At 60.6% G+C, this 57,671-nt stretch carries 50 protein-coding genes and 2 pseudogenes (2 of these 52 only partly in view); 29 read left to right on the top strand and 23 right to left on the bottom strand.

Translation table 11 applies throughout. The annotated features are described in order from the left end of the window. Both argJ and secA read right to left on the bottom strand, forming a co-directional pair. Window positions 1-365, bottom strand: partial view of a bifunctional glutamate N-acetyltransferase/amino-acid acetyltransferase ArgJ gene (gene argJ / locus ACP7B3_RS20480; protein ID WP_426180514.1) — the start only. It extends 853 nt beyond the left edge of the window; 365 of the gene's 1,218 nt are visible here — the first part of the coding sequence; it begins with the start codon at window positions 363-365; its stop codon lies beyond the left edge, outside the window. A gap of 124 nt (window positions 366-489) precedes the next feature. Beyond that, window positions 490-3,225, bottom strand: a complete 2,736-nt coding sequence (gene secA, locus ACP7B3_RS20485; RefSeq protein ID WP_106578375.1) for a preprotein translocase subunit SecA — start codon at window positions 3,223-3,225, stop codon at window positions 490-492. A gap of 307 nt (window positions 3,226-3,532) precedes the next feature. Between secA and ACP7B3_RS20490 the strand changes: the two genes are divergently transcribed. Next, window positions 3,533-3,991: a DUF721 domain-containing protein gene (locus ACP7B3_RS20490; protein ID WP_106578374.1), complete on the top strand. Its 459-nt coding sequence runs from the start codon at window positions 3,533-3,535 to the stop codon at window positions 3,989-3,991. Here ACP7B3_RS20490 and ACP7B3_RS20495 read toward each other — a convergent pair whose 3' ends face one another. Further along, a complete protein-coding gene (locus ACP7B3_RS20495; RefSeq protein WP_145165375.1) occupies window positions 3,992-5,470 on the bottom strand; it encodes a helicase HerA-like domain-containing protein in 1,479 nt (492 codons plus the stop codon). Between the two features lie 204 nt (window positions 5,471-5,674). Between ACP7B3_RS20495 and ACP7B3_RS20500 the strand changes: the two are divergent. After that, a pseudogene (locus tag ACP7B3_RS20500) lies at window positions 5,675-6,709 on the top strand (cache domain-containing protein); the annotation flags it as partial. 93 nt (window positions 6,710-6,802) lie between these two features. Further along, window positions 6,803-7,567, top strand: a complete 765-nt coding sequence (locus tag ACP7B3_RS20505; protein WP_370004806.1) for a methyl-accepting chemotaxis protein — start codon at window positions 6,803-6,805, stop codon at window positions 7,565-7,567. A 36-nt stretch (window positions 7,568-7,603) separates the two neighbouring features. On the opposite strand, the gene ACP7B3_RS20510 is transcribed toward ACP7B3_RS20505, so the two are convergent. Then, window positions 7,604-7,774 carry a hypothetical protein gene (locus ACP7B3_RS20510; RefSeq protein ID WP_242199966.1) on the bottom strand — a complete coding sequence of 57 codons (171 nt, stop codon included), beginning with the start codon at window positions 7,772-7,774 and terminating at the stop codon, window positions 7,604-7,606. 78 nt (window positions 7,775-7,852) lie between these two features. Beyond that, the gene (purU, locus tag ACP7B3_RS20515; protein WP_005790961.1) at window positions 7,853-8,701 is read right to left on the bottom strand and encodes a formyltetrahydrofolate deformylase; all 849 of its coding nucleotides are present in this window, start codon (window positions 8,699-8,701) and stop codon (window positions 7,853-7,855) included. Between the two features lie 349 nt (window positions 8,702-9,050). Between purU and mvaT the strand changes: the two genes are divergently transcribed. Continuing rightward, window positions 9,051-9,425 carry a histone-like nucleoid-structuring protein MvaT gene (gene mvaT, locus ACP7B3_RS20520; RefSeq protein ID WP_005790963.1) on the top strand — a complete coding sequence of 125 codons (375 nt, stop codon included), beginning with the start codon at window positions 9,051-9,053 and terminating at the stop codon, window positions 9,423-9,425. 90 nt (window positions 9,426-9,515) lie between these two features. Here the strand turns inward: mvaT and sbcB are convergent, their stop codons facing one another. Then, window positions 9,516-10,943, bottom strand: coding sequence for an exodeoxyribonuclease I (gene sbcB / locus ACP7B3_RS20525; protein ID WP_426180518.1), 1,428 nt, complete (start codon window positions 10,941-10,943; stop codon window positions 9,516-9,518). 167 nt (window positions 10,944-11,110) lie between these two features. Between sbcB and ACP7B3_RS20530 the strand changes: the two genes are divergently transcribed. From ACP7B3_RS20530 to ACP7B3_RS20555, 6 genes are read left to right on the top strand one after another with little or no spacing between them, the layout of a single operon-like run. Then, on the top strand, window positions 11,111-11,803 hold the full coding sequence (locus ACP7B3_RS20530) for an RDD family protein (RefSeq protein WP_426180520.1): 693 nt from the start codon (window positions 11,111-11,113) through the stop codon (window positions 11,801-11,803). Further along, on the top strand, window positions 11,800-12,780 hold the full coding sequence (locus ACP7B3_RS20535) for a stage II sporulation protein M (RefSeq protein ID WP_426180522.1): 981 nt from the start codon (window positions 11,800-11,802) through the stop codon (window positions 12,778-12,780). Before ACP7B3_RS20530 ends, ACP7B3_RS20535 begins: the two co-directional genes overlap by 4 nt. After that, window positions 12,767-14,293 carry a DUF4129 domain-containing protein gene (locus ACP7B3_RS20540; RefSeq protein WP_426180524.1) on the top strand — a complete coding sequence of 509 codons (1,527 nt, stop codon included), beginning with the start codon at window positions 12,767-12,769 and terminating at the stop codon, window positions 14,291-14,293. Before ACP7B3_RS20535 ends, ACP7B3_RS20540 begins: the two co-directional genes overlap by 14 nt. Next, complete coding sequence (locus ACP7B3_RS20545; RefSeq protein WP_426180526.1) at window positions 14,290-15,447, top strand: DUF4350 domain-containing protein; 1,158 nt, start codon at window positions 14,290-14,292, stop codon at window positions 15,445-15,447. Before ACP7B3_RS20540 ends, ACP7B3_RS20545 begins: the two co-directional genes overlap by 4 nt. Next, complete coding sequence (locus ACP7B3_RS20550) at window positions 15,444-16,439, top strand: AAA family ATPase (RefSeq protein WP_426180528.1); 996 nt, start codon at window positions 15,444-15,446, stop codon at window positions 16,437-16,439. The genes ACP7B3_RS20545 and ACP7B3_RS20550 overlap by 4 nt, the downstream gene beginning before the upstream one ends. 7 nt (window positions 16,440-16,446) lie before the next feature. Further along, window positions 16,447-17,778, top strand: a complete 1,332-nt coding sequence (locus ACP7B3_RS20555) for a DUF58 domain-containing protein (RefSeq protein ID WP_426180530.1) — start codon at window positions 16,447-16,449, stop codon at window positions 17,776-17,778. A gap of 70 nt (window positions 17,779-17,848) precedes the next feature. On the opposite strand, the gene ACP7B3_RS20560 is transcribed toward ACP7B3_RS20555, so the two are convergent. Beyond that, window positions 17,849-18,208: a PilZ domain-containing protein gene (locus tag ACP7B3_RS20560; RefSeq protein WP_145165394.1), complete on the bottom strand. Its 360-nt coding sequence runs from the start codon at window positions 18,206-18,208 to the stop codon at window positions 17,849-17,851. A 223-nt stretch (window positions 18,209-18,431) separates the two neighbouring features. Then, the gene (locus ACP7B3_RS20565) at window positions 18,432-18,806 is read right to left on the bottom strand and encodes a tetratricopeptide repeat protein (protein ID WP_106578362.1); all 375 of its coding nucleotides are present in this window, start codon (window positions 18,804-18,806) and stop codon (window positions 18,432-18,434) included. A gap of 175 nt (window positions 18,807-18,981) precedes the next feature. On the opposite strand from ACP7B3_RS20565, the gene pyk reads away from it, so the two are divergent. Beyond that, window positions 18,982-20,433, top strand: coding sequence for a pyruvate kinase (gene pyk, locus ACP7B3_RS20570; RefSeq protein ID WP_106578361.1), 1,452 nt, complete (start codon window positions 18,982-18,984; stop codon window positions 20,431-20,433). A 196-nt stretch (window positions 20,434-20,629) separates the two neighbouring features. On the opposite strand, the gene ACP7B3_RS20575 is transcribed toward pyk, so the two are convergent. Beyond that, on the bottom strand, window positions 20,630-21,379 hold the full coding sequence (locus tag ACP7B3_RS20575; protein ID WP_426180533.1) for an enoyl-CoA hydratase-related protein: 750 nt from the start codon (window positions 21,377-21,379) through the stop codon (window positions 20,630-20,632). 30 nt (window positions 21,380-21,409) lie between these two features. After that, window positions 21,410-22,342, bottom strand: a complete 933-nt coding sequence (locus ACP7B3_RS20580; RefSeq protein ID WP_426180535.1) for an iron-sulfur-binding ferredoxin reductase — start codon at window positions 22,340-22,342, stop codon at window positions 21,410-21,412. Between the two features lie 215 nt (window positions 22,343-22,557). Between ACP7B3_RS20580 and ACP7B3_RS20585 the strand changes: the two genes are divergently transcribed. From ACP7B3_RS20585 to ACP7B3_RS20600, 4 genes are all read left to right on the top strand, one after another. After that, complete coding sequence (locus ACP7B3_RS20585; RefSeq protein ID WP_426180537.1) at window positions 22,558-24,081, top strand: fumarate hydratase; 1,524 nt, start codon at window positions 22,558-22,560, stop codon at window positions 24,079-24,081. Window positions 24,082-24,419: 338 nt separating this feature from the next. Further along, window positions 24,420-26,186, top strand: coding sequence for an ATP-binding protein (locus ACP7B3_RS20590; protein WP_426180539.1), 1,767 nt, complete (start codon window positions 24,420-24,422; stop codon window positions 26,184-26,186). Next, complete coding sequence (locus ACP7B3_RS20595) at window positions 26,180-27,505, top strand: sigma-54-dependent transcriptional regulator (RefSeq protein WP_426180541.1); 1,326 nt, start codon at window positions 26,180-26,182, stop codon at window positions 27,503-27,505. Before ACP7B3_RS20590 ends, ACP7B3_RS20595 begins: the two co-directional genes overlap by 7 nt. A gap of 286 nt (window positions 27,506-27,791) precedes the next feature. Next, a complete protein-coding gene (locus ACP7B3_RS20600) occupies window positions 27,792-29,111 on the top strand; it encodes an MFS transporter (protein ID WP_145165403.1) in 1,320 nt (439 codons plus the stop codon). Between the two features lie 123 nt (window positions 29,112-29,234). Here ACP7B3_RS20600 and ACP7B3_RS20605 read toward each other — a convergent pair whose 3' ends face one another. Continuing rightward, entirely contained in the window at window positions 29,235-29,990 is a 756-nt protein-coding gene (locus ACP7B3_RS20605; RefSeq protein ID WP_426180543.1) for a hypothetical protein, read from the bottom strand. Between the two features lie 194 nt (window positions 29,991-30,184). Between ACP7B3_RS20605 and ACP7B3_RS20610 the strand changes: the two genes are divergently transcribed. Continuing rightward, complete coding sequence (locus ACP7B3_RS20610) at window positions 30,185-30,817, top strand: flavin reductase family protein (protein WP_242199949.1); 633 nt, start codon at window positions 30,185-30,187, stop codon at window positions 30,815-30,817. A gap of 125 nt (window positions 30,818-30,942) precedes the next feature. Here ACP7B3_RS20610 and ACP7B3_RS20615 read toward each other — a convergent pair whose 3' ends face one another. Both ACP7B3_RS20615 and ACP7B3_RS20620 read right to left on the bottom strand, forming a co-directional pair. Then, entirely contained in the window at window positions 30,943-31,191 is a 249-nt protein-coding gene (locus ACP7B3_RS20615) for a hypothetical protein (protein WP_106578353.1), read from the bottom strand. A 44-nt stretch (window positions 31,192-31,235) separates the two neighbouring features. Then, window positions 31,236-31,577: an antibiotic biosynthesis monooxygenase family protein gene (locus ACP7B3_RS20620; RefSeq protein WP_242199945.1), complete on the bottom strand. Its 342-nt coding sequence runs from the start codon at window positions 31,575-31,577 to the stop codon at window positions 31,236-31,238. 327 nt (window positions 31,578-31,904) lie between these two features. Between ACP7B3_RS20620 and ACP7B3_RS20625 the strand changes: the two genes are divergently transcribed. After that, window positions 31,905-32,831, top strand: a complete 927-nt coding sequence (locus tag ACP7B3_RS20625; protein WP_242199943.1) for an AraC family transcriptional regulator — start codon at window positions 31,905-31,907, stop codon at window positions 32,829-32,831. A 124-nt stretch (window positions 32,832-32,955) separates the two neighbouring features. On the opposite strand, the gene ACP7B3_RS20630 is transcribed toward ACP7B3_RS20625, so the two are convergent. The 4 genes from ACP7B3_RS20630 to edd form a co-directional block, all read right to left on the bottom strand. Then, a complete protein-coding gene (locus ACP7B3_RS20630) occupies window positions 32,956-34,425 on the bottom strand; it encodes an ATP-binding protein (RefSeq protein WP_426180546.1) in 1,470 nt (489 codons plus the stop codon). Further along, the gene (locus ACP7B3_RS20635) at window positions 34,415-35,149 is read right to left on the bottom strand and encodes a response regulator (RefSeq protein ID WP_262209816.1); all 735 of its coding nucleotides are present in this window, start codon (window positions 35,147-35,149) and stop codon (window positions 34,415-34,417) included. Before ACP7B3_RS20635 ends, ACP7B3_RS20630 begins: the two co-directional genes overlap by 11 nt. 90 nt (window positions 35,150-35,239) lie before the next feature. Beyond that, window positions 35,240-36,196, bottom strand: a complete 957-nt coding sequence (locus tag ACP7B3_RS20640) for a glucokinase (RefSeq protein ID WP_426180548.1) — start codon at window positions 36,194-36,196, stop codon at window positions 35,240-35,242. Continuing rightward, window positions 36,193-38,019, bottom strand: coding sequence for a phosphogluconate dehydratase (gene edd / locus ACP7B3_RS20645; protein WP_426180550.1), 1,827 nt, complete (start codon window positions 38,017-38,019; stop codon window positions 36,193-36,195). Before edd ends, ACP7B3_RS20640 begins: the two co-directional genes overlap by 4 nt. 221 nt (window positions 38,020-38,240) lie before the next feature. Here edd and gap point away from each other — a divergent pair, with 221 nt between their 5' ends. From gap to ACP7B3_RS20685, 8 genes and pseudogenes are all read left to right on the top strand, one after another. Then, window positions 38,241-39,242, top strand: a complete 1,002-nt coding sequence (gene gap, locus ACP7B3_RS20650; RefSeq protein ID WP_083356951.1) for a type I glyceraldehyde-3-phosphate dehydrogenase — start codon at window positions 38,241-38,243, stop codon at window positions 39,240-39,242. A gap of 231 nt (window positions 39,243-39,473) precedes the next feature. Beyond that, on the top strand, window positions 39,474-39,992 hold the full coding sequence (locus ACP7B3_RS20655) for an RNA polymerase sigma factor (protein WP_242199938.1): 519 nt from the start codon (window positions 39,474-39,476) through the stop codon (window positions 39,990-39,992). 74 nt (window positions 39,993-40,066) lie between these two features. After that, window positions 40,067-41,035, top strand: a complete 969-nt coding sequence (locus tag ACP7B3_RS20660) for a FecR family protein (protein WP_145165422.1) — start codon at window positions 40,067-40,069, stop codon at window positions 41,033-41,035. Window positions 41,036-41,150: 115 nt separating this feature from the next. Beyond that, window positions 41,151-43,715 carry a TonB-dependent receptor gene (locus tag ACP7B3_RS20665; RefSeq protein WP_426180553.1) on the top strand — a complete coding sequence of 855 codons (2,565 nt, stop codon included), beginning with the start codon at window positions 41,151-41,153 and terminating at the stop codon, window positions 43,713-43,715. A 151-nt stretch (window positions 43,716-43,866) separates the two neighbouring features. Further along, window positions 43,867-44,475 (top strand): biliverdin-producing heme oxygenase, encoded by a 609-nt coding sequence (locus tag ACP7B3_RS20670; RefSeq protein ID WP_145165426.1) that lies wholly within the window; start codon window positions 43,867-43,869, stop codon window positions 44,473-44,475. Between the two features lie 153 nt (window positions 44,476-44,628). Beyond that, window positions 44,629-45,030 carry a YbaN family protein gene (locus ACP7B3_RS20675; RefSeq protein ID WP_145165428.1) on the top strand — a complete coding sequence of 134 codons (402 nt, stop codon included), beginning with the start codon at window positions 44,629-44,631 and terminating at the stop codon, window positions 45,028-45,030. 280 nt (window positions 45,031-45,310) lie between these two features. Continuing rightward, window positions 45,311-46,450: pseudogene (locus ACP7B3_RS20680) on the top strand (HAMP domain-containing protein); the annotation flags it as partial. Between the two features lie 102 nt (window positions 46,451-46,552). Further along, a complete protein-coding gene (locus ACP7B3_RS20685; RefSeq protein WP_370004810.1) occupies window positions 46,553-47,308 on the top strand; it encodes a methyl-accepting chemotaxis protein in 756 nt (251 codons plus the stop codon). A 136-nt stretch (window positions 47,309-47,444) separates the two neighbouring features. Here ACP7B3_RS20685 and ACP7B3_RS20690 read toward each other — a convergent pair whose 3' ends face one another. Continuing rightward, window positions 47,445-48,008, bottom strand: coding sequence for an NAD(P)H nitroreductase (locus ACP7B3_RS20690; RefSeq protein ID WP_145165432.1), 564 nt, complete (start codon window positions 48,006-48,008; stop codon window positions 47,445-47,447). Window positions 48,009-48,147: 139 nt separating this feature from the next. Between ACP7B3_RS20690 and ACP7B3_RS20695 the strand changes: the two genes are divergently transcribed. The 3 genes from ACP7B3_RS20695 to ACP7B3_RS20705 are packed head-to-tail and all read left to right on the top strand — an operon-like array spanning window position 48,148 to window position 51,786. Next, window positions 48,148-49,587 (top strand): di-heme oxidoredictase family protein, encoded by a 1,440-nt coding sequence (locus ACP7B3_RS20695; protein ID WP_426180555.1) that lies wholly within the window; start codon window positions 48,148-48,150, stop codon window positions 49,585-49,587. 31 nt (window positions 49,588-49,618) lie between these two features. Further along, window positions 49,619-50,683: an imelysin family protein gene (locus ACP7B3_RS20700; RefSeq protein ID WP_145165436.1), complete on the top strand. Its 1,065-nt coding sequence runs from the start codon at window positions 49,619-49,621 to the stop codon at window positions 50,681-50,683. 2 nt (window positions 50,684-50,685) lie between these two features. Continuing rightward, window positions 50,686-51,786 (top strand): DUF1513 domain-containing protein, encoded by a 1,101-nt coding sequence (locus ACP7B3_RS20705; protein ID WP_262209971.1) that lies wholly within the window; start codon window positions 50,686-50,688, stop codon window positions 51,784-51,786. A gap of 122 nt (window positions 51,787-51,908) precedes the next feature. Here the strand turns inward: ACP7B3_RS20705 and ACP7B3_RS20710 are convergent, their stop codons facing one another. The 5 genes from ACP7B3_RS20710 to colR all read right to left on the bottom strand — a co-directional run bounded on the left by ACP7B3_RS20710 (window position 51,909) and on the right by colR (window position 55,679). Further along, window positions 51,909-52,136 carry a hypothetical protein gene (locus ACP7B3_RS20710; RefSeq protein WP_145165438.1) on the bottom strand — a complete coding sequence of 76 codons (228 nt, stop codon included), beginning with the start codon at window positions 52,134-52,136 and terminating at the stop codon, window positions 51,909-51,911. Then, window positions 52,133-52,852 (bottom strand): lipopolysaccharide kinase InaA family protein, encoded by a 720-nt coding sequence (locus ACP7B3_RS20715; protein WP_426180557.1) that lies wholly within the window; start codon window positions 52,850-52,852, stop codon window positions 52,133-52,135. The genes ACP7B3_RS20710 and ACP7B3_RS20715 overlap by 4 nt, the downstream gene beginning before the upstream one ends. A gap of 4 nt (window positions 52,853-52,856) precedes the next feature. Beyond that, a complete protein-coding gene (locus ACP7B3_RS20720; protein ID WP_145165440.1) occupies window positions 52,857-53,537 on the bottom strand; it encodes a class I SAM-dependent methyltransferase in 681 nt (226 codons plus the stop codon). Between the two features lie 188 nt (window positions 53,538-53,725). After that, entirely contained in the window at window positions 53,726-55,006 is a 1,281-nt protein-coding gene (locus ACP7B3_RS20725; protein WP_416362661.1) for a sensor histidine kinase, read from the bottom strand. Continuing rightward, window positions 54,996-55,679 (bottom strand): two-component system response regulator ColR, encoded by a 684-nt coding sequence (colR, locus tag ACP7B3_RS20730; protein ID WP_003208587.1) that lies wholly within the window; start codon window positions 55,677-55,679, stop codon window positions 54,996-54,998. The genes ACP7B3_RS20725 and colR overlap by 11 nt, the downstream gene beginning before the upstream one ends. A 201-nt stretch (window positions 55,680-55,880) precedes the next feature. Between colR and ACP7B3_RS20735 the strand changes: the two genes are divergently transcribed. Beyond that, window positions 55,881-57,671: the 5' portion of an LTA synthase family protein gene (locus ACP7B3_RS20735; RefSeq protein WP_426180560.1), read on the top strand. The gene runs 159 nt beyond the window's last position; only the first 1,791 of its 1,950 coding nucleotides appear in the window; the start codon lies at window positions 55,881-55,883; the stop codon falls past the right edge of the window.

The raw sequence follows: 57,671 nt of genomic DNA on the forward strand, positions 1-57,671 counted from the left end.
AGTGGCTCACCGATTACGCCGGTGGAGTAAGGCAGCACTTGGCTGGCGTCTACGCCAGTCAACTGGGCCAGCTTGGCGCAGGTGCGGGCAGCGGCCACCAGGCCAGGCTCGCCGGTGCCGGCGTTGGCGTTACCGGTGTTGGTCAGCAGGTAGCGAATCGAACCGGCCACGCGTTGTTTGGCCAGGATTACCGGCGCGGCGCAGAACGCATTGAGGGTGAATACACCGGCGACAGTCGAACCTTCGGCACAGCGCATCACCACCACATCCTTGCGCCCGGGGCGCTTGATGCCGGCCGAAGCGATACCGAGTTCAAAACCGGCAACCGGGTGCAATGTGGGCAAAGGACCAAGACCAACAGCCATGAATGCGCTCCTTAAAAATAGGTGATGTCTGTGCCGTCGCTATCGACGGTGGGAATTAATGGCAAAACGCCGCGACGGCTGATGCCGGTCGCGGCGCGGGGTGTTGCAGCGTCAGGCAAAAATCTTAGTTGATTTCGCCGTGGCAGTGTTTGAACTTCTTGCCCGAACCACACCAGCACAGTTCGTTGCGGCCCAGCTTCTGATCATTGCGAACCGGGGTTTGCGCCAAGGCCACATCGACCTCTTCGCCCAACACCTCAGGCGCTTCCAGGCCCGGTGCTTCGTCGTGCTGGAACTGCATGCGCGCAGCCAATGCTTCGGCTTCCTGGCGCAGGCGAGCTTCTTCCTCGATCGGGTCTTCGCGACGCACCTGAACGTGGGACAGCACGCGAATCGAATCGCGCTTGATCGAATCCAGCAGCTCGGAGAACAGCGTGAACGACTCGCGCTTGTACTCTTGCTTCGGGTTCTTCTGGGCGTAACCACGCAAGTGGATACCGTGACGCAAGTGGTCCATGGTCGACAGGTGGTCTTTCCACAGGTCGTCCAGCACACGCAGTACGATTTGTTTCTCGAAGGTGCGCAGCGCTTCGGCACTCGCCTGCTCTTCTTTCTCGTTGTACGCGGCCAGCAGCTCGGTCATCAGCTTTTCGCGCAGGGTTTCTTCGTACAGGTGATCGTCTTCGTCCAGCCACTGCTGAACCGGCAGGTCCACACCGAAATCGCTCTTCAACGCCGCTTCCAGACCGGCAACATCCCACTGCTCAGGCAGCGACTGTGGCGGGATATGCGCGCTGACAGTGGCGTTGAGCACGTCCTGACGGAAATCGGCAATGGTCTCGCCAATGTTGTCGGCGGCGAGCAACGTGTTACGCATGTGATAAATCACTTTACGCTGTTCGTTGTTGACGTCATCGAACTCGAGCAGTTGCTTACGAATGTCGAAGTTACGGCCTTCTACCTTGCGCTGAGCCTTCTCGATGGCGTTGGTCACCATGCGGTGCTCGATCGCTTCACCGGACTGCATGCCCAGGGCCTTCATGAAGTTCTTCACCCGATCGGAGGCGAAGATGCGCATCAGGCTGTCTTCCAGCGACAGGTAGAAACGGCTGGAACCGGCGTCACCCTGACGACCGGCACGACCACGCAGCTGGTTGTCGATACGGCGCGATTCGTGACGCTCGGAGGCGATCACCTGCAGGCCGCCGGATTCCAGCACGGCCTGATGACGTTTCTGCCAGTCAGCCTTGATCTGAGCGATCTGCTCAGGGCTCGGGTTTTCGAGCGCCGCGACTTCCACTTCCCAGTTACCGCCCAACAGGATGTCGGTACCACGACCGGCCATGTTGGTGGCAATGGTCAGTGCGCCTGGGCGACCGGCCTGAGCGATGATCTCGGCTTCTTTTTCGTGGAACTTGGCGTTGAGAACCTTGTGCTCGATGCCTTCCTTGTTGAGCAGGTTGGACACGTGCTCGGAAGTCTCGATGGTGGCAGTACCCACCAGGATCGGACGACCCTGGGCCATGCCGTCCTTGATGTCGTTGATGATTGCCGCGTATTTCTCTTCGGCCGTCAGGAACACCAGGTCGTTGTAGTCTTTACGCGCCAGCGGCTTGTTCGGTGGAATCACCATCACGGCCAGGTTGTAGATCTGGTGGAACTCGAACGCTTCGGTGTCGGCCGTACCGGTCATGCCGGACAGTTTGTTGTACAGACGGAAGTAGTTCTGGAAGGTCGTGGAGGCCAACGTCTGGCTTTCAGCCTGGATGTTGAGCCCTTCCTTGGCTTCGATGGCCTGGTGCAGGCCTTCGGACAGACGACGACCCGGCATGGTACGGCCGGTGTGTTCGTCAACCAGTACGACCTGGCCGTCCTGGACGATGTATTCGACGTTGCGATGGAACAGCTTGTGGGCGCGCAGGCCGGCATACACGTGGGTCAACAGGCCCAGGTTGTGGGCCGAGTACAGGCTTTCGCCTTCGGCCAGCTCGCCGATCTGGGTGAGCATCTCTTCGACGAACTGGTGACCGGCTTCGTTGAGTTCGACCTGACGGGTCTTCTCGTCGATGGAGAAGTGACCTTCTTTGGTCACCACGCCTTCCACTTCCTCGATGTGCTGCTCCAGACGCGGGATCAACTTGTTGATCTCGGTGTACAGGCGCGAGCTGTCTTCGGCCTGGCCGGAGATGATCAGCGGGGTACGGGCTTCGTCGATGAGGATGGAGTCGACTTCGTCGATCACGGCAAAATTGAGTTCGCGCTGGAATTTTTCTTCCATGCTGAACGCCATGTTGTCGCGCAGGTAGTCGAAACCGAATTCGTTGTTGGTGCCGTAGGTGATGTCGGCCGCGTACGCGGCGCGCTTCTCTTCCGGCGGCTGGAACGGCGTTACAACACCGACGGTCAGGCCGAGGAATTCATACAGCGGGCGCATCCAGTTGGCGTCCCGGCGAGCCAGGTAGTCGTTCACCGTCACAACGTGCACGCCCTTGCCGGACAGTGCGTTGAGGTAAACACCCAGGGTTGCCACCAGGGTCTTGCCTTCACCAGTGCGCATTTCGGCAATCATGCCTTCATGCAAGGTCATGCCGCCGATCAACTGCACGTCGAAGTGGCGCATGCCCATGACACGCTTACCGGCTTCACGGGCGACCGCAAAGGCTTCGGGAAGCAGCTTGTCGAGGGTTTCACCTTTGGCTATGCGGGCCTTGAACTCTTGGGTCTTGGCGCGCAATTGCTCGTCCGAAAGGGCAACCATCTGCTCTTCGAAGGCATTGACCAGCTGCACCGTCTTGAGCATGCGTTTAACTTCGCGCTCATTCTTGCTTCCAAAAAGTTTCTTTAACAAAGGCGCAAACATATCGGCAGGTTCTTCCACACATAGGGATGGAGGGCGCACCGTGAGTGGCCCGAGCAGCCCTCACGGCCGCATGCGAACGCGCATTCTACCCGGAATCGTGGGTGAGGAAAGTGGCGTTATTCCCCGATGCTGGCATGGCGCTGTGAGAGGGCCTGTTTAAAATAAGGGCTTTTGCTGGAACTTCAACCCATCAGGCGCAGAAGTTACCTATTGATTTTACGAGCAAAGCGCTGCGTGACGCATTGGCTGGGGGGCACACAGGCGCTTTCTGCTAAGATGGCGGCTCTGTTACTTAAGGTGTCTAAACATGGCCTTTCGCCCTCTTACAGCCCGCGCGCCCAGCGTGTTGCTCCGCGAAGCCAAGCCGTTGAAAGCCATCTTCGGCCATGCGCAACGCTTGGGCCATTTGCAACGCCTGGTCGAAAGCCAGCTACAACCTGCCGCACGTGAACATTGCCATGTGGCGTCCTGGCGCGAAGGAAATTTGCTGTTAATTGTCACCGACGGTCATTGGGCGACCCGTTTGCGCTATCAGCAAAAACGCCTGCAGCGACAATTGATGGCCTTTGATGAATTTGCCAGTTTGACCCGTATCCAGTTCAAGGTGCAGCCGCCGACCGTGCAGCAAGGCGCGGTGGGGCACACCATCAACCTGTCGGTGAATGCGGCCGAAACCATTCAGGCAACGGCCGACGGGATCAGCGATCCGGGCTTGCGCGCGGCACTGGAGCGATTGGCCGCGCACGCCAAGCCCAAATCTGAATAGCTACTTACGCTTGCTGCCGCCGAGCAACGAGCCCAACAAACCCCGCACCAGCTGCCGGCCCATCTGATTGGCGGCCTGCTGCATGGCTGACTTGAGTGCCTTGCCGGCCGCGGTGCCCAGAAATGCCCCGGCCTTGTCGGTAAAGCTCGGTTCTTCGGCAGCAGGCGTGGCTGCCTCAGTCGGCCCGAGCTCCTTGCGCGCCATCAACACTTCATAGGCCGACTCTCGATCAATCGGCTTGTCATAGCGCCCCAGCAACGGCGAGCTGGCAATCAGCGCGGCGCGTTCGGTTTCGCTGAGCGGCCCGATGCGCGATTGCGGCGGCGCTACCAGCACGCGTTGGACTACTTCCGGCGTGCCCTTTTCCTGCAAGGTGCCCACCAGTGCCTCACCAGTGCCCAGCTCTGTGAGCACCGACAAGGTGTCGAATGCCGGGTTGGCCCGAAAGCCATCCGCTACCGCGCGCAGGGATTTCTGCTCTTTCGTGGTGAACGCCCGCAAGCCGTGCTGAATACGCAGACCAAGTTGCGCCAGGACCGTGTCAGGCAAATCAGCGGGGGATTGCGTGACAAAGTACACGCCGACACCCTTGGAGCGGATCAGGCGCACCACTTGCTCCAGTCGATCCTGCAGAGCCTTGGGCGTGTCGGCAAACAACAAATGCGCCTCATCGAAAAACAGCGCGAGCAACGGTTTGTCGGCATCCCCGCGCTCCGGCAACTGCTCGAACAGTTCGGCCAGCAGCCACAGCAGGAAAGTCGCGTACACCTTGGGCGCCTCGTGCACCAGCCGGCTGGCGTCGAGCAGATGGATTCGCCCTCGGCCGTCGCTGGCCGGCTGCAAAATATCTTCAAGCTGCAGGGCCGGCTCACCAAACAAGGCTTCAGCGCCCTGTTGTTCAAGCACCGCCAGGCGCCGCAACAGCGCCTGGCTGGAGCCGGTGGTCATCAGCGCGGCATCGTCACCCAGCAGCTGCGGGTGATAGCGCAGATGGTTGAGCAACGCCTTGAGGTCTTTGAGGTCGAGCAGCAGCAGGCCTTCGCGGTCCGCCACTTTGAAGGTCGCATAGAGTGCCGACTGCTGGCTGTCGGTGAGTTCCAACAGGCTGCCGAGCAATAAAGGTCCCATTTCGCTGATGGTCGTGCGAAGCGGATGACCCGACTGCCCGTGGATATCCCACAGCGTTACCGGATAAGCCTTCGCCGTGTAGTTAAGGAAGGGCATGCCCGCGATGCGCTCAGCCACTTTACCTTGAGGGTTCGCGGCAGCCCCCAGACCACACAGATCGCCTTTGATATCAGCGGCGAACACGGCCACACCCGCATCACTGAACGCTTCCGCCAGGCGCTGCAAGGTCACGGTCTTGCCGGTGCCCGTGGCGCCGGCAATCAGGCCGTGACGGTTGGCCAGGCGCATGGCCTGGGCGATGGGCTGGCCGTCCGGGCCGGCGCCAATAAGGAGTTGCGAGGAGTCAGGCATTTCGTCACCTTTGGTTAATCTTTAGTGCCGCAAGGTCGATACAGATAATTGTAAGACCCACAAAGTCTAAAAACAGGTCGGATGGCTCCTACAGGGACTCACAGAGCTATCACCAGAAGTACCACACCTTTTTTGACGCTGCCATTTTGCGCATCCCATGAGGACGCGCTTCGGATACCAAGACCTTAGCGGACCCTTCAAGCCATGAATAAAAACCTGCGCTTCAGCCACAAAATCCTGCTTGCAGCCGCCCTTATCGTCATCGCCGCCTTCGCATTGTTTACCCTCTACAACGACTACCTGCAACGCAACGCGATTCGCGACGACCTCAATAATTACCTGCATGAAATGGGCGACGTCACCGCCAGCAATATTCAAACCTGGCTCACCGGGCGCATAGCGCTGGTGGAAAACGCAGCACAGAACATTGCCATCAACCCTGAACCCGCCGTGGTCGCCGGCCTGCTGGAACAGAAAGCCCTGACGTCCTCGTTCATGGCCACCTACGTGGGCGACAGCAAAGGCGCCTTCACCATCCGCCCCGACACCAAGATGCCCGATGGCTTCGACCCAAGGGTGCGCCCCTGGTACAAGGGCGCCCAGTCCAGCAATGGTTCAACCCTGACTGAACCCTACATTGATGCCGCCACCGGGAAACTGATCATTTCGGTCGCCACCCCCAGCACCACCACAACTGGCCAGAGCACCGGCGTGGTTGGCGGCGACCTGAGTCTGCAAACGCTGGTGGATAACATTGGCGCGCTGAACTTCGGCGGCATGGGTTATGCGTTCTTGGTCAGTGCCGATGGCAAAGTGCTCGTGCACCCGGACAAAAACCTGGTGATGAAGACCCTGGCCGACATGTACCCCAATCACACGCCGAAGATCACTACTGACTTCAGTGAAGTTCAAGCCAACGGTAAAGACAACATCGTGACCTTTACACCGATCAAGGGCCTGCCCTCGGTGAACTGGTACCTGGGCATTTCGGTGGATAAAGACAAGTCGTTCGCCATGCTCAGCGAGTTCCGCAATTCGGCGATCATCGCCACGATCATCGCGGTGGTGATCATCATTGCGCTGCTGGGCATGCTCATCCGCGTGCTGTTGCAACCCCTGCACGTAATGACCCGCGCGATGCAGGACATCGCCGATGGCGAGGGCGACTTGACCCGCCGCCTGACCATCCAGAACAACGATGAGTTCGGCACGCTGGGCATTGCCTTCAACCGCTTCGTGGAGCGGATTCATACCTCGATCCGCGAAGTGTCCTCAGCCACCGAACAGGTCAACGAAGTGGCTTTGCGAGTGGTCAGTGCCTCCAATTCCTCGATGGTCAACTCCGACGAGCAGGCCAACCGCACCAACAGCGTCGCCGCCGCCATCAACGAACTGGGCGCTGCCGCCCAGGAAATCGCGCGCAACGCCGCACAAGCCTCCAGCCAGGCCAGCGATGCGCGGCACTTGGCCGAAGACGGCCAACAGGTTGTGGATCGCAATATCAAGGCAATGACCCAACTGTCAGCGATGATCAGTGCTTCGAGCAGCAATATAGAAGCGCTGAACAGCAAGACTGTGAACATCGGGCAAATTCTGGAGGTGATCACCAGCATCTCCCAGCAAACCAACCTGCTGGCACTGAACGCCGCCATCGAAGCGGCGCGTGCCGGGGAAGCCGGGCGCGGGTTTGCGGTCGTGGCCGATGAGGTGCGCAACCTGGCCCATCGCACTCAGGAGTCGGCGCAGCAAGTGCAGAAGATGATTGAGGAACTGCAAGTCGGCGCGCGCGACTCGGTCAGCACCATGAGTGAAAGCCAGCGCCACAGCCAGGACAGCGTGGAAATCGCCAACCTGGCCGGCGAGCGCTTGAACAGCGTGACCCAGCGCATTGGCGAGATCGACGGCATGAACCAGTCAGTGGCCACCGCCACCGAGGAGCAAACCTCGGTGGTGGAGTCGATCAACATGGACATTACCGAGATCAATACCCTCAACCAGGAAGGCGTGGAAAACCTGCAATCCACCCTGCGCGCCTGCACCGACCTGGAACAACAGGCCGCTCGCTTGAAACAGTTGGTGGGCAGTTTCCGAATCTGAGCCCAGTGCCCGCCGTTTTTTTAGAGCGGCGGGCCGTTATTTTTCCGGAGGCTCGGATTTGGCCTGTTCGCGCTCCCACAACTCAGCGGCACCCGGAAACTCGGTGCCGTCCTCAGCATCCAGGTCATCCGGGTCATATCGACTTAAACACCCCTCCCCCAGCGTCGCCGGGGCTTGGGAGGTGGCTTTGTCGAGTGGATCGCTCATTGATCAATCCCCAATAGCAGCAAAAAAAAAGGCCTGGGACGATTTAACGCCCAGGCCTGTGCTTCTTCAAGACCTGTATCAGAACACTACAGTCTTGTTGCCGTGCACGAGCACGCGATCTTCCAAGTGATAACGCAGGCCACGGGCCAGCACCATCTTCTCGACGTCACGGCCGAAACGCACCATGTCTTCAATGCTGTCGCTGTGGCTGACGCGTACCACGTCCTGCTCGATGATCGGGCCGGCGTCCAGTTCTTCGGTGACGTAGTGGCACGTTGCGCCAATCAGCTTCACGCCACGCAGGGAGGCCTGGTGGTATGGCTTGGCACCCACAAACGACGGCAGGAAGCTGTGGTGAATGTTGATCACCTTGCCGGCGTATTCGCGGCACAGTTCCGGCGGCAGAATCTGCATGTAGCGCGCCAGCACCACCACATCCGCTTCGTGCTGCTTGACCAGGCGGGAGACTTCGGCAAAGGCCGGCTCCTTGTCCTGCGGGTTGACCGGCACGTGGTAGTACGGGATGCCATGCCATTCGACCATGCTGCGCAGGTCGTCATGGTTGGAGATTACGCAAGCGATCTCGCAGTCCAGCTCATCACTGTGCCAGCGGTGCAGCAGGTCGGCCAGACAATGGGACTCGCGGCTGGCCATCAGCACGACACGTTTTTTCTGCTCGGTGTCGGTGATGTGCCAGGTCATCGAAAACTCTTCGGCGATCGGCGCAAACGCCTCACGAAAAGCTTCAAGACCAAAGGGCAGCGTGTCGGCACGAATTTCGTGACGCATGAAAAACCAACCGCTGAGATCGTCCGAGTGATGGCTCGCCTCGGTGATCCAGCCGTTGTGGGAGGCCAGAAAGTTACTGACTTTGGCAACGATGCCAACCCGGTCCGGGCAAGCAATCACCAGCCGAAAAGTGCGCATTAGGGGGAAACTCCAGAACTTCGCAAAGGCGGCCATTCTAGCGATTGCGCAGAAAAACTGCAGTATTCCTTACGGCTTATTCTGCCCCCACCCTCAGGCTACAGCCCTTAATAGCGTAAGGTTTTACCAACGCTATATGCGTGTCCAACGTGATGCACGGGCAATTGTCGGAAAATAAACGAGATTATCTTTACGTCTACCACCTACTAATTAACTCGATTGCGTAGCAGCGCTACAAACATTCAAAGTAATTCACATAAATGCATCCTTAAATGTTTACTTGGGGTTAGTGCCTGACTATTATTGGGCCACTCTCCTGCCAATCCGCGCTCTACATAAGGTAGTCCACATGTCTCTGATCAACGAATACCGTGCCACCGAAGAAGCTATCAAAGAGCTGCAAGCCCGTTTGAAGAACCTGTCCCAAGACGACAAGCTGCAAACCGAGCTGGAATTCGAAGGCAAACTGCGCACCCTGATGGGTGAATACTCCAAATCCCTGCGTGACATCATCGCGCTGCTGGATCCAGAGTCGAAAGTTAAAGCACCCCGCGGCGCTGTGAAAACTACCGGCACCAAGCGCGCTCGCAAGGTCAAGCAATACAAGAACCCACACAACGGTGAAGTGATTGAAACCAAAGGTGGCAACCACAAGACGCTGAAAGAGTGGAAAGCCAAGTGGGGCGGCGACGTGGTTGAAGGCTGGGCTACCCTGCTGGGCTAAGCCTGGTCGGGCTCTCGCCTGATAAGCGACACAATAAAAAACGCCAGCTTGCTGGCGTTTTTTATTGTCCGAATATTCTCCAATGCCTGACTACAGGTTCAGCCGGGCGGCTAAAGAGTCGGCATACTCCTGCCATTGATCCAGCACCTGACACTGAAACGATGTAGCACTAACAGCCAACTCCTCGCGCGCCTGTTTAAATGCCAACAGGGTAGTCGGCGCGCCCCACTCCGAACTCGACAACCGTTGCTGACAGAAAAGTTTCCAGCGCTGTTGCTCCTCGTTGTTCAAGGTGTCAGGAAAGTTACGCGCGCGGTAGCGGAATAATAATTCCGGCAAACGATGATCATCAAATGGCCACTGCTGATGCGCCAGATGTAAAGGCTCGGCTGCCCGGACTTGTTCGCATAAACGACGATCGCGATCACCAATAAAACCGTCATAGAGCTGCTGCTCGGGATCCGCACTCGGCGCAAAATCTTCCTCGGCATAAATAGCCGCCAACTTATCGCGCCAAACTTCGTGTGCGTCAGTTAGTCGCAGTGCACGTGCCTGGCACGTGTCCATATCCAATTGAAGTCGCTCGCGGTCCTGCGCCCGCAGCACGTTCAATGGGGCAACGACCGGGCAGCGGTTGATATGCACTAACTTGAGCGGCACTGGCAGTTCGCCTTCCGCCAGGTCGCCACGGCGCGTGTAGAGGCGCTGGCGCAAGGTATCGGCGTCCAGCTCCAGCAACCCCTGCGGGTCCAGCCCAAGGTCACAGACGATCAATGCATTGCGATTGCGCGGGTGCCAGGCCAGCGGCAGCACCACGCCCAAGTAGTGACGCTCGGCGGAAAAGCGTCCGGATATATGGACCATCGGTTGCAGCAGGCGTACCTGATCCATTACCCGCTGCTTGCTGCGCAGTTGAAACAGCCACTCATACAACTTGGGCTGTTTCTCGCGGACCAGACGCGCCAGGGCGATCGTGGCTCGCACGTCCGACAAGGCGTCGTGGGCCTGGCCATGATCGATTCCGTTGGCGGCGGTCAAACGCTCAAGCTTGAGGGTGACGCGCCCATCCTGCTCTGGCCAGACGATCCCTTCCGGGCGAAGTGCGTAGGCCGTGCGCACCACATCGATCAAATCCCAGCGACTGTTGCCGCCCTGCCATTCACGGGCGTAAGGGTCGAAAAAGTTGCGATACAAACTGTAGCGCGTCATTTCATCGTCAAAACGCAACGTGTTGTAACCGGCACCGCAAGTGCCCGGTGCGGCCAGTTCGGCATGCACTCGGGTCATGAAGTCGGCTTCGGCCAGGCCTTTGTCCGCCAGAACGTCAGGGGTGATGCCGGTGATCGCGCAGGCGGCCGGATGAGGCAGGATATCGTCGCTGAGCTGGCAATAAAGGTTGACCGGCGGGCCGATCTCGTTGAGTTCGAGGTCGGTACGAATACCGGCAACCTGAAGCGGGCGATCGCTGCGCGGATTGATGCCGGTGGTTTCATAGTCGTACCAGAAAATGGAGGTCACGGGTTATTCCTGTGCTGAAGACCGGCAAAGTCTAGGCGCTGTTGGCCGTCCGGGGCCAGTGATACCTTGGCTGTACAAATATCCAGCAAAACCTTGAATGGTTGCTTCCACCGGCGACACTGCTAGCATCCGTGTCTCTTAGCCGCTTCGCACTGCCAGGGATCGCAATGCCGAAAAAACCTTTGGATACCCGCTACCAGATCGAGACCCCTGAAGGCATAGATCTGCCCTTGCGCCCGGCAGACCTGCCGCCGCGGGTACTGGCCTTTGCTTTCGACCTGGGCTTGCGTGGCTTGGTCATGGGCATCCTGCTCGTGCCGCTGGCCCTGTTGGGCAATATTGGTATTGGCCTGGGTTCATTGCTGCTGTTTCTGGTCAGCTGGTGGTACATGGTCTTGTTCGAAGTGCTCAATCAAGGCTGCTCTCCAGGCAAGCAGGTCATGGGCCTGCGGGTCGTACAGGACGATGGCACGCCTGTCGGCTGGTCCGCCTCGCTGATCCGCAACCTCCTGCGCTTTGTCGACATGCTGCCCTTCGGCTACTTCCTCGGCGCCATCAGTTGCCTGCAACACCCTCATTTCAAACGGCTCGGCGACCTCGCCGCCGGCACCCTGGTGATCTACCGCGAACAATCACTGGCCCGCCCCCGGATACCCCAAGCGGCTGCGTTGCGCCTGCCCTTCGCCCTTGACCTGAGCGAGCAGCGCGCCATTCTCGGCTTCGCCGAACGCCAGGGCGAACTCTCTACCGAACGGGTGCATGAACTGGCGTCCATCCTCGCGGCCCCTCTGCAAGTGTCCCCTGCACGCGCCGTAGAGCAACTCAATGGTGTGGCCCGTGGCTTGTTGGGGCCGACATGAAGCAGAGCCTGTTCGAAAGCCGTCACCAGCCCCAGTGGCAAGCCTTTGAAGCGCAACTGACACAGTTGGAGCAAGGCAAGGCCAAGGCCAGCGACGTGGCGGACTTCCCCCATCACTATCGACGCCTGTGCCAGCACCTCGCGCTGGCACAGGCGCGTGGCTACAGCAGTTATCTGGTAGATCCGCTGCAGCAATTGGCCCTGCGCGGCCACCAGCAGCTCTATCGCCATCGCAGTCAATTGGGAGCGAAGGTTCTGAGCTTCGTCCTGGCCGACTTCCCGCGCCTGGTACGAGAGCAATGGCGCTTCGTGTTAATCGCCGGCCTGTTGTTTTTCGGCAGCCTGCTGGGAATAGCCCTGCTGGTTTACCTGTTTCCCGACCTGATCTACAGCATCGTCAGCGCCCAGCAGGTCGCCGAGATGCAAAGCATGTACGACCCCGCTGCCAGCCGCCTTGGGCGCGCCGCCGAGCGAGCCTCCAGCGAAAACTGGATGATGTTCGGCTACTACGTGATGCACAACATCGGCATCGCCTTCCAGACCTTTGCAGCCGGTTTGCTGTTTGGCCTGGGCAGCGTGTTTTTTCTGATTTTCAACGGTTTGATCATCGGCGCAATCTGCGGCCATCTCACCGAAATTGGCTATGGCCAGACCTTCTGGTCGTTTGTCATCGGCCACGCTGCATTCGAGCTGACCGCCATCGCCTTGGCCGGCGCTGCGGGTTTGCAACTGGGGTGGTCGCTGATCGCTCCGGGACCGCTCGCTCGCAGCGAATCCCTGCGGTTGGCGGCGCGCAAAAGCGTGCAGATGCTCTGCGGTGTGATGGTGTTCCTGCTGATCGCTGCGTTGATAGAGGCGTATTGGTCTTCCACCACCGCTATCACACCTTGGATCAAATACCTGGTGGGCGCCGCGCTTTGGCCGCTGGTGGCCGCTTACCTGATTCTTGCAGGGCGGGCTCACCATGCGCCTGAGTGACGCCAGCGTGGTAATTCGCCCCCGCACTGCCTGGGAGGCCATGGACCTTGGCGTGTTGATGGCCAGGGAGCATCGCTGGCTGTTGATGAGCAGTTGGGCGCTGGTGAGCTTGCCGGTATTCGCCTTGCTCACCGTGTTGTTATGGGAGTCTCCCTTTGCCGCTGTTTTTCTGTTCTGGTGGCTCAAACCGGCGTTCGATCGGCTGCCGTTGTACATCCTGTCCAAGGCACTGTTTGGTGAAACACCCAGCGTCAAACAAGCCGTGCGCCATTGGCCGCGACTGTTAAAAAGCCAGCTGCTGGTCAGCCTGACCTGGCGGCGTCTGAGCCTGAGCCGCAGTTTCGTGCTGCCAGTGAGCCAACTCGAAGGCCTGGGTGGCCAGGCGCGTCAACACCGCCTCGGCGTGCTGTTACAACGCAACGCAGGGGCTGCGCGCTGGCTGACAATCATTGGCATGCACCTGGAAATCGGCCTGTGGTTTGGCTGCATGGCGCTGTTCTACCTCTTCATTCCTGAACAACTTGAACGGGATTGGGACTGGCAACGACTAGTGCTCGCCACCCGTTCGCAAGGGCTGTGGCTGGCGCATCTGGGCAACGCGTTCTATGCGCTGATATTGGTGTTCTGGGAGCCTATCTACGTCGCCTGCGGTTTCAGCCTATACCTCAACCGCCGTACCGTGCTGGAGGCCTGGGACCTGGAACTGGTATTCCGGCGTTTACGCCAGCGCCTGGGCAGCGTGGCGACGCTACTGCTGTTGGCGGTCGGACTGATGCTGCAGGCCAGCCCACAGGTCATGGCGGATGAGTCCAGTAGCCCAAAGCAACTGAGCACCCCGGCTGCGAGTCAATCCATCAAGACCCTGCTGGCCCTCCCCCCGTTTAAAAACCCGGAAACCGTCACCCGCTATCGCTTCGGCGAAGACCAGCCTGCGGCCAAAGGCACCGCGCACGGTGATGGCAAATTACCCGGATGGCTACAGGCACTGCTCGATCACCTCAACAGCAACACCTTCAGACACCTAGGCCAGGGATTGGAAATACTCCTGTGGAGCCTGTTGATTGGAGGCCTCGCGTTGCTCGGTTGGCACTACCGCGACGGGTTGCAGGCTTTTGTCAGTCGGCGCGCAATCAGTCAACCCAGGGTTACCAAGCCCGCTCCAACGCAGTTATTCGGCCTGGAACTGGGCATAGACACTTTGCCCGGGGACATCGCCAGCACTGCCGAACACTTATGGCCCACACAACCACGGCAAGCCCTCAGCCTTCTGTACCGAGGCCTGCTCAGCCACCTGTTGCATGACTACAACATGCCACTGAAAACCGCCGACACCGAAGGCCAGGTCCTGGAGCGTGTTCACCAATTACAACAACCACAGCTGCTGGTGTTCAGTGATGAGCTGACACGCCACTGGCAGAACCTGGCCTACGGCCACCGGCTGCCCCCGCTCGCCGCCCAGCAAAAGCTCTGCAGCGACTGGCGTGCGTTGTTCAAGTCGGACGCCGGGCAATGAACCGCCTGTTACTGTGGGCAGGTGTACTGCTGGCGTGCCTGCTGGGGGCCGGTGCATTTTATGCCTGGCACAAGGCGATCCCTTATGACGAAGTGGTTGATCGCGGCCCATCGCCCCAAGCGCGGGAGAATCCCTATTTGGCGGCCGAGTACTTTCTGCACCAGCAAGGCCTGAGCGTCGAGCATGCCAATAGCCTTGAACACCTCGCTCACCTCCAGCCAAAAGGCCACAGCCTTCTGCTGTTGGGTGATCGCGCCAACATGACCCCACGCCAAGTGGATCAACTGCTGGAGTGGGCGAAGTCCGGTGGCCATTTGCTGGTGGTCGCCGAAGCGCTGTGGGATGAAGAGACAGGTAAAAGCGGCGACCTGCTGCTTGATCGGTTGAACATCCACCAGACATTGAGCGAAACCTTCGATGAACCAGCCACGACGCGCAAAAAGAAAACGCCGGACCTGACCAAACTCTACGTCGACAATGAAACCGCCCCGGCGTACTTCAGTTTCGATACCGACTTCAACCTCACCGATCCCAAACACCTGGCACAGTTTTCAGCCAACAGCGCCAAATCCAGCCACCTCATGCAACGCAATCTCGGGCATGGCACCGTAACCGTGGTAACCGACAGCGAGCTGTGGAAAACCCCGGGCATCGGCCAACACGATAACGCCTGGCTGCTGTGGTACCTCAACCAAGGTACTGACGTGACCTTGTTGTTCAACAGCGACGTAGACAGCCTGTTGACCCTGTTGATGCGCTATTTCCCCCAAGCCTTGGTGGCACTCCTGGCGCTGATTGCCCTGGCACTCTGCCAGACCGGCATGCGCCAGGGCCCGATCCAGGCGCCTGCGCCCAGGGCACGTCGGCAGTTGCAGGAGCATTTGAAGGCCAGCGCCGATTTCCTGCTGCGTCGCACCGGCCAGGGCACGCTCTTGCACGCCCTGCAGCGTGACATTCAGCGCGCTGCCCGCCGACGTCACCCTGGCTTTGAACACCTCGACACCGCTCAACAGTGGCAGGTACTCGAACGCCTGACGCGCCAACCCTCCCACATCATCAGCCAGGCCCTAGGCCCACTCCCGGCAAAACGGCTCACCAGCGCCGATTTCAGCCGTCAGGTGGCATGCCTGCAAACCCTCAGGAATGCCCTATGAGCGAACTCCCAGCAGCCACTGCCCCTACCGCCGAAAGCCTTCAACACGCCAGTCAGCAGGCACAGGCCCTGCGCGTTGAACTGCGCAAGGCGGTGGTTGGCCAGGATCAGGTGATCGACGACGTACTGACCGCGCTGATCGCTGGCGGGCATGTCCTGCTCGAAGGCGTACCCGGCCTGGGCAAGACGTTGCTGGTGCGTGCCCTGGCGCGTTGCTTTGGTGGCGATTTCGCACGTATCCAGTTCACACCGGACCTGATGCCCAGCGATGTCACCGGCCACGCCGTGTATGACCTGCACACCGAGCAGTTCAAGCTGCGCAAGGGGCCGCTGTTCACTCACTTGCTGCTGGCCGATGAAATCAACCGCGCTCCGGCCAAGACTCAAGCCGCCTTGCTTGAAGCCATGCAGGAGCGCCAAGTCACTCTCGAAGGCGAGGCGCTGCCTATCGGTCAGCCCTTCATGGTGCTGGCGACTCAGAACCCTATCGAACAGGAAGGTACTTACCCCCTGCCCGAAGCCGAACTCGACCGTTTCATGCTCAAGGTGCGCATGGACTACCCCGATGCTCGGCAAGAACTGGAGATGGTGCGCGAAGTGACTCGCTCGTCCCGGGCAGACATGCTCGACGTGCACCCGCTACGTACGGTGCTGCAGGCCCAGGACGTGTTGCACCTGCAGCAGGTTGCAAGCGAACTGGCGCTGGATGAGCAAGTCCTCGACTACGCCGTGCGCCTGGCGCGAGCCACCCGCACGTGGCCTGGGCTGGCCATCGGCGCCGGCCCTCGGGCCTCCATCGCCCTGGTTCGCGGGGCACGGGCACGCGCTTTGTTGCGTGGCGGTGAATTCGTCACCCCTGACGATATCAAGGGGTGCGCGCTGGCTGTACTGCGTCACCGGGTGCGCATTGCGCCGGAACTGGACATCGACGGGCTCGAGGTAGACCAAGTGCTCCAGCAACTGCTGGACCAGATCGCGGCGCCCCGGCAGTGACTCGTCCATGAAGCCGACCCGCCTGTTGTTGAGCTGGCTGAGCGTGTTGCTGGGTCTGAACATCCTGCTCGGCGCCGCAACGGCGCTGCAGCTTAAAGTGCCCGACACACTGCACTCGATAGCCTGGGGCTTGTTACTGGCGCTGTTGCTGCTGGCGCTGCTGGATGCCGTGCGCCTGCGGCGTCGCCCCGGTGTGCAAGTACAACGGCAAATGCCGGGCAGCCTGGCACTCGGACGCTGGGGAGAAGTGCGCCTGACCCTGACGCACGATTACTCGCAACCAATCACAGTGAAGGTATTCGATCATGTTCCTGACGGCTTGAGCATGGAAAACCTGCCCCAAAGCATTGAACTGCGCCCCGGTGAACACAGCGAACTGGGCTACCGCCTGCGGCCTTTGCGCCGTGGACATTTCCGCTTCAGCCGCTGTGAAATTCATCTGCCCAGCCCCATTGGGCTGTGGTCGGCACGGCAATTTGTCGAGGTCAGCGATACGACTCGCGTCTACCCGGATTTCGCTCACTTATACGGCGCACAGTTGCTCGGTGTGGATAACTGGCTCAGCCAACTCGGCGTGCGCCAACGCCAGCGAAGGGGCCTGGGGCTGGAATTCCACCAACTGCGCGAATTTCGCGAGGGTGACAGCCTGCGCCAGATCGATTGGAAGGCCACCGCACGACAACGCACACCCATCGCCCGTGAATACCAGGATGAGCGCGACCAGCAGATTGTGTTCATGCTCGATTGCGGTCGACGCATGCGCAGTCAGGACGGCGAGTTGTCACATTTCGACCATGCACTCAACGCCTGCCTGTTACTCAGTTATGTCGCGCTGCGTCAGGGCGATGCCGTGGGGCTGAGCACCTTTGCCAGTGACCAGCCGCGTTACCTGGCGCCGGTCAAGGGCAGCGGCCAGCTGAACCTGCTGCTCAATGCGGTGTACGACCTGGATACCACCCGCCGCACGGCCGACTATCAAGCTGCGGCCAGCCAACTGCTGGCTCGGCAAAAACGCCGGGCGCTGGTGATCGTGGTCACCAATCTGCGCGATGAGGACGATGAAGCTCTGCTGACAGCGGTCAAGCGCATCAGCCGACAGCATCGGGTACTGGTGGCCAGCCTGCGGGAGGAAGTACTCGATGATTTGCGCCAGGCCCCGGTGCAAACCCTGCCTGAAGCATTGGCTTATTGCGGGACGGTCGACTACCTCAATGCACGCAACGAACTCCATGACCGGTTGAGCGCCCATGGGTTATCCGTACTGGACACGCCGCCATCAGCGTTGGGGGCCGCGCTCGTCACGCGTTATCTGGGTTGGAAAAAAGCCGGAGTGTTCTAAACGCGTGCTGACACAAACACCTTGCCAAGGCCGGGCTAACGATCCCAACCCGGACCAACACGTTCAATGCCTAAGCGGATGCCTGTAACGGATCGAAGCTGAAGTAATTCAACAAGGCGCTGATCAGCTGGCTGTATTCTTCGCCCGCCTCGATCACGCTGAACCCCGAGTCGTAGTGCTGCGGGTTGATGTCTTCATGGCTCCACAAGCAGGTCGCGGTCAGGTCAATTGCCTGGCACTCGCCGGTCGGGCCAGGAATTTTCAGACGCAACTCGAAATCCACGTCGACCATCATGGGCAACTGGCTGATCAACATCAGCCCACTTTCGGACGCGTTGCCCAGAAAACCGATAGGTTTATCAGTAACACGGTTGAATACCTGCAGGAAGCAAGGTAGCTGGTGCCGCTCGATCCGTCGGTGGGTAAACATGTGAGATCGCCATCCAATGGCCATGCCCTGGCCGGTCCAGTGATTCGGAACGAGCCAATGGCTCGCTCTCCCTGGATCTCGGTGTGCCAACAGACGTCGCTATGGTCACTAAACAACTGCCGAATCCGGGCCTCGCATTCGTTCGAATAGAAACTTGTACAAACGAACACCCAAAGGATAGCTCAAGACTGGCGACGGGCCAGCTATGGCATGACAAATATCATTACAACGACGCCGGCCGTGTCTGTGCAGCACTGGCGCCGGGGTAATGCCCCAACTGCTGCAGGGTGTCGAGCCTGGCTCGCGCACGGTAGGCGTACTCACTTGTCGGGTACTGGCTGATGATGAATTGATAGGTCTGGACAGCATCGACGAACAATTTCTGTCGCTCCAGGCATTGGCCGCGCAACATCGAGACCTCCGGTTGCACGTAGCGACGGGTGCGGCTCTCGCGGTCAACCTGGGACAATTCCAGCGTGACGCGCTCGCAATCACCCACCCCATAGGCACGGTAAGCGTTGTTCAAATGGTGGTCCATCGACCAGCGGGTACAGCCGACAACACTGACGGCCAGGGCAGCAACGAGCAAAATTCGCATGGGGGTTCTCCTGTCTTGAGCAGTGTATCGACCCCTCGTCGAAAATCTTCAAGGATGTTCGTCTATTCAACCGCTGCAAAAACAAGCCAATCGTCGATAAGTAGTGCAAACGAACAATGACTACAACGAAAGAGCATAGTAGCCTTCTCCAGCGCTTGAACTCAGGAGTCTGTGCATGTCCGTCCGTCGTACCAAAATCGTCGCCACCCTTGGCCCGGCCAGTAACTCGCCGGAAGTCCTCGAACAGCTGATTCTGGCTGGTTTGGACGTTGCCCGTCTGAACTTCTCCCACGGCACCCCGGACGAGCACAAGGCTCGCGCCAAGCTGGTGCGTGACCTGGCCGCCAAGCACGGCCGCTTCGTGGCGCTGCTGGGTGACCTGCAAGGCCCGAAAATCCGTATCGCCAAATTCGCCAACAAGCGTATCGAGCTGAAGATCGGTGACAAGTTCACCTTCTCCACAAGCCATCCGCTGACCGAAGGCAACCAGCAAGTCGTGGGTATCGACTACCCGGATCTGGTCAAGGACTGCGGCGTCGGCGACGAGCTGCTGCTGGACGATGGCCGCGTGGTCATGCGCGTCGACACCGCCACCCCGACCGAACTGCACTGCACCGTGATCATCGGTGGCCCGCTGTCCGACCACAAAGGCATCAACCGTCGCGGCGGTGGCCTGACGGCGCCGGCGCTGACTGAAAAAGACAAGGCCGACATCAAGCTCGCCGCCGAAATGGAAGTGGACTACCTCGCCGTGTCTTTCCCGCGCGACGCTGCCGATATGGAATACGCCCGTAAACTGCGCGACGAAGCCGGCGGTACTGCCTGGCTGGTAGCGAAGATCGAACGCGCCGAAGCCGTTGCCGATGACGAAACCCTCGACGGCCTGATCAAGGCTTCCGACGCTGTGATGGTTGCGCGTGGCGACCTGGGCGTGGAAATCGGTGACGCCGAGCTGATCGGCATCCAGAAAAAGATCATCCTGCACGCCCGCCGCCATAACAAAGCGGTGATCGTGGCGACCCAGATGATGGAGTCGATGATCCAGAACCCGATGCCAACCCGCGCCGAAGTGTCCGACGTAGCCAACGCCGTGCTCGACTACACCGACGCCGTGATGCTCTCGGCTGAAAGTGCCGCCGGCCCGTACCCGTTGGAAGCCGTACAGGCCATGGCGCGGATCTGCGTCGGTGCCGAAAAGCACCCGACCAGCAAGACCTCCAGCCACCGCATCGGCAAAGTGTTCGAAAGCTGCGACCAGAGCATCGCCCTGGCAGCCATGTACACTGCCAACCACTTCCCGGGCGTTAAAGCGATCATCGCCTTGACCGAAAGTGGCTACACGCCGTTGATCATGTCGCGCATCCGTTCCTCGGTGCCGATCTACGCGTTCTCCCCGCACCGCGAAACCCAGGCCCGTGCGGCCATGTTCCGTGGCGTGTACACCGTGCCGTTCGACCCGGCCTCGTTGCCGCCGCATGAAGTCAGCCAGGCTGCCATCGACGAGCTGATCAAGCGCGGCGTTGTGGAGAAAGGCGACTGGGTCATCCTGACCAAGGGCGACAGCTACCACACCATCGGTGGCACCAACGGCATGAAGATCCTGCACGTTGGCGACCCAATGGTCTGAGTGACAGGCTGAAAAACAAAAGCCCCACCATGAGAATGGCGGGGCTTTTTGCATGTCAGGCTGGCGGTTGTGTTGGCGTCACTGGCCTCTTCGCGAGCAAGCCCGCTCCCACATTTGACCGCGTACACGCTGAAGAAACACGCTCGAATGTGGGAGCGAGCTTGCTCGCGAAGACGTCAGAACAATCGACAAAAATCTAGCGCCTGGTGACAAAAGCCGACAACGCCGCAATCGCCTCCGGCGATTTCAACCGCTGCGTAAACAAAGCCCCCTCCTCTTCAATCACTTGGCGCAACTGCTCGCGATCCACACTTTTCATCAAGTGTTTGCTGACTTGCACCGCACCCGGCGCCAGGATCTCAAAACGTTCAGCCACTTCCCGCGCCTTGGCCAGCGCCGCTTCACCGCTGCTCAACGCCTGCGTGGCAATGCCCCACGCGGCCGCCTGCTCACCGGTGAATCCCTCGCCCAGCAGCAACAGCTCAGCCGCCTTGGCATGCCCGAGCAATCGCGGCAGGATCAGGCTTGAGCCAAACTCCGGACACAACCCAAGGTTGACGAATGGCATGCGCAAGCGCGCATCGCGGCTGATATAGACCAGGTCGCAATGCAGCAGCAGGGTCGTGCCGATGCCCACCGCCGCGCCGGCCACAGCGGCGATCACTGGCTTGCGGCAATTGAGCAGGCTTTTCATAAAGTGAAACGGCGGGCTGTCGAGGTCGCTGGGCGGCTGTTCGAGGAAATCGCCGATGTCATTACCGGCGGTAAAACACTCACGGCTGCCCTGAATCAGCACGGCACGGATGTCTGGGTCCGCATCGGCCTGCTCCAACGCGTGGGCCAATTGCGTGTACATGGCGCGGGTCAGGGCGTTTTTCTTGTCCGGGCGGTTGAGCTGCAAGGTCAGCAGCCCGCGTTCGCGTTGCAGCAGGATGGCGTCGGTCATGGTGGATCTCGCGGCTGTAGAAATCAGCGCTCAACCACGGGGCACAAACACATCGGCCAGCAGTTGATTGCGCGGCAGACCGGCCAGGAACAAGCGTTTGGAAAACGCCTCGACGCTGACAGGGTGCCCGCAGAGTAAGGCCAGAGTTTGCCGCGAAACAAGCCGCAGTTGCGCCAATGCCTGGGTCAACTCAGCCGCAGTCCACAGCTCCACGGTGACGTTTGGATGCTGCAAAGCCAACTGCGCCAGGGGCTCGGCCAGGTAATGCGCGTCGACATCATGAGCCAGGTGAATCACACGGATGGCGCCCTGATGATCCTGGCGCAACGCCTCGCGCAGCACGCCCCACAACGGCCCAAGCCCGGTGCCGGCGGCCAACAGCCATAGCGGCCGCGAATGCCAGTCGGGATCGTATTGCAGCGCCCCGCCCCTCAACTCGCCCAGGCGCAGGTCGTCTCCCACTTGCAACTGGCGGGCAATATTTATGAATTCACCGGGCTGACGGCAATCGAGGTGAAACTCCAGGAACGGATCTTCCTGGGGCAAGCTCGCCAGGGAATAGGGCCGCGCCACCTGTCCCGCCCACACCACCAGATGCTGCCCGGCGCGATAACGCAGGCCACGTTCCGGTTGCAAGCGCAGGCGCAGCACACTCGCATTCAACCAGTCGACGCCCACCACTTTGGCGGGCAAACCGTCACGCAGCGGGTCGAACGTTTCGACTTGCACGTCCCCGACAACCTGGCATTGGCACGCCAAGCGCCACCCCTGCTGACGTTGCGCCGGGCTCAAGGCGTCGGGTTGTTTGTCCTCGACCGCACCCTGGCAGCGCACCAGGCACGCATGGCAACTGCCCGCCCGGCAACTGTAAGGCACGGCCACACCCGCCAGATTCAGGGCATCCAGCAAGTTGCTGCCGGTGGCTACCGACCAGTGGCGTTCGCCGACGTGCAGTTCAGGCATATAAGGTCTCAATCAGAAGGGGCGCGCACAGGGAATCATGCCTGCGACAGTTTGACCATAGTCGGGTGTATCGGCCACCGCGCCGGGTTATACTGCCGCGCCTTTTTAGCGTCGCGCCTGCACCTACGGCGTGCCTTGGAAAGGTGGACTCAGCCGACCGATGTACCCCACTGAGCCACCTTTATTGAATGTTCCCTTATAGAGGAGCGCGACTCATGACCGTGATCAAGCAAGACGACCTGATTCAGAGCGTTGCCGACGCCCTGCAATTCATTTCCTACTACCACCCCGTTGACTTCATCCAGGCGATGCACGAAGCCTACCTGCGCGAAGAATCGCCGGCAGCCCGTGACTCCATTGCGCAGATCCTGATCAACTCGCGCATGTGCGCCACCGGCCATCGCCCGATCTGCCAGGACACCGGTATTGTTACCGTGTTCGTGCGCGTGGGCATGGACGTACGTTGGGATGGCGCCACCATGGGCCTGGACGACATGATCAACGAGGGCGTGCGTCGCGCCTACAACCTGCCGGAAAACGTCCTGCGTGCATCGATCCTCGCCGACCCGGCAGGTGCGCGTAAAAACACCAAGGACAACACCCCGGCCGTGATCCACTACTCCATCGTCCCGGGTAACACCGTGGAAGTGGACGTGGCAGCCAAGGGCGGCGGTTCCGAGAACAAGTCGAAAATGGCTATGCTCAACCCGTCCGACTCGATCGTCGACTGGGTGCTCAAGACCGTTCCGACCATGGGCGCCGGCTGGTGCCCACCGGGCATGCTCGGCATCGGCATCGGCGGCACCGCCGAGAAAGCTGCGGTGATGGCCAAGGAAGTGTTGATGGAATCCATCGACATCCACGAGTTGAAAAAGCGCGGCCCGCAGAACCGCATCGAAGAGATGCGTCTGGAGCTGTTCGAGAAGGTCAACCAACTGGGCATCGGCGCCCAGGGCCTGGGTGGCCTGACCACCGTGCTCGACGTGAAAATCATGGATTACCCGACCCACGCCGCCTCGCTGCCGGTGTGCATGATCCCCAACTGCGCCGCCACCCGTCACGCACACTTCGTGCTCGACGGTTCGGGCCCGGCGTCGCTGGAAGCGCCATCGCTGGACGCCTACCCGGAAATCGTCTGGGAAGCCGGCCCATCGGCCCGCCGCGTCAACCTCGACACGCTGACCCCGGAAGAAGTGCAAAGCTGGAAGCCAGGCGAAACCGTGTTGCTCAACGGCAAGATGCTCACTGGCCGCGACGCGGCGCACAAGCGCATGGTCGAGATGCTGAACAAGGGCGAACCCCTGCCGGTAGACCTCAAGGGTCGCTTCATCTACTACGTCGGCCCGGTTGATCCGGTGCGCGAAGAAGTGGTTGGCCCGGCTGGCCCGACCACCGCCACGCGGATGGACAAGTTCACCCGTCAGATCCTCGAACAGACCGGCCTGCTGGGCATGATCGGCAAATCCGAGCGCGGCCCGACCGCCATCGAAGCGATCAAGGACCACAAAGCCGTGTACTTGATGGCTGTCGGCGGTGCGGCGTACCTGGTGGCGCAAGCCATCAAGAAGTCGCGCGTAGTCGCGTTCGCCGAACTGGGCATGGAAGCGATCTACGAGTTCGACGTCAAGGACATGCCGGTCACCGTTGCGGTGGACAGCAAGGGCGAATCCGTACACATCACCGGTCCTGCCATCTGGCAGAAAAAGATCAGTGAAAGCCTGGCGGTAGAAGTGCAGTAAGCACTTCACTGCGAGGATAAAGGCGACTGCGGCCCATGGCCCAGTCGCCTTTTTTATGGCCGACTCATTCCTTCGGGCCAGTGGAGTCTGGTGCGGCTGGAGGGCATGTTGTGGCTAGAGGGATTGGTTGTGGCGAGCGGGCTTGCCCCGCGTTGGGTGGCGAAGCCGCCCCAATAAGGCCACCGCAGTGTGCCAGGCATATCGCGGGGGCAGTTTTTAGGGCGGCTTCGCCCCCCCTACGCGGGGCAAGCCCGCTCGCCACAACAAGCCCGCTCGCCACAAACTGAACGGCGTGCATGCTATGGTGCTCACCCCTTACCGTGCCTGTTCATCACTGTATGATCGCAATCCCACGCCCCCTGCGCCTGACCTTCTATTCCCTGTTGATCATCGCCGGAGCGGTGCTGGCCGCTGCGTTGGCCACTCGACATGCCGAACGCCAAGCCTTGGTGGATGACGCCGCCCGCGCCAATCAACAGCTCACGCTCTATGGCAATTCCCTGCACACCCTGATCGAACGCTACCGCGCCCTGCCCGCCGTACTGGCGCTGGATTCGGAAATGATCAGCGCCTTGAAAGGCCCGCTCGACGCCACCACCCAAGACCTGCTCAACCGCAAACTGGAGCGCATCAACGGCGCAGCACAGTCCTCAACCCTGGAACTGATGGACCGCAACGGCCTGGCCGTGGCCGCCAGTAACTGGAACTTGCCGAGCAGTTATGTCGGCCACAACTACGCGTTTCGCCCCTATTTCAGCCAGACCTTGAGCCAAGGCACCGGGCGTTTTTATGCGGTCGGGGTAACCACCGGCATTCCGGGTTACTTCCTCTCCAGCGCGGTGGTCGATGAACACGAGCAGTTTCTCGGTGCCATGGTCGTGAAGCTCGAACTCTCCGAACTTGAACGTGAGTGGGCCCAGGGCAATGACCTGCTGCTGGTCAGCGACGCGCGCGGCATCGTGTTTATCGCCAACCAGCCGGGCTGGCGTTATCGCAACCTGCGGCCGCTGTCGGCCAGTGACCTTGCCGAACTCAAGGCCACGCGCCAATACGATAAAAAGCAATTGCAGCCGCTGCAAACCCAGACGCTGCAGCGCTTCGACGAAAACAGCCACCTGATGCGCGTCAATGGCCCTGACGGCAATGCCAACTACATCTGGGAATCCCTGCCACTGAAGGCCGAAGGCTGGACCCTGCACCTGCTGCGCAAACCGCAGTTCGCCTTTGAAGATCAGCGCAACGCTGGCCTCGCCGCTGCAGGCTCGTGGCTGGCGCTGGTGTTTCTGGTGCTGTTCCTGACCCAGCGCTGGCGCCTGGCCCGCCTGCGCCAGCGCAGCCGCGAGGAGTTGGAGCAGCTTGTGGAGGAGCGCACCCAGGCGCTGCGCACGGCCCAGGATGGCTTGGTGCAATCGGCCAAACTGGCGGCACTGGGCCAGATGTCCGCCGCACTCGCCCATGAAATCAACCAGCCGCTGACCGCCCAACGCATGCAGTTGGCGACTCTGCGCCTGCTGCTGGACCACGGCCGCGTGGACGATGCCTACCAAGCGCTCACACCGCTGGACGACATGCTCACGCGCATGGCCGCACTCACCGGCCACCTCAAGACCTTCGCGCGCAAAAGCCCCAGCGGCTTGCGCGAAAAGCTCGACCTGGCCACCGTCGTCGACCAATCCCTGCACTTGCTCGACGCGCGCCTGCGCGAGGAAGCCATCGGCGTGGTGCTGGACTTGGCCCGCCCCGCCTGGGTCCGCGGTGATGCCATCCGCCTGGAACAGGTGTTGATCAACCTGCTGCGCAACGCCTTGGATGCGATGGCCGACAAGCCACGCAAACGCCTGGAGATCCGCCTGCACGCCGACCAGCAGTTGTGGCGACTGACCGTCAGCGACAGCGGCGGCGGCATTGCAGAAGAACACTTGAGCAGCGTGTTCGACCCGTTCTTTACCACCAAACCCGTCGGAGACGGCCTCGGCCTCGGGCTGGCGGTGTCCTACGCTATCGTGCATGAACTGGGCGGGCGCCTGCTCGCCGGCAACCGTGGCGACGGCGCAATATTCACCTTGACCTTACCGATTGCGCTGGAGACGCCCGACCTATGTTGAACGCCGTGATTGTGGTCGATGACGAAGCCAGCATTCGCACGGCCGTCGAACAATGGTTGAGCCTGTCAGGGTTTGACGTGCAGTTGTTCAGCCGCGCCGAGGAATGCCTGGCGCACCTGCCCAGGGACTTTGCCGGGGTGATCTTGAGCGATGTGCGCATGCCCGGGCTCAGCGGCCTGGAACTGCTGGCCGAAGTGCAACGCCGGGATGCCGACTTGCCGGTGATTCTCCTCACCGGCCACGGCGATGTGCCGATGGCGGTGGAAGCGATGCGCGACGGCGCCTATGACTTTCTGGAAAAGCCCTTCAGCCCCGACGCCTTGCTCAACAGCCTGCGCCGTGCCCTGGACAAACGCGGGCTGATCCTGGAAAACCGTCGTCTGCATCAACAGGCCGACCATCGCGCGCAGCTCGAATCGAGCCTGCTGGGCGTGTCCCGAAGCTTGCAGAACCTGCGACGTCAGGTGCTCGACCTGGCGAACCTGCCGGTCAATGTGTTGATCCGTGGCGAGACCGGCAGTGGTAAAGAGCTGGTCGCGCGCTGCCTGCACGATTTTGGCCCGCGCGCAAAAAAGCCGTTTGTAGCGCTCAACTGCGCTGCCATCCCCGAGCAGTTGTTTGAGGCCGAATTGTTCGGCCACGAAAGTGGCGCGTTCACCGGTGCCCAAGGCAAGCGTATCGGCAAGCTGGAATATGCCCATGGAGGCACGCTGTTCCTGGATGAAATCGAAAGCATGCCGCTGGCCCAGCAGGTGAAGTTGCTGCGCGTATTGCAGGAACAAAAGCTCGAGCGACTGGGCTCCAACCAAAGCATTCACGTGGACTTGCGCATCATTGCCGCCACCAAGCCGGACCTGCTGGAAGAGGCGCGCGCCGGGCGTTTTCGCGAAGATTTGGCCTACCGACTGAACGTCGCACAGCTGCGCCTGCCACCTCTGCGCGAGCGCCGTGAAGACATACCGCTACTGTTCGACCACTTTGCCCACAGCGCCGCCGAGCGCCTGGGCCGCAGCGCCGAGCCCTTGAGCGGCGCGCAACTGGGGCGCCTGCTCAGCCATGATTGGCCGGGTAATGTGCGTGAACTGGCCAACGTCGCCGAGCGCCAAGTGCTGGGCCTGGGTGAACCTGAGCCGGAAGGTATCGAGGCCGGACAATCCCTGGCGGCGCAGCAGGAAGCCTTCGAAGCGCATTGCCTGAAAGCGGCGCTGGTGCGCCACAAGGGTGATATCAAGGCGGTGTTGGCGGAGCTGCAGCTGCCCCGTCGCACCTTCAATGAAAAGATGCAGCGGCATGGGTTGGTGCGGGAGATGTTTCTCTAGGCCAATCGTTGTGTTGACTGGCAGGCCGCTATCGGGGGCAAGCCCCCTCCCACACTTGAGCGTGTTCACAAATCAAAATGTGGGAGGGGGCTTGCCCGCGATAAGGACAGCAGCCATAAGCGGATTTCCGCTCATCACCTGAAAATCATCAGCAAATTTCCGCTCAATAAAATCTTGTAACCCTTCTATTCCGGGCCTTCACCCACCTGGCACAGCTCCTGCTATAGCCCCAGCCAGGCAGTGCTCAAGCACGCTCCATAAAAACAACTAGATGAAGGATCCTTCAATGGATAACTCCAACTCCCTGCCTCTGGGGTCGGCGGCTGCGCCGGCAAAAGAACGCAGTACTTCCAGCCGGATCAAATCGATTTTCAGCGGTTCGGTCGGCAACATGGTCGAGTGGTACGACTGGTACGTCTACGCCGCCTTCTCGCTGTACTTCGCCAAAGCCTTCTTTCCGAAAGGCGACACCACCGCCCAACTGCTGAACACCGCCGCGATCTTCGCCGTGGGCTTCCTGATGCGCCCGATCGGTGGCTGGCTGATGGGGCTGTATGCCGACCGTGCCGGTCGCAAAGCGGCCTTGATGGCGTCGGTGCTGTTGATGTGCTTCGGCTCACTGATCATCGCCCTGAGCCCGGGTTATGAAACCATCGGCGTCGGCGCACCGATCCTGCTGGTGTTCGCCCGCCTGCTGCAAGGTCTGTCGGTGGGTGGCGAGTACGGTACCTCGGCCACTTACTTGAGCGAAATGGCGACCAAGGAACGTCGCGGCTTCTTCTCCAGCTTCCAATACGTGACGCTGATCTCCGGCCAACTCATCGCGCTGGCAGTATTGATCGTGCTGCAACAGGTGCTCACCACCGAACAACTGTACGACTGGGGCTGGCGCATCCCGTTCGCCATCGGCGCCCTGTGCGCAGTGGTCGCGCTGTACCTGCGTCGTGGCATGGAAGAAACCGAGTCGTTCACCAAAAAGGAAAAGGCCAAGGAAAGCGCCATGCGCACCTTGATGCGCCACCCCAAGGAACTGATGACCGTGGTCGGCCTGACCATGGGCGGCACCCTGGCGTTCTACACCTACACCACCTACATGCAGAAATACCTGGTGAACACGGTGGGCATGAGCATTTCCGACTCCACCACCATTTCGGCGGCCACGCTGTTTCTGTTCATGTGCCTGCAACCTATTGTCGGCGGGCTGTCGGACAAGGTTGGCCGCCGGCCGATCCTGATCGCCTTCGGTATCCTCGGCACCTTGTTTACCGTGCCGATCCTCACCACCCTGCACACCATCCAGACCTGGTGGGGCGCGTTTTTCCTGATCATGGCGGCACTGATCATCGTCAGCGGCTATACCTCGATCAATGCGGTGGTGAAGGCCGAGCTGTTCCCTACGGAAATCCGTGCCTTGGGCGTGGGCCTGCCGTATGCGCTGACCGTGTCGATCTTCGGCGGTACCGCTGAATACATCGCGCTGTGGTTCAAGAGCATTGGCATGGAAACCGGCTACTACTGGTATGTGACGGCCTGTATTGCGGTGTCGCTGGTGGTCTACGTGACCATGAAAGACACCCGCAAGCATTCACGGATTACCACGGACTAAACAGTGTGGGAGCGGGCTTGCTCGCGAAAAGCGCAGTGTCAGTCGATGTTGCTCTGACTGATCCACCGCATTCGCGAGCAAGCCCGCTCCCACATTTTGGTCTTCAGCGTTTCATAAACAGCGTCAGGTCAGCTCTACGGGCTGCCGACGCCCGTACCGGCGCTGCGCATACGACGCCCCGGCAATCATTACCACCAACACGCCCGCCAACACCGCCGATGAACCGATGGTGCCGAAATCCAGCCCGCCCTTTTCATGGGGCTTGGTGAGGAAATCGCCCAGGGTCGCACCGAACGGCCGAGTCAGCACAAACGCTACCCAGAACAACAGCACCGACGACAGTTGGGTGAAGTATTTAAGTGCTGCCACCACCGCAATGGCCGAGCCGATCAGCAAGGCGCCACCGGCAAAACCCAACCCGGAGTCGTCCCCCAGGAAGTCACCCAACGCGGTGCCCAAGGTGTTGGAGAACAGAATCGCCATCCAGTAAAACAGCTCGCCGCGCAACGTCTGGACCTTGTTCACGTTCAGCGAATCACCGCTGAGGTGCCACAACGCGAAGATGATCATCAGGATCACGATCAGGATCATCGAGCCGGTGGCGTACCCGAGGCCCAAGGTGCGGTCCATGAAATCCGACATCGTGGTGCCGGCGGTACTCGTGGACAGAATCACGATCCAGTACAACACCGGGTTGTAGGTTTTCGACCAGAGCTGTGTCACCAGGGTGACGAGAAACACGCTGATCAAAATCATCGAACTGATGGCGTAGCCGACATTCAGGGTCATCGACAACAAATCCCCGGCGGTTTCGCCCAGGGTGGTTGCGCAGATTTTCATGACCCAGAACGCCAGGGTGATCTGAGGAAGTTTGTTCATTGTGCGCAAGGCTCCGAAGCTCAGTCGTGCATTGGGCCGACGTATAGGGGGTGTCGACCTGGCGCGCAGACTGAACGGGACGCTGTGAAAAATAGGTGGGCAATCAATGAAAATTCCATCCGGCCAATGGAAATTCACCGTCATGGATTGCACTATGGCTACCTCACAGCCCCCCGCAGCAGGAACCCCGGCCCATGTCTGACGATATCCATTTCTACGAACCCGCCAATGGCCACGGCCTGCCCCATGACCCGTTCAATGCCATCGTCGGGCCACGGCCGATTGGCTGGATTTCTTCCCACGACCGCGAAGGCCGCCTGAACCTGGCGCCCTACAGCTTTTTCAATGCGTTCAATTACATTCCGCCGATCATTGGGTTTTCCAGCGTCGGGCGCAAAGACAGCCTGAACAACATCGAACAGACCGGCGAGTTTGTGTGGAACCTGGCCACTCGCCCGTTGGCCGAGCAGATGAACCAGAGTTGCGCGGCGGTATCGCCAGAGGTCAACGAGTTCGAGCTGTCCGGCCTGACGCCGGTCGCCTCGAAAATTGTCGGCGTGCCGCGCGTGGGCGAAAGCCCGGTGTCGTTCGAATGCAAGGTGACGCAGATTATTCAGTTGCAGCGCGCCGACAAAGAGTTGGTGCCGAGCTGGCTGGTGTTGGGCGAGGTGGTCGCGGTGCACATTGCCAAGTGGCTGCTCAAGGATGGGATCTATGACACGGCCGCCGCGGAGCCGATCTTGCGCGGCGGTGGCCCGGCGGATTACTTCCAGCTGGGGCCGCAGGCACTGTTCAAGATGTATCGCCCAGGCGCCACTCAGCGCTGAGTGAAAGGCAAAAAAATGTGGGAGCGGGCTTGCTCGCGAAGGCGGTGGATCAGTCAATATTTTCGGTGACTGACACTGCGCATTCGCGAGCAAGCCCGCTCCCACATTTGGATCGGTGGTGTTGATTAGTCAGCGGCAGGTGACCAGGTCAATTGCCCTTCTTCGTCCACGTCGACCAACCGCTGCAATTGCGCGGCAGCCGCATCGTCGGCGTCGTCAGCGGTCTTGAACGTGTGGCCTTCAAGGATCTTGTGAAACCTGGGGGCGCCCATGCCATCCAGTGCCTTGACGGCGATGGCGGCGCTGTAGCCACCCTCTTCTTCACGCACCAAGGCGGAAACGGCTTCGTGGTGGGCAAACTCTTTACGTGCCATGTTGCAGGTCCTGGCCAATGGGAAAGTCGGCCATTCTAACCTTCTCAACCGGCCAGTTGCAGGTACTCGCCGTAGGCATGCGCCGCGGATGCATCAGTAAAGGTCTGGAAGTCCATGCTGCGTACCACCATGTCGTTCAACAGCTCGGTAAAGACCATCAAGGCGGGCGAGTTGAAGTAGGCGCTCATCGCCTGCTCGCTGCTCCAGAAGCCGCAGATCAGCCACACATCGGGATCCACTTGGGAATGCTGCAACGAGAATTGCAGGCAACCCTGAGCCTGACGGCCCGGTTCGATCAAACTGCTCAAGCGTGCACCGAGTTCGGTGCTGCACCCGGTACGGGCGCGGATAAAGGCCATATGGCTCGCGGGAATGGGGGTGGACATGTTCGACTCTCCCGTTGAGAAGTGATGCTCGGCAAGCACTGTGAGGGCGTGCTGCCACAGGATCAAAGATAACGGCGCGGGTGCGGGTGCGGTTAGTCAATTCCTGCCGGCTTATTGCACAATCCTGCCAGAGGCGTAGATAAGACGTTTGGCCCCGGGGGGTTATTCCATGGCCATGTTCAGTGTTTCAGGCAGATGACAGGCACTGCACTTGCCTGATTCGCGACTTATCGCAGGATCAGGCAAGGATTGTGCAGGATCGACGTAACACTTTCTCAAAAGCCGCCGCTAAGCTGATCCCATCAAAAAGCTTGTAGAGGACACGTCATGTCGTCGGAACATAAGTCCATTCCTCTCGATGCCGAGACGGAAAAACAGCGCGCCGAACTCGCCAGCATCGTGCACCGGCATACCTGGGAAGATGGCTCCTACGGCACGGCGATCACCTCGTTGTTCCTCAACCGCCACAACACGCCGCGCGACTTCATGCCGGTGCTGGTGGAACCTGCGCTGTGCATCCTCGCCAGCGGCAGCAAGGAAGTACGCCTTGCTGACGAAATCTTCGCCTACGACCCGCTCAACTACCTGGTGTTCTCCGTGGCGATGCCAGTAGCCGGGCGGATCATCGATGCCACGCCGGAAGATCCCAACCTGTCGGTGCGCATCAATATCGACCCGGCGCAACTGACGGCGCTGATCGCCGAGGCCGGGCCGATGGGCGTGCCCTCGCGTCCGACTTCGCGCGGCATGTACGTCGACCGCATCGACACCCAATTGCTCGACGCCGTGCTGCGCCTGGCGCGCCTGCTGGATACGCCCAAAGACATCGCGATGCTGGCGCCGTTGATCAACCGCGAGATTCTTTACCGCTTGCTGCGTGGGCCGCAGGGTTACCGGCTGTATGAAATCGCCGTGGCCAACAGTCAGAGCCATCGTGTGAGCCAGGCCATCAAGTGGCTGAACGGCAACTATGAACAGCCGCTGCGTATTGATGACCTGGCCCGCGAAGTGAACCTCAGCGTCTCGACGTTGCACCACCGCTTCAAGGCGATTACCGCGATGAGCCCGCTGCAATACCAGAAGCAGTTGCGCCTGCAGGAAGCGCGGCGTTTGATGATTGCCGAAGGGCTGGAAGCCTCGGCGGCGGGGTATCGGGTGGGGTATGAAAGCCCGTCGCAGTTCAGCCGCGAGTACAGCCGGCTGTTTGGGGCGCCACCGCTGCGGGACCTGGCGAGAATGCGCCAAAGTATCTGACCCACCACAAGTATCATTGTGGGAGCTGGCTTGCCTGCGATGGCGGTGTATCAGTCAAACATTAGCTGGCTGGCCCACCGCTATCGCAGGCAAGCCAGCTCCCACATTTGAACCTCGGTGTTCTTTAGTCCAGGGTTCGCGGGAGCTGCAAAGTGACGCGCAAACCACCCTCGCGCAAATTCTGCAAACTCACCTCACCGCCATGGCTGTGGGCGATGTTGCGCGCAATGCCCAACCCCAAACCATAACCCTGCTGCTGCCCGGCCAACCGAAAGTGCGGTTCAAACACTTGCTCCAGCCGCTGCTCCGGCACGCCCGGGCCTTCGTCGTCGACGTGCAGGATAAATTCCGCGCCATCGTCTTCGATGTGCAAATGCGCGTTCTGCCCGTACTTCAACGCGTTGTCAATCAGGTTACCGATGCAGCGCTTGAGCGCCAGCGGCTTGCCTGCATACGGCGCCAGGGCGCGGCCATCCTGGGTGATGCGGCCATTGCCGTTGGGCGCCAGGTACGGCTCCACCAGGCAATCAAGGACGTGATTAAGGTCGACCGGCTCGATGTTTTCGTGGATGTCAGTGTCTTTCACGCATTGCAGCGCGCCCTTCACCAGCAATTCCAATTCATCCAGGTCGCGACCGAACTTGGCTTGCAGGTTGTCGTCTTCGAGCAGTTCCACGCGCAGGCGCAAGCGGGTGATCGGCGTGCGCAAATCGTGGGAAATCGCGCTGAACAATTGGCTGCGCTCGGTCAGGTAACGGCTGATGCGTTCGCGCATGGCGTTGAACGCACGGCCCACTTCCACCACTTCGCTGCCGCCGCCTTCGGCCACCGGCTCGACATCCGCGCCCAGGGACATATCACGCGCCGCCCGCGCCAGACGCTTGAGCGGTCGGCTTTGCCAGTGCACCAGCAGGCCGATAAACAACAATAGAAAACCGCTGGTCAGCACGATAAACCACACCTGCTGCGACGGCAGGCCCTGTTCTTCAAGGCTGGTGTAGGGCTCGGGCAACAACGAGGCGATGTACAGCCATTCGCCCGGCGCCAGCTGGATCTGCGTGACCAGCACCGGCGGATTCACCGGTTCCAGGGTCAACGCGTAATGCGCCCAGGACCGCGGCAGTTCATCGAGCTTCAGGCCAGCGTTGAAAATGCGCAGGTCTTCGGCACTGACGAACTCCACCGAGATATGCACGTCGCCGCCCAGGGTCTGGCGCAATACTTCGTCTACCGCTTGCAGCACCGCCTGTTTGCGCGGGGTCTGCGGCAATATCTGCATATCCAGAGGTCGGTCGTTGAGGGTCACCACAAAACGTGTACCGCCCATGCTGCGCAACTGGTCCAGCACCAGCGGGCGGTAGGCCACTGGCAACGAGCGGAAATAACTCACGCTGGCCGTCATCGAATGCGCCAGGCTGCGGGCGCTCGTGACCAGGCCTTCGAGCTGGGTGGCGCGCAATTGCGAGACCCAGATCACGCTGGACAGCGCCTGGGCGAACAGCACCGCGAGCAAGGTCAGCAGCAACATCCGCCCCAGCAGCGAGCGCGGCACCGGGAAACGGCGGCGGCGTTCGCTTAAATGCTCAGTGGGCATTGCCGGCAACCACGCTGGCTGCCAGTTGGTAACCGCTGCCGCGCACGGTGCGGATCAGCCGTGGGGGTTTTTCGGTATCGCGCAGGCGTTGGCGCAAGCGGCTCACGGCCATGTCGACGATACGGTCCAGCGGCATCAGGTCGCGGCCACGGGTGGCGTTGCCAATGGTGTCGCGGTCGAGAATTTGCTGCGGGTGATCGAGAAACAGTTTGAGCAGGGCAAAGTCGGCGCCGGAAAGAATCACCTCTTCGCCGTCCACGTGAAACAGGCGATGGCTGATCATGTCCAGTCGCCATTCATCAAACACCCACACATCGCCGCCGCTGCTGCGTTCCTGGCCGAACTGGGCGCGGCGCAACAGGGCTTTGATTCGCGCTTGCAGCTCGCGCGGGCTGAAGGGCTTGCCGATGTAGTCGTCGGCGCCCAGCTCCAGACCGATCACGCGGTCGGTTTCGTCGGAACTGGCAGTGAGCATGATGATCGGCACCTGCGCCTGGCGCGGGTGCTGGCGAATCCAGCGGCAAAGGCTGAAACCGTCTTCGTCGGGCAACATCACATCGAGGATGACCAGATCGCACGGCGCCTCGTTCATCGCCTGGCGAAACCCTGCACCATCCGGCACGCCACGCACCTGGAAGCCGGCGCGGCTGAGGTAGGTTTGCAGCAATTCGCGGATTTCCTGGTCGTCGTCGACGAGGAGAATCGATTTACTGATTACGCTCACGGGGTCCTCCTTGTTGTTATGGCCAAGCTTGAGTCATCTGTTGCTCTTGAGGCCCTATCGCGGGCTTGCTCGCGAAGAGGCCATCACTGCCTATGCAAAAGCCTGCTCCAGCGCCACACCCGCCCCAGTCAACCCGGAATACGGCGCGGTCACCAACCACACCGGAATGCCTTTGAAGTAATCGCTCATGCAGCCTTTGTCGCTGAAGCTCTTGGCAAAACCGCTGTTGATAAAGAAGTCGGCAAACCGTGGGATGACCCCGCCCACGATATACACGCCACCGCGTCCACCGGTGGTCAGCACGTTGTTGCCGGCCACACGGCCCAGCCAGATGCTGAACTGGTTCAACACTTCGATCGCCACCGGGTCCCCGGCCAGGCCGGCTGCCGTGATGGCTTCGGGCGTGTCCAGCACCGGCGTGTGCCCGTCGACCGCGCAAATCGCGCGGTACACCCGTGGCAGGCCGCCACCGCTCAGGGCGGTTTCGGCACTGACGTGCCCGATCTCGGTGTAGATGTGCTGCCACAGCTGGGTTTCACGCGGGCTGCTCAGCGGCAGGTCGACGTGGCCGCCCTCGCCCGGCAGCGCCGCATATCGGCCTTCGCCCAGGTCCAGCAAGGTGCCGACGCCAAGGCCGGTGCCCGGCCCGATCACCACCGCCGGGCGCAGCGGTTCCGGCGTGCCTTCGCAGACCACGCGAAATTCGTCGGGCTTGAGGCGAGTCATGCCCAGGGCCATGGCCGTGAAATCATTGACCAACAGCAGGTCATCCACCTGCAAGGTTTTACAGAATGCAGCTTTGCTCAGGCGCCAGTGATTGTTGGTGAATTTAAATTCATCGCCACTCACTGGCCCGGCCACCGACAGGCATACCGCGCCGATGTCCCCGATTTCCAGGCCTTCTTCCTTGAGGTAGACCTTGATGGCCTCCTCAGGGCTGTGGTGATCCGCGGTGGCATGCACGCGGATCGAGTGCAGCTCCTGATCCCGCCACAACGCAAAACGGGCGTTGGTACCACCGATGTCACCGACCAGCGCAAGCTTCACTTAAGCGTCTCCAAGGCAGAGGTAAAGGCGCTGGCGCCCTGCTCTGCGGAGCTTGCGGCCAAGCGCATAAATGCAAACAGCTCACGCCCCGCCCCCACGTTGTTGCCCAACAGGCCCGTGGCAGGCGTGCGCGCTGCGAATTCTTCGGCGTCCACCTTAAGCTCCAAGGTGCCGTTCACGCCATCCACGCGAATGATATCGCCATCTTTGACCCGCGCCAGCGGCCCGCCGCTTTGAGCTTCGGGGTTGACGTGAATCGCGGCAGGGATCTTACCCGACGCGCCGGACATACGCCCGTCTGTTACCAATGCCACTTTGAAGCCACGGTCCTGCAATACACCCAGGAACGGCGTCATCTTGTGCAATTCAGGCATGCCGTTGGAGCGCGGGCCCTGGAAGCGCATCACCGCGACAAAGTCTTTTTCCAAATCACCGGCCTTGAAGGCGTCGGCCAGATCCTGTTGATCCTGGAACACCACGGCCGGCGCTTCGACGATCTGATGCTCAGGGGCGACGGCGGAGACTTTCATCACACCACGGCCGAGGTTGCCTTCCATCACGCGCAAGCCGCCTTCCGGCGAGAATGCACGGGCCACGGGGCGCAGGATGGTTTCGTCGAGGCTTTCGATCGGGCCGTCGCGCCAGATCAGCTCGCCGTCGACCAGGAACGGCTCCTGGGTGTAACGGCTCAGGCCCTTGCCGGCCACGGTGTTGACGTCTTCGTGGAGCAGGCCGGCTTCGAGCAGTTCGCGGATCAGGAACGACATGCCGCCCGCCGCCTGGAAGTGGTTGATGTCGGCCTTGCCGTTTGGATACACGTGGGACAGGGTCGGCACCACCTCGGAGAGGTCGGCCATGTCCTGCCAGGTGAGGATGATGCCCGCCGACATGGCGATGGCCGGCATGTGCAGGGTGTGGTTGGTGGAACCGCCGGTGGCGTTGAGCGCGACGATGGAGTTGACGATGGATTTTTCGTCGACGATCTCGCCGATCGGCGTGAAGTTGCCATTGGCTTTGGTCAGGCGCGTGACCTGGTGCGCGGCTTCGCGGGTCAGCGCATCACGCAGCGGCGTGTACGGGTTGACGAACGAGGCGCCCGGCAAGTGCAGGCCCATCACTTCCATCAGCAGCTGGTTGGTGTTGGCGGTGCCGTAGAAGGTGCAGGTGCCGGGGCTGTGGTAGGACTTCATCTCCGATTCCAGCAGCTCTTCGCGGGTGGCCTTGCCTTCGGCGTAGCGCTGGCGCACGTCAGCCTTTTGCTTGTTGGAGATGCCCGAGGGCATCGGGCCGCCTGGCACAAAGATCATCGGCAGGTGACCGTAGCGCAGCGCGCCCATCATCAGGCCGGGGACGATCTTGTCGCAGATGCCCAGCATCAGCGCGGCGTCGAACATGTTGTGGGACAGCGCTACCGCCGTCGACATGGCAATGACTTCACGGCTGAGCAGGCTCAGCTCCATGCCGGGTTCGCCTTGGGTCACGCCATCGCACATGGCAGGCGTGCCGCCGGCGAACTGGCCGACCGAGCCGACTTCGCGCAGGGCCTTTTTGATCTGTTCAGGGAAATGTTCGTACGGCTGGTGCGCCGAGAGCATGTCGTTATATGAGGAAACAATCGCCACGTTGGCGGCGTTCATCATGCGCAGACTATTTTTATCTTCAGTGCCGCAGCCCGCCACGCCGTGGGCGAAGTTGGCGCATTGCAGCTTACCGCGCATCGGGCCGTCGCTGGCGGCGCCGCGAATGAGCGCAAGGTAAGCCTCGCGGGTTGCACGACTGCGGGCGATAAGCCGTTCGGTGACCTCAATTACGCGGGGATGCATGTGTAGAACTCCAGGCTAACGGATGTGGCGACCCTCGTTCCTATGCTGATCAAACGCCCGCAGCTCATGGGATGGCAGGGTGTCGTTTGTATCATCGGACCAGTTGATTCAGGTCACTCGTTGTAGATTGAACAAAATATTGCCACTAAAAAGGCTTGTTTTCTATTTTTATGCGAATAATCTTGTAATTCTTACAACAAATCGACGACAGGCACTTTCCAATGACTCTTCGTATCGCAATCAATGGTTTTGGCCGTATCGGCCGTAATGTCCTGCGCGCACTGTATACCCAAGGCTACCGCCAGGATTTGCAGATCGTCGCCATCAATGATTTGGGCGACAGTTCGATCAATGCCCACCTGCTCAAATACGACACCGTACACGGTACTTTCGAAGCAGAGGTTGCCCACGATCAGGAAAGCCTGACCGTCAATGGTGACCGGATTGCCGTCAGTGCCATTCGCAACCCCGCTGACCTGCCGTGGGCTGCGCACAAGATCGACGTGGTGTTTGAATGCACCGGTCTGTTCACCGACCGTGACAAGGCGGCCGCCCATATTACCGCCGGCGCGCGCAAGGTAATCATCTCGGCCCCCGCCAAAGGCGCAGACGCCACGGTGGTGTACGGGGTGAACCATGACATTTTGCGCCAATCGCACCAGATCATCTCCAACGCTTCCTGCACCACCAACTGCCTGGCGCCTGTGGCTCAGGTGCTGCACCGCGAGCTGGGCATCGAAAACGGCTTGATGACCACCATTCACGCCTACACCAACGACCAGAACCTGACCGACGTCTACCACACCGACCCGTACCGCGCGCGCTCGGCCACCCAGAACATGATCCCAAGCAAGACTGGCGCCGCTGAAGCGGTAGGCCTGGTGCTGCCGGAACTGGCGGGCAAGCTGACCGGCATGGCGGTGCGTGTACCGGTGATCAACGTGTCGCTGGTCGACCTCACCGTGGAGCTGAAGAAAGAAGCCACCGCCGAACAAGTCAACGCGCTGCTCAAAGAAGCCAGTCAGCACTCGAAAATCCTCGGCTACAACACCCTGCCGCTGGTTTCCAGTGACTTCAACCATAACCCGCTGTCGTCGATTTTCGATGCTAATCACACCAAGGTCAGCGGCAAATTGCTCAAAGTGCTGGCCTGGTACGACAACGAGTGGGGTTTCTCCAACCGGATGCTGGATAACTGCCTGGCACTCTGCAACGCGGAGTAAGCAGGCAACGAAACTCTCTGTGTGAGCGGGCTTGTGTGGGAGCGGGCTTGCTCGCGAAGGCGATGGTTCAGTAGGCATCTTCGTTGACTGACACCCCGTATTCGCGAGCAAGCCCGCTCCCACATGAGTTTTGCGCGCTACCCAGCCCCTTGTAGGCTCACAGCAATAGCCACTTGCCATTTCCGTTGATGATAAGCATTATCATTAACTGCAAATCGATCTGGTAGCACTGTGAGCCAATCTCGCTTCAACCAAGTCTTTATCACCCAACGGGTGATTCTGCTTCGCACCTTGCAGCGGATGGTGAATAACCACAGCACCGCCGAGGACCTGCTGCAGGAAACCTACCTGCGCGTCACCCGGGCCCTCAGTGAGCGGCCGATCGACCACCTCGAACCCTTCGTCTACCAGACTGCCCGCAACCTGGCGCTGGACCACCTGCGTTCGCGGCGCATTCAAGCCCGCACGCTGCAGGAAGATGTCCCGCTGGACGTGCTGCAAAGTGTCGCCGCGCCCATCAGCACGCCCGAAGACGCCACCCAGGCCGAGCAATTGCTCGAACACCTGAGCATCAGCCTCGGCCAGCTGAGCGCACGCCAACAGCAGATATTCATCCTCAGCCGCCTGCATGGTTGCAGCTACCAAGAGATTGCCGACCAGTTGCAAGTGTCCTTGAGCACCGTGCAAAAGGAACTGAAATTGATCATGGCCATCTGTGTAGGAGTGGCTGAACGGCTGGATCAGCCTTAAGCTTCAGCCGACAGATGTGGCGATCCAGTCTGTAGGAAAGATGAGTAGAACGTGGCGAAGACCCGAGGAACACCGTGACAGACCCGAATAAACTGCGCCCCCATGAGCTGGCTCATGAGGTGTTGCAAGACACTGCCATGGACCAGGCCCTTGACTGGCTGATCGTCTTGCAGTGCCCGCAACCCGGGCAGCAAGCGCAGTTCGATGCCTGGCTGGCCAGTGACCCGGCACACGTACACGCATTCAACAAAGCCCAAACCGCCTGGGGCGGAGCGCCAGTGCACAGCGCCGCCGTGGCCCTGGCAGCGCCGCGCAAACCGAGCGTCTGGCGCCGGATAAAACCGCATTGGAAACCCTTGGCCACCGCCGCCGTACTGTTGATCGGCCTGTTCAGCTTCAGCAACCTGCCCGTGCGCTTGCAAGCCGACCACCTCACCGTCGTCGGTGAACGCCAGCGCGTGCAATTGGACGACGGCTCCAAAGTACTGCTGAACACCAACTCGGCGTTTTCCAGCAGCATCAAAGACCACCAGCGCATCGCCCGCCTGTACCAAGGCGAGGCGTTTTTTGAAGTTGCGCCCAACCGCGGCCTGCCCCTGGAGATTGACGCCGGGCCGGTGCGCGCCAGCGTAAGCGACACCGACTTCGCCGTGCGCTACCTCAATGGCGAAGCGCAGGTGCAAGTGCAGCGCGGTGACGTCGACCTGAGCAATACCTTCGACGATGCCCGTGTGCGCCTGCGCGCCGGTGAGAGCATCCGCATCGGCCCCAAAGGCTTTGGGCAACCCGCCAAGCTGGATGTGAGCAAGGACCTGGCCTGGGTTCAAGGTCGGCTGGTGTTCGAAAACTGCCCGATGAGCGACGTGCTGGCCGAGCTGCGCCGCTATTACCCGGGCTGGATCATCAACACCAACGACAAGCTCGCCAGCACAGCCGTCACCGGCAACTACCGCCTCGACCAGCCTTTGGACGTGGTGCGCTCGCTGGCGCACATCACCTCGGCCACGCTCTCGGAATACCCGGCGCTGGTCATTCTGAACTAAATGAGAATTATTTTTACTCGATGTTAACCGGCGGTACGTCTCGTTATAGCCAATGCAACTGATTCCTATTTGATTCGGTTCGCAACTATAAGATTCGTACTCCGGAGCGCTCTCGATGTCCTCTCGTTTCAACCGCCGGTCTTCTTCGCCCGTCCTGTCGTTGCTGACCGCTGCCGTTCTGCTGGCCAGCGCGCCAGTCATGGCCGCCACTGCCGCCGAGCCGGTTGCCCGCAGCCACGGCAACTACAATTTCAGCATCGAGCAGCAGCCGTTGGTCTCGGCGCTGAATGCGTTTACCGCCGTGACCGGCTGGCAAGTCGGCCTGCCGGCAGAGCTGGGCCAAGGTGTCTCGTCCCCTGGCGCACGCGGCCCGCTGTCACCCGAAAAAGCCCTGGACCGGTTGTTGGTGGGGACCAACCTGAGCTACCGCAAACTGGGCACTAACAATATCGTGCTGGAAAAACGCGCAGCCGGCAGCGTGCTCAACCTGCAACAGGTGACCATCAGCGCCACGCGCAACGAACAGGACGTCAACAGCGTGCCCAGCACGGTCACTGTGCATGATCGCCAGGAACTGGACCGCCAGAACGTCAACACCATCCGTGAACTGGTGCGCTACGAGCCCAACGTATCAGTCGGCGGCGCAGGCACCCGCGCCAGCAACGCGGGCTACAACATTCGCGGCATCGACGGCGACCGCATCCTCACCCAAGTCGACGGCGTCGAAGTGCCGGACAACTTCTTCAACGGCCCCTACGCCAAGACGCGCCGCAACTACGTCGACCCGGAAATCGTCAAGCGCGTGGAAATCCTGCGTGGCCCGGCCTCGGCCTTGTACGGCAGCAGCGCCATCGGCGGCGCGGTCAGCTACTTCACCCTCGACCCGGACGACATCATCAAGCCCGGCCAGGACGTCGGCGCCCGCCTGAAAACCGGCTACAGCTCCGCCGACGACAGCTGGCTGACCTCCGGCACCGTTGCCGGCCGCGTGCAGGACTTCGACGGTTTGCTGCACTTGAGCCAGCGCAATGGCCATGAAATGGAATCCTACGACGGCAACAACGCCACTGGGCTGGCCCGCACTGGCGCCAACCCGGAAGATGCGCGCACCACCAATATCCTGGCCAAATTGGGCTGGAATTATGACGATGACAACCGACTGGGCCTGACCTACGAGAAGTTCAAGGATGACCGCGACGTTAACCTGAAAAACGCCGTGGGCGGCCCGTTCATCGGCGGTCGCGGGATGAATTTGTACCGCGCCCGCTCGGGCAACGACACCATCACTCGCGAGCGCTTCGGCCTGGAAAACACCTTTGCCATCGAGTCGCCGATTGCCGATCGCATCAAGACCAGCCTGAACTACCAGATTGCCAAGACCGACCAGACCACCGCCGAAATCTACCAGGCGGGCCGTCGCGTATTACGCACCCGTGACACGCTTTACGAAGAAAAACAGTGGGTCTTCGACGCCCAACTGGACAAGGCTTTCAACCTCGGTGAAACCGATCACCAAGTGACCTATGGCACCACACTCAAACAGCAGAAGGTCACCGGCTCGCGCGAAGGCTCGGCCTCCTGCCTCGCCGTCGGCTCGGGTTGCACAGCCATCGGCGCACCCAGCCCACAAGCCAGCGACAGCGTGAAAAAATCCAGCGACTTCCCGGACCCGACCATCAACACCTACTCGCTGTTCGCCCAGGACCAGATCACCTGGAACAAATGGACCTTCCTGCCGGCAGTGCGCTATGACTACACCCAGCTCAAACCCAAGCTGACCCAGGAATTCCTCAACACCGTAAACCCGACCGGCGCCTACCCGGTCAGCGACAAAGAAAAAACCTGGCACCGTGTAACGCCCAAATTCGGCCTGACCTATGCGCTGACCGAGCAATACACCTGGTTCGGTCAATACGCCGAGGGTTTCCGCACGCCATCGGCCAAGGCGCTCTATGGTCGCTTTGAAAACCTTAACCTGGGCTATACCGTCGAGCCGAACCCGAACCTCAAGCCGGAAACCAGCAAGGGCATCGAAACCGGGATTCGCGGCAATTTCGACGAGGGCTCTTTCGACATCGCGGTGTTCTACAACAAGTACCGCAACTTTATCGACGAAGACGCCTCGGTCGCCGGCGGTGACGTACAAACCTTCGAAGCCAACAACATCAAGCACGCCACCATCAAAGGGGTTGAAGCCAAGGGCCGCCTGAACCTCGACGCGTTCGGCGCACCGCAAGGCCTCTACACCCAAGGCTCGGTCGGTTACACCTACGGCCGCAACGACGACAACGGCGAGCCGCTCAACAGTGTCAACCCGCTTAAAGGCGTGTTCGGCCTGGGCTACGAGCAAGAACAATATGGCGCGCTGGTCAGCTGGACGCTGGTCAAAAAACAGAACCGCGTCGACAGCACCACCTTCCACGCACCGGATGGCAGCACCAGTGCGCCGTTCAAAACGCCAGGCTTCGGCATCGTCGACCTGACCGGTTACTACAAAGTCACCGACGATGTGACCATCAACGGCGGCCTCTACAACCTCACCGACAAAAAGTACTGGAACTGGGATGACGTGCGCAGCTACGACGGCGTCGGCGAAGCCGGCGTGACAGCGCCCGCCAACCTCGACCGCCTGACCCAGCCCGGCCGCAACTTCGCGATCAACCTGATCTGGGACATCTGATAGCCCTTCACCCCAAATGCCGCCTCCTCACCTCGCCGGAATTTCACCGGCGAGGTGAGGATTTTTTACTGTGCCGCGTCTTCTTGTTCGTCTAGTTGATAACAGCTCTCTTTAGGGCACCCAGGCGCTACTCTTCTCAAGGACTTTTTCGATGACCGCTTCTCCTACCGCAGAACGCCCAAGCCTGCGCTCCCAGCGCCTGAACCAGATCACCAACGCGCCCCACACCAAGCTCGATGCGCTGGTCAAAGCCCACGCCCCGTTCGAAACCCAAGCCAACTTCGCCCGCTTCGTGGTCGCGCAGTACCTGTTCCAATCGGAACTGGTGGCGCTGTACAACGACCCTGAGCTGATCAAGATAGTCCCCGACCTGGCTGAACGCTGCCGCGCCGAAGCCGCCAAGCTGGACCTCGGCGACCTGGACACTGAAGTGCCTGCACCGGTCGCCGGCGCTGTCAAGAACCCGAGCAAGGCCGAAGCCCTGGGCTGGCTGTTCGTCTCCGAAGGCTCCAAGCTGGGCGCCGCGTTCCTGATCAAACGCGCCGTGGGCCTGGGCCTGAGCGAAACCTTCGGCGCCCGTCACCTCGGCGAGCCGGCCGGTGGCCGTGCTGAAGGCTGGAAAAGCTTTACGCGTACCCTCGACGGCCTTGAGTTCAGCGCCGAAGAAGAAGCCGCAGTAGAAAAAGGTGCAATCGACGCGTTTGTGCGCTTCACCGTGCTGCTGGAACAGGCGTACGCTAGCGCCCCTGAATTGGCCTGACTGCTGGAATGCGATTAAAAATGTGGGAGCGGGCTTGCTCGCGAAAGCGGTGTGTCAGTCGACATATGCATGACTGAACCACCGCCTTCGCGAGCAAGCCCGCTCCCACATTTGGATCTCATTTCAACCTGATTTTCTGTGATCACCCAACCTATGACCGGCAAAACCCAATCCACCTCAAAAATCGCGCAGATCCTCTTCGGCCTGCTGGCCTACGTCAGCCTGGGCATTGGGTTGGTGGCGATTGTCATACCGGGTTTGCCCACCACTGAATTCATCCTGCTTGCCGCCTGGGCCGCGACCAAAAGTTCGCCGCGCCTGAGTGCCTGGCTGGAAAACCACCGGCTGTTCGGGCCGATCCTGTTCAATTGGCGCAACGGCAAGATCATCGCGCGCCGTGCCAAGGTCAGCGCCACCGTCAGCATGCTGCTGTGCGCCGGTTTGATGCTGGTGATGCTCGATCACGGCTGGCCGATCTACCTGGCAATCGCCGGCATGAGCCTGGGCAACCTGTGGATATGGTCACGCCCGGAACGGCTTGCAGCCCCCGTATAGCGCGGCGTGTAGTCTTTTTCCTACCGCTCATCGCCTTTCCCTCATGAAACATCTCGTTACGCCGATGTTCCGGACATAGCGCCGAATGGACTTGGCTCGCCCTGCTTGCAGGTCAACAAGTCCAATCGCGAGTGAACCTATGTTCGACACCCTCTCTATCCGCTTGAAAATCGTGCTGCTGTCCGGCCTCTGCCTGTTGGGGGTGATTGCACTGGTCGTCGGCGTCAACCTCTACGAAGCCGATCAGAACAACCGGCTGGTCAGCGATTCAAGCTCGCGAATGCTCACCAACAGTGTGCAGAACCTGTTGAAAGCCAAGGCCGGTGAACAGGCGGTACAGCTGCAGAAGACCTTTGGCGAAAGCCTGGTGGTGGTCACCGCACTGGCCGACCAGATCAAGGGCCTGCGCACCACCGCCGCCAAGCGCGGGCTGGAAGCGGGTGCCCTGCGTGAAGAGCTCAACCAGAGCCTCAAGACCGCCTTTGAGCGCAACACCAAGGTGCTGGGAATCTGGCTGTCGTTCGAACCCAATGGCCTGGATGGCAAGGACAGCGAGTTTGTCAACGACAAGGCCCGCGTCTCGAATGAAAAAGGCCGCTTTTCGAGCTACTGGAGCCGCGCCGCCGGTGAAGGCCTGAACACGGTGATGGTCGAGGAAGACCTGACCAAAACCACCCTCAATCTCAGCGGTACGCCCTACAACATTTGGTACACCTGCCCACGGGACACGCGCACTGTTTGCCTGCTTGACCCGTACTCCGACGACGTGGCCGGCAAGCAGGTGCTGATGACCACCCTCTCGCTGCCGTTGATCGTCGACGGCAAGGTCATCGGCGTGGTCGGCGTGGACCTGGCCCTCAACACCCTGCAGGCGGTGACCGACGCAGCACAAAAAGAACTCTTCGACGGCGCCGCGCACCTGGAGATTCTCTCCAGCACCGGCTTGATCGCGGCCTACAGCGGCGAGCCGGCGCGGGTCGGCAAAAACCTGATCGACACCCTGGGCGCCGAGGGCAAAGAGATTGTGCAATTGCTGGCCAACGACACGCGCACGATCCGCGAGCAAGACGACACGATCCGCGCCGTGTACCCGGTCAAGCCGATTGCCGAAGCCAAGTCCTGGGGCATCGTGATCAAACTGCCCAAGAACGTGATGCTGGCTGACACCTTGAAACTGCAAGGCGTCCTCGACAACGCCCAGGAAGCCGGCACGCTCAAGGCCTTGCTGGTCGGCGCCGCCGCCGCATTGCTGGGCCTGGTGCTGATCTGGCTGACCGCCACCGGCGTGACCCGCCCGATCAACACCGTGGCCGCAATGCTCAAGAACATCGCCAGCGGCGAAGGCGATCTTACCCAGCGCCTGACTTACGCTAAAAAAGATGAACTGGGCGAGTTGGCGAACTGGTTCAACCGCTTTCTCGACAAGCTGCAACCAACCATCGCGCAGATCAAACAAAGCATCACCGAAGCACGCGGCACGGCTGATCAGTCATCAGCCATCGCGCGCCAGACCAGCGAAGGCATGCAGGTGCAGTTCCGCGAAATCGACCAGGTTGCCACGGCGTCCAATGAAATGAGCGCCACCGCCCACGACGTGGCCAACAGCGCGTCCAACGCAGCCAGCGCGGCACGCGGCGCGGACCAGTCAGCACGAGAGGGCATGTCGATCATTGAGCAAAGCACCCGCGACATCACCACCCTCGCCGAAGAAGTCAGCAAGGCAGTGAGCGAGGTCGAGGCCTTGGCGGTGAACAGCGAGCAGATCGGTTCGGTGCTGGAAGTGATCCGCAGCATTGCCGAGCAGACCAACCTGCTGGCCCTCAACGCCGCCATCGAAGCGGCGCGCGCCGGGGAAAGCGGGCGTGGGTTTGCGGTGGTGGCCGACGAAGTGCGCAACCTGGCCAAACGCACACAGGATTCGGTGGAAGAAATTCGCCTGGTGATCGAGCGCATCCAGAGCGGCACCCGTGGCGTGGTGGCAACCATGCATTCCAGCCAGCACCAGGCCCAGAGCAATGCCGGGCAGATCCATCAGGCCGTGCAGGCGCTAGGCAAGATCAGCGACGCGGTCACAGTCATCAGCGACATGAACCTGCAAATCGCCAGCGCCGCCGAGCAGCAGAGCGCCGTGGCCGAAGAGGTCAATCGCAATGTTTCGGCAATTCGTACCGTGACTGAAACCCTCACTGGCCAGGCCACCGAGTCGGCGGCCATCAGCAGTCAACTGAATGCCTTGGCCAGCCAGCAGATGAAGTTGATGGACCAGTTCAAGGTGTAACACCGAATCTAAAGCCAATGAGGAGCAAATGTGGGAGCGGGCTTGCTCGCGAATGCGGTGTGACAGTCACTGGATGTATTGACTGATCCATCGCATTCGCGAGCAAGCCCGCTCCCACATTTAGATCACCGTTAGCCTACAGGCCAGTCCAGGCCTGAACAAACGCCGCCACATCTTCCTTCGGCGCAACACGCGGCGGGTTCTGCGGCGTGCCCAGATAAAGGAAGCCAATCACTTCCTCATCCGCCGTCAGCCCCAGGCCTTTGGCGACGTGAGGCGAGTAAGACAATTCACCGGTGCGCCACACGGCACCAATGCCCTGTGCATAAGCCGCCAGCAGAATACCGTGGGCCGCACACGCAGCCGCCAGCAGTTGCTCGGATTTTGGCACCTTGAAGTGTTCTTGCAGGCGGGCAATCACCACCACCACCAACGGCGCGCGCAGTGGGCCGTTCTGGGCTTTATCGATGGCGGCTTGCGGCGCGTCGGCGTCCTGCAGGCGCGCCGCTTCGGCGAGCAGCGTGCCCATCTGCTCGCGGGCCGCGCCTTCGACGGTGAGAAAACGCCATGGGCGCAACTGGCCGTGGTCCGGCGCACGCATGGCGGCGGCGAACAGCACATCGCGCTGCTCCTGGGTCGGTGCCGGTTCCAGCAAACGCGGCACGGAAACACGGTTGAGCAAAGCGTCGAGAGCCTGCATTGGCCACCTCCAGAGAAAAATGTGCGGCCATTCTAGCGGGAATGAATCGGATTCGACCAAACGATAATTGCTCTTATTCATTGAGCCCCGCCCTGTTAGACTTTGCGGCCTAATTTTGGCCATTGCTTCAGGAAACTTGATGTTCCGTTCGCTTTTTCGCCTGTCCGCAGCGTTGATGGCCTTGAGCCTGACCGCCTGCGATGACGCCCCACGTTTCACCAAGGCCGAACCTGGTGAAGCGCGAGCCGGCGGCGCGACGACGGTGAACAAGCGCGACCAGAACGCCTTTTCCCTGCCCTCGGCCAACCTGGCACCGACCCGCCGCCTGGACTTCAGCGTCGGCAACAGCTTCTTTCGCAGCCCGTGGGTGATCGCGCCGTCCACCACCACCGCGCGCGACGGCCTGGGCCCGCTGTTCAATACCAACGCCTGCCAGAACTGCCACATCAAGGACGGCCGGGGTCACCCACCACTGCCCGACGCGCCCAATGCGGTGTCGATGCTGGTGCGCCTGTCGATTCCCGTGCCGATGACAGAGCCTGCGCCCTACGCCAAAATCATCGAGCAGTTCGGCGTAGTGCCCGAGCCGGTCTACGGCGGGCAATTGCAGGACATGGCCGTGCCGGGCGTGGCGCCGGAAGGCAAGGTGCGCGTGGATTACACAGCGGTCAACGTGACGTTCAAGGACGGCACCGTGGTCGAGCTGCGCAAGCCCGACCTGCACATCACCCAGCTCGGCTACGGCCCGATGCATCCGGATACACTTTTCTCGGCGCGCGTCGCCCCGCCCATGATCGGCCTGGGCTTGCTCGAAGCCATCAGCGACGCCGATGTGTTGCGCAACACCGACCCGAAAACGGCCGACAAAGAAGCCCTCGTCGGCCGCGCCAATTGGGTCTGGGATGACGCCCGGCAGAAAACCGTGCTCGGGCGCTTTGGCTGGAAAGCCGGGCAACCCAACCTCAATCAACAAAATGTTCACGCGTTTTCTGGTGATATGGGCCTCACCACGTCCCTGAGACCCTTTGATGACTGCACCGACGCCCAGGTCGCCTGCAAACAGGCCCCCAACGGCAATGGCCCCGATGGCGAGCCGGAAGTCAGCGATAACATCCTGCGCCTGGTGCTGTTCTACACCCGCAACCTCGCCGTGCCGGTGCGCCGTGGCGTCAACACGCCGCAGGTGCTGGCCGGCAAAAACCTGTTCTACCAGGCCGGTTGCCAGGGCTGCCACAAACCCACGTTCACCACGGCCGCAGCCGCCGCCGAACCCGAACTGGCCAACCAAGTGATTCGCCCCTACAGCGACCTGCTGTTGCACGACATGGGCGAAGGCCTTGCCGACAACCGCAGCGAATTCAAGGCCGGTGGCCGCGACTGGCGCACGCCGCCGTTGTGGGGCATTGGCCTGACACAGACCGTCAGTGGCCACACCCAGTTTTTACATGATGGCCGCGCCCGCAATCTGCTCGAAGCCGTGCTGTGGCATGGCGGTGAAGCACACGCGGCGCAGCAGCATGTGCTGTCCTTTAATGCCGAGCAGCGTGCCGCGTTGCTGGCGTTCCTGAATTCTTTATAAGCTTTGCCGCACTTACAGAAGGGAGCTCGACATGTTTCGTCCCAAGTTGTTGTTCACAAGCCTGGCCGCCCTCGCCCTTGGCGCCTGCTCGCCGCAGGACCCGCAAGCGGTGACCTCGGCGGCCATCGCCAAGCAAGTGATCCTGCCGACCTACAGCCGTTGGGTTGAAGCCGACCGCCAACTGGCCGTCAGCGCCCTCGCCTACTGCCAGGGCAAAGAAAGCCTGGAGACCGCCCGCGCCGACTTCCTCCACGCGCAAAAAGCCTGGGCCGAGCTGCAACCGCTGCTGATCGGCCCGCTGGCCGAGGGCAACCGTTCGTGGCAAGTGCAGTTCTGGCCGGACAAGAAAAACCTGGTCGGCCGCCAAGTCGAACAATTGGTCACCGCCCAGCCGCAGATCGACGGCGCGGCCCTGGCCAAGTCCAGCGTGGTGGTACAAGGCCTGTCGGCCTACGAATACATCCTCTACGACGCCAAGACCGATGTCGCCGACGAAGCCCAGAAAGCCCGTTACTGCCCGCTGCTGGTCGCCATCGGCGAGCGCCAGAAAGCCTTGGCTGAGGAGATCCTGGCGAGCTGGAACAGCACCGACGGCATGCTCGCGCAGATGACCAAGTTCCCCAACCAGCGCTACGCCGATTCCCACGAAGCCATCGCTGACCTGCTGCGCGTGCAAGTCACTGCGCTGGACACGCTGAAGAAAAAACTCGGCACGCCGATGGGTCGCCAGACCAAGGGCATCCCGCAACCGTTCCAGGCCGATGCATGGCGCAGCCAGTCTTCCCTGCAAAGCCTGGAAGCCAGCCTGGCTGCGGCCCAGACCGTGTGGGCCGGCGTCGACAACAAAGGCCTGCGTGGCTTGTTGCCGTCGGAGCAGAAGCCGTTGGCCGACAAGATCGACGCCGCCTACGCCGCGTCTTTGAAGCTGTTCGCCAGCAATCAGCGCACGCTCAATGAAATGTTGGCCGACGACGCCGGCCGCCAGCAGCTCAACGACATTTACGACAGCCTCAACGTGGTCCACCGCCTGCACGAAGGTGAGCTGGCCAAAGCGCTGGGCATCCAACTGGGCTTTAACGCCAACGACGGTGACTGATGATGCTCAGGCGACAGGCTTTGGCGGTGGGCAGCGTGCTGCTCAGCGCACTCACGTTGGGCGGTTGGACGCTGTTCAAGCAGAAGGGCTCGAACAGCCCGCTGCTGCTGTCCGCACGGGATGATGCGGACGGCAAGCACTACGCCGTGGGTTATCACCTGGACGGCAAGCAGGTGTTTGCCACCCAGGTTGGCCAGCGTTGCCACGACATCATCAACCACCCGACGCTGCCAATTGCACTGTTTGTGGCCCGTCGCCCGGGCACTGAGAGTTACTTGATCAACCTGCGTGATGGCGCGCTGCTGCAGACCATCACGTCGAATGCCAATCGCCATTTCTATGGGCATGCGGTGATTCACAAAAGTGGCGACTGGTTGTATGCCACCGAGAACGACACGTCCGACCCGGGCCGTGGCTTGCTGGGTGTGTATAAGTTCGAAGGCGAACGGCTGGTGCACAGCGGCGAGATGTCCACCCACGGTATCGGGCCGCACCAGGTCTCGTGGATGCCCGACGGAGAAACCCTGGTGGTGGCCAACGGCGGGATTCGCACCGAGGCTGAAAGCCGGGTTGAGATGAACCTCAATGCAATGGAGCCGAGCCTGGTGTTGATGCACCGCGATGGCCGGTTGATCAGCAAGGAAACCCTGGCCCAGCAGATGAACAGCGTGCGTCATATGGGGATTGCCGGCGACGGCACTATTCTCACGGGGCAGCAGTTCATGGGGCCGTCTCAGGAGCGGTCCGAGTTGCTGGCGATCAAGCGACCGGGGCAACCGTTTGTGGCGTTCCCGGTGGCGGATGAGCAGCTGCAGGCGATGGGGCATTACACCGCCAGCGTCGCAGTGCACAGTGAGTTACGCCTGGTGGCGCTGACGGCGCCGCGCGGCAATCGCTTTTTTATCTGGGACATGGACAGCGGCGAACTGCGCCTGGATGGGCCTTTGCCCGACTGCGCCGGCGTGGGTGCGGTAGCGGACGGGTTTGTGGTGACTTCAGGCCAGGGACGCTGCCGCTTCTACGACTGCCGCCAGAAGCAGTTGGTGGCTAAGCCGTTGGAGCTGCCGTCCGGGTTTTGGGATAACCATCTGCACGTGATTTGAAATCGGCACCCGTCCGTGACTGCGGCCACGGACAGATGCTGGGCCCCAAATCAACAGCCAAAAAAAAGGACCTCGCATCGCAAGGCCCTTTCTCGGGGGTTTGAATCTGTTCAACGCTTTATTCAGCTCTGCGGCCTCATGCCCTGAGACATCCCGAACATGAACAACAACAACTCATGATCAGGCTTGACCGCCACATTCGCCTTGGCGATGCGCGGTAACGGACATTGCCCGCCCCCTTGCACCGCACTGAGCACTTGTGTCCGAGGCAGCTCCCACGCAGCCAGCGCCAGGGCTGAAATGCCCAATGCGCCGACCAGGAACAAACCTCGTGCTATTTCTAGCTTCATCTGGTTAAACCCTTGATAGCGCTGCCAAACGCCGTCTCGTAAAAGTAGCTGAGTTTTTTCCAGTCGGTATCGTTCCACGACGAATGGCGCCGCAGTTGCAGCATGTCATGGGACGCCGCCCGATAAGCGGTCAAACGCTGCCGGCATTTTTCAAAATCCAGCAACGCCACTTCTACTTTGGCCGAGTCGCCTTCGCCGGTTACGCGTACGAACACGTGCTTGATGTACAGGCAGCCATGCTGCCAGCGGCCTTTGTGCATACGTGCCAGGGTGCCCGCCAATTCCTTGAGCAAGCGCTCATGCACCGTCTCACCGTATTGCTCACGACCACCGGCGGCGTACCAGTTTTCGATTTCGTCGAAACCGTCGAGCGACGCAGTCACCAACAACGCTTTCCATTGATGCTCAGGGTCGCGACGTGCCTCGCAGAACACCAGCTCCGGCACGCGTACATTCAATGAACGCAACCCCCTGAGGGCATCACGCTCACGCAGTACGGTCGGGCGCCCAAACGGGTGAAGCCAGCTGCGATAGATGTGACCGGTCTGGCGTTTGCTGTAAAGCAAGCGGCCGTTGGGGCTCATCACGCGTTGCACACCACTTTCACCGCCACGTCGGCGATTGGGTTCTTCAACCCACTCGCCCTGCAGGCGCCAGAAAAAATCGAATCGTTCCTCGGGAGCTACATGACTGCCTACTACGCACTCAACTGCCATCCTGTTACCTCTTACGCAATACATATACTCGCCACATGGCGTAGAGCGGTATGAAGTCCAGGGATTCCTGAACACGGAAACCGGCCTGCTCAAACTCTGCCTCGACAGTAGCAGCCGGTAACACAAACCGGTTTTGGTAACCTTCTTGCTCACCTTTGTTGCGACGTTTCACTTCGGCGCGTTTGCGTTTCCAGGCCTTGAAATTGCCATCAACCCACAGCGAAATAATCACGCTGTCGCGGGTAACCCGCTGAAATTCTCGCAGTATTGTCATCCTGTGCGCCGGATCACCAATGTGGTGCAGCAAGCGCATGCAGAAAATACTGTCGACCGAGTTATCCGGTAAATCGATATCAAAGGCAGACGTCTGCAAGGGTCGTACCCGTTTCACCACGTCCGCTGGCTGAGCAACGGTCGCGACCTTGAGCATCGACGCTGAATTATCGGCCCCGATAATCACACGGTTGGGTTTCTCAGCCAACAGCGGCCAGAAGCGCCCGGCGCCGCACGGCAGGTCCAACACCAGGCCAGGTTCGCCGGCCATGGCCAGCGCACCCCGCGCCAATTGCTCGTCGCGCTTGTGGGACAACCGGCGAGCCAGATTGTCCTGATGCTTGAGCAAATAATTTTGCGCGTGCTGATCGTCGTACTTTTCAGAAAAATCGAGCTTGATCGGGGTAGACATCAACGGATCTCCAGTAGCTGATGCCTACAACCTTATGCAGCGAACTGTGATCAACAGGTCAACCCGTTGTGAAAAACTTGTCCTGTCCAATCTCATACATTTCAAGACTTTACAGACACAAGCAATAGCATGGGGCCATCTTCGCCGATTTACGGGGATGTCTGGCAGGATAACGGCAGGGGCAAGTGTCAGGGCTTGACCTGACTCAACTGCACGTGAAAACGACAGCCGTTGGGTTCCATCGTGCTGAGGCTGACCGTCCAACCCTGGTTCTCACAGATACGCTGCACCAGCGACAAACCCAGGCCAAGCCCTTCGCCACGCTTTTCGCTGCCACGCACGAACGGCTCGAACATCGCCTCACGCTTGTCTTCGGGAATCCCCACGCCAGTGTCCTCTACCACAAAACCGCTGGGTTCGAGGGTCAGGCGGATGAAGCCCTGCTCGGTGTAATGCAGGGCATTGCGCAACAGGTTGCCCATAACGGCGTGGAGAAAAGTAGTGTTGTAGCGCGCGTCCGAAGGGTTGCCTGGCTGGTAGATCAACGCCAGGCCTTTGCGCTCGATAGGCTCGCGCCAGATGCCGAGCAAATCGTCCGCCACCTGCGGCAGCGTGACCTGCGGCGACATTGCAGCTTCATCGTGTTCGGCACGGGCCAGCATCAGGAAGGTCTGCACCAGCTCGCGCATTTCTTCGCAGGCACGCGCGATGCGCTCAACCTGATTGCGGCCGCGCTGATCGATCGCCGGGTTTTCCAGCAGCAATTCGCAGGAACTGGCCAGCACCATCAAAGGCGTGCGCAATTCATGGCTGACGTCACTGGTAAACAACTGCTCGCGTGATAACGCCTGACGCAGACGCCCCAGCGTGGCATCGAAGGCCACGGCCAGTTCGCCGACTTCATCCGCCGCATAATCGGGTGCCAGCGGTGGCGCCAGGCCCAGCAACTGGTCGCGATGACGCACCTGGCGAGCGAGCCGCACCACCGGCGCCATCACTTTGCGCGCCAACACCCAACCAAGGAACACCGCCAGCGCCAGGCTGAGCACGAAGCCCACCAGCACCACGGCAAATAAAACCCGCTCGCGCTCCTCGAAGTCGCTTTGGTCCTGCAGCAGCACATACCGACGGCCATCCACCACTTCGACCATGGCGTGGTAAGACAGCGCCTCGCGGAACACCTCATGAAAGCCGGGTTCCAGGTGCCGCAAATCCTTGGGCAGCTCGAAATCCCCGCGCCCGCCACTGAAATAGAACAGCTGATCGGGCTCCGGCCGGTGGCTCCAGTCCTCGACGCTGTCCATCAACAACAGCCGTTGCAGGTCGCCGCCCAAGCCCGCCGAAATCAGTTTTTCTTCTACCAGGTGCACGGTCGCAACAATGCCCATGGCGAACGCCCCCGCGACCAACGCACTCATCAAGGCAAAGGCGATGATGATCCGCTGGGCAAGGCTTTGCTTAAACTCCATCACGACCCTCGGCCAGGCGATAACCCACACCGTGCACGGTTTGCAGCAGCGGCTTGGCGAAGGGTTTATCGATCACTTGGCGCAATTGGTGGACGTGGCTGCGCAGGCTGTCGCTGTCCGGGCAGTCATCGCCCCACAAGGCTTCCTCGAGAATTTCGCGACGCAGCACATGCGGGCTTTTTTGCATCAACACCGCGAGCAACTTCAGGCCAACGGGGTTGAGTTTGAGCAGGCGCCCCTCGCGGGTGACTTCCAGGGTATCGAGGTCGTAGTTCAAGTCGCCAACTTGCAGAGCGCGGCGGCCGCCACCCTGGGCACGGCGCAGCACGGCTTCAATGCGGGCGGCCAACTCCGACAGGGCGAACGGCTTGAGCAAGTAATCATCGGCGCCGGACTTGAAGCCCTGCAGCCGGTCATCCAACTGGTCGCGGGCGGTGAGCATGATCACCGGCGTGTCGCGACGGGCGTCTTCACGCAGGCGTTTGCACAAGGTGTAGCCATCGATGCCAGGCAGCATGATGTCGAGCACGATCAAGTCGTAATGCTCGGTAGCGGCCAGGTGCAGGCCCGACAAACCGTCCTGCGCACAGTCCACGGTGTAGCCCTTTAGCCCCAGGTAATCGGCCAGGTTGGCCAGAATATCGCGGTTGTCTTCAACCAATAAAATTCGCATGGGCAGTGTCTCCGTACGCGGTAACGGCCGTGTTGGCTCGCGCAGCTTAAGGCCAAGTGTGGCTCAGGGATAGACCTCAGAGCCGTGTCGATAAAGGTTTTCAACCAATAAGATAAACCAACAAGTTTTTCACTATAGCTTCACAAACTGACTACAGTGTCAGGCCGAAGATCACCGCCCATCGATATAAGGAACATAGACATGGGGTTTCTCAAAACAGCGCCTATGCGCTTTCTGCTGCTCGTCACCGGCACCTGGCTGGTTATTTTCCTGATCACCCGCGGTGTGCTGCTCGTCACGCACCTGGACGAAGTCGGTGGCAACCTGCTGCCGGTGTTTGGCGTCGGCTTGCTCTACGATCTGGGCTTTCTCACCTACGCCGCCCTGCCGCTGGGCCTGTACTTGCTGCTGTGCCCGCCCGCGCTGTGGCATCGCCGCGGCCATCGCTGGTTCCTGCAGGCCGTGCTGACAGTCAGCCTGTTCGCGATGCTGTTCACCTCGGTTGCGGAGTGGCTGTTCTGGGATGAGTTTGGCGTGCGTTTCAACTTTATCGCCGTCGATTACCTGGTGTACTCCAATGAGGTATTGAACAACCTGTTGGAGTCCTACCCGATCGGCAAGCTGCTCAGTTTGCTGGCGATGTTGGCGATTGTGTTGAGCCTGGCCCTGCGCAAGCCGTTCAACGCGGCGATGCGCGCGCCTCTGCCGCCCATGCGTGGCCGCCTGCTGAATGCCTTGGGCTTATTGATCGCCGCCGGGCTCAGCCTGCAATTGATCAGCCAGGACAGCCCACGCGCCCAGGGCGGTAACGCTTACAACAATGAATTGGCCAGCAATGGCCCGTATCAGTTTTTCGCCGCGTTCCGAAATAACGAGCTCGATTACACACAGTTCTACAAAAGCCTGCCTGACGACGTCGTCGCCAGGCAATTGCGCGCCGAGCTCAGTGAGCCCAATGCGCGCTTCGTCGGCACTGACCCGCTGGACATACGCAGGGCAATCACCAACCCCGGCACATTGCGCAAACCCAACATCGTGCTGGTGACCATCGAAAGCTTCAGCGCCAAGTACATGGGCAGCAACGGCGATGGGCGCAACCTCACGCCCAATCTGGATGCCTTGCGCAAACAAAGCCTGTACTTCAGTAACTTTTATGCCACCGGCACCCGTACAGACCGTGGCCTGGAGGCGATCACGCTGGCGATTCCCCCTACGCCAGGCCGCTCGATTGTCAAACGTATCGGGCGTGAATGCGGTTTCGCCAGCCTCGGCCAACACCTCAGTGCCATCGGCTACGACAGCGTATTTGTCTACGGCGGGCGTGGTTACTTCGACAATATGAACGCGTTTTTCAGTGGCAACGGTTACCGGGTGGTGGACCAGAGCAGCGTGGCCGAATCAGAAATCTCGTTCAAAAACGCGTGGGGCATGGCCGACGAAGACCTCTACCGGCAAACCCTGAAGCTGGCCGACGCCGATTACGCCAAACAGCAACCCTTTTTGCTGCAACTGATGACCACCTCCAATCATCGCCCCTACACCTATCCGGAAGGGCGCATTGATATCAAGTCCGGCAATGGCCGTGACGGCGCGGTGAAATACACCGACCACGCCATCGGCGAGTTCCTCAATGCGGCACGCCAGAAACCCTGGTTCGATAACACGATCTTCGTGTTTGTCGCCGACCACACCGCCGGCAGCGCAGGTAAAGAGGACCTGCCTGTCGCCAACTACCAGATCCCGCTGTTCATCTATGCACCCAAGCTGATTGAAGCGCGTGAAACCGCGCAACTGGCCAGCCAGATCGACCTGGCGCCCACCTTGCTGGGCCTGATCAACCTGAGCTACGAGTCAACCTTCTTCGGCCGCAACCTGTTGCAGGACAATCCGCTGCCGCCGCGCGTCGTCATCGGCAACTACCAACACCTTGGGCTGTTTGACGGCAATGACCTGGCGATCCTCAGCCCGCGCCAGGGCCTGCGTCGCCATGAC

The organism is Pseudomonas sp. TWRC1-2, assembly GCF_049896685.1.
GTDB lineage: Bacteria > Pseudomonadota > Gammaproteobacteria > Pseudomonadales > Pseudomonadaceae > Aquipseudomonas.

Coding starts and splice junctions, on each gene's coding strand:
- ACP7B3_RS20595 (WP_426180541.1), top strand. CDS start 26,180: ATGTTGAACGCCGTGATTGTGGTCGATGACGAAGCCAGCATTCGCACG.
- ACP7B3_RS20710 (WP_145165438.1), bottom strand. CDS start 52,136: ATGAAGCTAGAAATAGCACGAGGTTTGTTCCTGGTCGGCGCATTGGGC.
- ACP7B3_RS20715 (WP_426180557.1), bottom strand. CDS start 52,852: ATGGCAGTTGAGTGCGTAGTAGGCAGTCATGTAGCTCCCGAGGAACGA.
- ACP7B3_RS20540 (WP_426180524.1), top strand. CDS start 12,767: ATGCGCCTGAGTGACGCCAGCGTGGTAATTCGCCCCCGCACTGCCTGG.
- ACP7B3_RS20505 (WP_370004806.1), top strand. CDS start 6,803: ATGGTCAACTCCGACGAGCAGGCCAACCGCACCAACAGCGTCGCCGCC.
- ACP7B3_RS20700 (WP_145165436.1), top strand. CDS start 49,619: ATGTTTCGTCCCAAGTTGTTGTTCACAAGCCTGGCCGCCCTCGCCCTT.
- ACP7B3_RS20670 (WP_145165426.1), top strand. CDS start 43,867: ATGACCGCTTCTCCTACCGCAGAACGCCCAAGCCTGCGCTCCCAGCGC.
- ACP7B3_RS20620 (WP_242199945.1), bottom strand. CDS start 31,577: ATGTCCACCCCCATTCCCGCGAGCCATATGGCCTTTATCCGCGCCCGT.
- ACP7B3_RS20555 (WP_426180530.1), top strand. CDS start 16,447: ATGAAGCCGACCCGCCTGTTGTTGAGCTGGCTGAGCGTGTTGCTGGGT.
- ACP7B3_RS20530 (WP_426180520.1), top strand. CDS start 11,111: ATGCCGAAAAAACCTTTGGATACCCGCTACCAGATCGAGACCCCTGAA.
- ACP7B3_RS20625 (WP_242199943.1), top strand. CDS start 31,905: ATGTCGTCGGAACATAAGTCCATTCCTCTCGATGCCGAGACGGAAAAA.
- ACP7B3_RS20575 (WP_426180533.1), bottom strand. CDS start 21,379: ATGACCGACGCCATCCTGCTGCAACGCGAACGCGGGCTGCTGACCTTG.
- ACP7B3_RS20665 (WP_426180553.1), top strand. CDS start 41,151: ATGTCCTCTCGTTTCAACCGCCGGTCTTCTTCGCCCGTCCTGTCGTTG.
- ACP7B3_RS20720 (WP_145165440.1), bottom strand. CDS start 53,537: ATGTCTACCCCGATCAAGCTCGATTTTTCTGAAAAGTACGACGATCAG.
- ACP7B3_RS20495 (WP_145165375.1), bottom strand. CDS start 5,470: ATGCCTGACTCCTCGCAACTCCTTATTGGCGCCGGCCCGGACGGCCAG.
- ACP7B3_RS20565 (WP_106578362.1), bottom strand. CDS start 18,806: ATGCGAATTTTGCTCGTTGCTGCCCTGGCCGTCAGTGTTGTCGGCTGT.
- ACP7B3_RS20690 (WP_145165432.1), bottom strand. CDS start 48,008: ATGCAGGCTCTCGACGCTTTGCTCAACCGTGTTTCCGTGCCGCGTTTG.
- purU (WP_005790961.1), bottom strand. CDS start 8,701: ATGCGCACTTTTCGGCTGGTGATTGCTTGCCCGGACCGGGTTGGCATC.
- pyk (WP_106578361.1), top strand. CDS start 18,982: ATGTCCGTCCGTCGTACCAAAATCGTCGCCACCCTTGGCCCGGCCAGT.
- mvaT (WP_005790963.1), top strand. CDS start 9,051: ATGTCTCTGATCAACGAATACCGTGCCACCGAAGAAGCTATCAAAGAG.
- ACP7B3_RS20545 (WP_426180526.1), top strand. CDS start 14,290: ATGAACCGCCTGTTACTGTGGGCAGGTGTACTGCTGGCGTGCCTGCTG.
- ACP7B3_RS20605 (WP_426180543.1), bottom strand. CDS start 29,990: ATGAACAAACTTCCTCAGATCACCCTGGCGTTCTGGGTCATGAAAATC.
- ACP7B3_RS20490 (WP_106578374.1), top strand. CDS start 3,533: ATGGCCTTTCGCCCTCTTACAGCCCGCGCGCCCAGCGTGTTGCTCCGC.
- ACP7B3_RS20705 (WP_262209971.1), top strand. CDS start 50,686: ATGCTCAGGCGACAGGCTTTGGCGGTGGGCAGCGTGCTGCTCAGCGCA.
- ACP7B3_RS20560 (WP_145165394.1), bottom strand. CDS start 18,208: ATGTTTACCCACCGACGGATCGAGCGGCACCAGCTACCTTGCTTCCTG.
- ACP7B3_RS20510 (WP_242199966.1), bottom strand. CDS start 7,774: ATGAGCGATCCACTCGACAAAGCCACCTCCCAAGCCCCGGCGACGCTG.
- ACP7B3_RS20610 (WP_242199949.1), top strand. CDS start 30,185: ATGTCTGACGATATCCATTTCTACGAACCCGCCAATGGCCACGGCCTG.
- ACP7B3_RS20630 (WP_426180546.1), bottom strand. CDS start 34,425: ATGCCCACTGAGCATTTAAGCGAACGCCGCCGCCGTTTCCCGGTGCCG.
- secA (WP_106578375.1), bottom strand. CDS start 3,225: ATGTTTGCGCCTTTGTTAAAGAAACTTTTTGGAAGCAAGAATGAGCGC.
- ACP7B3_RS20590 (WP_426180539.1), top strand. CDS start 24,420: ATGATCGCAATCCCACGCCCCCTGCGCCTGACCTTCTATTCCCTGTTG.
- gap (WP_083356951.1), top strand. CDS start 38,241: ATGACTCTTCGTATCGCAATCAATGGTTTTGGCCGTATCGGCCGTAAT.
- edd (WP_426180550.1), bottom strand. CDS start 38,019: ATGCATCCCCGCGTAATTGAGGTCACCGAACGGCTTATCGCCCGCAGT.
- ACP7B3_RS20585 (WP_426180537.1), top strand. CDS start 22,558: ATGACCGTGATCAAGCAAGACGACCTGATTCAGAGCGTTGCCGACGCC.
- ACP7B3_RS20550 (WP_426180528.1), top strand. CDS start 15,444: ATGAGCGAACTCCCAGCAGCCACTGCCCCTACCGCCGAAAGCCTTCAA.
- ACP7B3_RS20580 (WP_426180535.1), bottom strand. CDS start 22,342: ATGCCTGAACTGCACGTCGGCGAACGCCACTGGTCGGTAGCCACCGGC.
- ACP7B3_RS20685 (WP_370004810.1), top strand. CDS start 46,553: ATGCAGGTGCAGTTCCGCGAAATCGACCAGGTTGCCACGGCGTCCAAT.
- ACP7B3_RS20615 (WP_106578353.1), bottom strand. CDS start 31,191: ATGGCACGTAAAGAGTTTGCCCACCACGAAGCCGTTTCCGCCTTGGTG.
- ACP7B3_RS20535 (WP_426180522.1), top strand. CDS start 11,800: ATGAAGCAGAGCCTGTTCGAAAGCCGTCACCAGCCCCAGTGGCAAGCC.
- ACP7B3_RS20600 (WP_145165403.1), top strand. CDS start 27,792: ATGGATAACTCCAACTCCCTGCCTCTGGGGTCGGCGGCTGCGCCGGCA.
- ACP7B3_RS20695 (WP_426180555.1), top strand. CDS start 48,148: ATGTTCCGTTCGCTTTTTCGCCTGTCCGCAGCGTTGATGGCCTTGAGC.
- ACP7B3_RS20675 (WP_145165428.1), top strand. CDS start 44,629: ATGACCGGCAAAACCCAATCCACCTCAAAAATCGCGCAGATCCTCTTC.
- ACP7B3_RS20725 (WP_416362661.1), bottom strand. CDS start 55,006: ATGGAGTTTAAGCAAAGCCTTGCCCAGCGGATCATCATCGCCTTTGCC.
- colR (WP_003208587.1), bottom strand. CDS start 55,679: ATGCGAATTTTATTGGTTGAAGACAACCGCGATATTCTGGCCAACCTG.